The 57,671-nt window shown below is 38.3% G+C and carries 47 protein-coding genes (1 of these 47 running past the window's edge); 4 read left to right on the forward strand and 43 right to left on the reverse strand.

Annotation, left to right across the window (positions count from 1 at the left end):
* The 35 genes from KDU71_RS13650 to KDU71_RS13820 all read right to left on the reverse strand — a co-directional run.
* Nucleotides 1-2,042: LPD1 domain-containing protein (locus KDU71_RS13650; protein WP_212191645.1), on the reverse strand; the 2,042-nt coding region annotated here is incomplete at its 3' end.
* A complete protein-coding gene (locus tag KDU71_RS13655; protein ID WP_212191646.1) occupies nucleotides 2,039-5,986 on the reverse strand; it encodes a strawberry notch C-terminal domain-containing protein in 3,948 nt (1,315 codons plus the stop codon). The genes KDU71_RS13655 and KDU71_RS13650, both read right to left, overlap by 4 nt.
* The gene (locus KDU71_RS13660) at nucleotides 5,964-6,653 is read right to left on the reverse strand and encodes a DNA cytosine methyltransferase (protein WP_212191647.1); all 690 of its coding nucleotides are present in this window, start codon (nucleotides 6,651-6,653) and stop codon (nucleotides 5,964-5,966) included. Before KDU71_RS13660 ends, KDU71_RS13655 begins: the two co-directional genes overlap by 23 nt.
* A gap of 2 nt (nucleotides 6,654-6,655) precedes the next feature.
* Nucleotides 6,656-8,452, reverse strand: coding sequence for a class I SAM-dependent methyltransferase (locus tag KDU71_RS13665; RefSeq protein ID WP_212191648.1), 1,797 nt, complete (start codon nucleotides 8,450-8,452; stop codon nucleotides 6,656-6,658).
* Nucleotides 8,453-8,465: 13 nt separating this feature from the next.
* Complete coding sequence (locus KDU71_RS13670; RefSeq protein WP_212191649.1) at nucleotides 8,466-8,966, reverse strand: hypothetical protein; 501 nt, start codon at nucleotides 8,964-8,966, stop codon at nucleotides 8,466-8,468.
* Between the two features lie 2 nt (nucleotides 8,967-8,968).
* Complete coding sequence (locus tag KDU71_RS13675) at nucleotides 8,969-11,470, reverse strand: hypothetical protein (protein ID WP_212191650.1); 2,502 nt, start codon at nucleotides 11,468-11,470, stop codon at nucleotides 8,969-8,971.
* Between the two features lie 19 nt (nucleotides 11,471-11,489).
* Complete coding sequence (locus KDU71_RS13680) at nucleotides 11,490-12,095, reverse strand: hypothetical protein (protein ID WP_212191651.1); 606 nt, start codon at nucleotides 12,093-12,095, stop codon at nucleotides 11,490-11,492.
* Nucleotides 12,096-12,112: 17 nt separating this feature from the next.
* Nucleotides 12,113-12,586 (reverse strand): hypothetical protein, encoded by a 474-nt coding sequence (locus KDU71_RS13685; protein ID WP_212191652.1) that lies wholly within the window; start codon nucleotides 12,584-12,586, stop codon nucleotides 12,113-12,115.
* Nucleotides 12,587-12,599: 13 nt separating this feature from the next.
* Complete coding sequence (locus tag KDU71_RS13690; RefSeq protein WP_170154413.1) at nucleotides 12,600-12,776, reverse strand: hypothetical protein; 177 nt, start codon at nucleotides 12,774-12,776, stop codon at nucleotides 12,600-12,602.
* A 12-nt stretch (nucleotides 12,777-12,788) separates the two neighbouring features.
* Nucleotides 12,789-13,907, reverse strand: a complete 1,119-nt coding sequence (locus KDU71_RS13695; RefSeq protein ID WP_212191653.1) for a hypothetical protein — start codon at nucleotides 13,905-13,907, stop codon at nucleotides 12,789-12,791.
* 15 nt (nucleotides 13,908-13,922) lie between these two features.
* Nucleotides 13,923-14,288: a hypothetical protein gene (locus KDU71_RS13700; protein ID WP_212191654.1), complete on the reverse strand. Its 366-nt coding sequence runs from the start codon at nucleotides 14,286-14,288 to the stop codon at nucleotides 13,923-13,925.
* Nucleotides 14,275-15,051 carry a hypothetical protein gene (locus KDU71_RS13705; protein ID WP_212191655.1) on the reverse strand — a complete coding sequence of 259 codons (777 nt, stop codon included), beginning with the start codon at nucleotides 15,049-15,051 and terminating at the stop codon, nucleotides 14,275-14,277. The genes KDU71_RS13700 and KDU71_RS13705 overlap by 14 nt, the downstream gene beginning before the upstream one ends.
* A 106-nt stretch (nucleotides 15,052-15,157) precedes the next feature.
* Entirely contained in the window at nucleotides 15,158-15,547 is a 390-nt protein-coding gene (locus KDU71_RS13710; RefSeq protein WP_212191656.1) for a hypothetical protein, read from the reverse strand.
* A gap of 78 nt (nucleotides 15,548-15,625) precedes the next feature.
* Nucleotides 15,626-16,468 (reverse strand): hypothetical protein, encoded by an 843-nt coding sequence (locus KDU71_RS13715; protein ID WP_120271258.1) that lies wholly within the window; start codon nucleotides 16,466-16,468, stop codon nucleotides 15,626-15,628.
* A 63-nt stretch (nucleotides 16,469-16,531) separates the two neighbouring features.
* The gene (locus KDU71_RS13720; protein ID WP_212191657.1) at nucleotides 16,532-17,194 is read right to left on the reverse strand and encodes a hypothetical protein; all 663 of its coding nucleotides are present in this window, start codon (nucleotides 17,192-17,194) and stop codon (nucleotides 16,532-16,534) included.
* Nucleotides 17,195-17,228: 34 nt separating this feature from the next.
* Nucleotides 17,229-19,709: a hypothetical protein gene (locus KDU71_RS13725; RefSeq protein ID WP_212191658.1), complete on the reverse strand. Its 2,481-nt coding sequence runs from the start codon at nucleotides 19,707-19,709 to the stop codon at nucleotides 17,229-17,231.
* 160 nt (nucleotides 19,710-19,869) lie between these two features.
* Nucleotides 19,870-20,907 carry a hypothetical protein gene (locus KDU71_RS13730; protein ID WP_212191659.1) on the reverse strand — a complete coding sequence of 346 codons (1,038 nt, stop codon included), beginning with the start codon at nucleotides 20,905-20,907 and terminating at the stop codon, nucleotides 19,870-19,872.
* A 39-nt stretch (nucleotides 20,908-20,946) separates the two neighbouring features.
* Nucleotides 20,947-21,600 (reverse strand): hypothetical protein, encoded by a 654-nt coding sequence (locus KDU71_RS13735; protein WP_212191660.1) that lies wholly within the window; start codon nucleotides 21,598-21,600, stop codon nucleotides 20,947-20,949.
* A gap of 3 nt (nucleotides 21,601-21,603) precedes the next feature.
* Nucleotides 21,604-23,442 (reverse strand): DUF262 domain-containing protein, encoded by a 1,839-nt coding sequence (locus KDU71_RS13740; protein WP_212191661.1) that lies wholly within the window; start codon nucleotides 23,440-23,442, stop codon nucleotides 21,604-21,606.
* A gap of 47 nt (nucleotides 23,443-23,489) precedes the next feature.
* Nucleotides 23,490-25,445: an ATP-binding protein gene (locus KDU71_RS13745; RefSeq protein ID WP_212191662.1), complete on the reverse strand. Its 1,956-nt coding sequence runs from the start codon at nucleotides 25,443-25,445 to the stop codon at nucleotides 23,490-23,492.
* A gap of 25 nt (nucleotides 25,446-25,470) precedes the next feature.
* Entirely contained in the window at nucleotides 25,471-28,152 is a 2,682-nt protein-coding gene (locus tag KDU71_RS13750; RefSeq protein ID WP_212191663.1) for a DEAD/DEAH box helicase, read from the reverse strand.
* 19 nt (nucleotides 28,153-28,171) lie between these two features.
* On the reverse strand, nucleotides 28,172-28,831 hold the full coding sequence (locus tag KDU71_RS13755) for a DUF4276 family protein (protein WP_212191664.1): 660 nt from the start codon (nucleotides 28,829-28,831) through the stop codon (nucleotides 28,172-28,174).
* Nucleotides 28,828-29,931, reverse strand: a complete 1,104-nt coding sequence (locus KDU71_RS13760; RefSeq protein ID WP_212191665.1) for an AAA family ATPase — start codon at nucleotides 29,929-29,931, stop codon at nucleotides 28,828-28,830. The genes KDU71_RS13755 and KDU71_RS13760 overlap by 4 nt, the downstream gene beginning before the upstream one ends.
* 11 nt (nucleotides 29,932-29,942) lie before the next feature.
* Nucleotides 29,943-31,532, reverse strand: coding sequence for a site-specific DNA-methyltransferase (locus tag KDU71_RS13765; protein WP_212191666.1), 1,590 nt, complete (start codon nucleotides 31,530-31,532; stop codon nucleotides 29,943-29,945).
* Nucleotides 31,533-31,545: 13 nt separating this feature from the next.
* Nucleotides 31,546-31,764: a helix-turn-helix transcriptional regulator gene (locus KDU71_RS13770; protein WP_244828491.1), complete on the reverse strand. Its 219-nt coding sequence runs from the start codon at nucleotides 31,762-31,764 to the stop codon at nucleotides 31,546-31,548.
* 89 nt (nucleotides 31,765-31,853) lie between these two features.
* Nucleotides 31,854-32,204: a molecular chaperone DnaJ gene (locus tag KDU71_RS13775; RefSeq protein WP_212191667.1), complete on the reverse strand. Its 351-nt coding sequence runs from the start codon at nucleotides 32,202-32,204 to the stop codon at nucleotides 31,854-31,856.
* 93 nt (nucleotides 32,205-32,297) lie between these two features.
* Nucleotides 32,298-32,531, reverse strand: coding sequence for a DUF4248 domain-containing protein (locus tag KDU71_RS13780; protein WP_212191668.1), 234 nt, complete (start codon nucleotides 32,529-32,531; stop codon nucleotides 32,298-32,300).
* Between the two features lie 445 nt (nucleotides 32,532-32,976).
* Nucleotides 32,977-33,207, reverse strand: a complete 231-nt coding sequence (locus tag KDU71_RS13785) for a helix-turn-helix transcriptional regulator (protein WP_212191669.1) — start codon at nucleotides 33,205-33,207, stop codon at nucleotides 32,977-32,979.
* A 486-nt stretch (nucleotides 33,208-33,693) separates the two neighbouring features.
* Nucleotides 33,694-36,912 (reverse strand): DNA primase, encoded by a 3,219-nt coding sequence (gene dnaG, locus KDU71_RS13790; protein ID WP_212191670.1) that lies wholly within the window; start codon nucleotides 36,910-36,912, stop codon nucleotides 33,694-33,696.
* Nucleotides 36,913-36,915: 3 nt separating this feature from the next.
* Nucleotides 36,916-37,206, reverse strand: coding sequence for a hypothetical protein (locus KDU71_RS13795; RefSeq protein WP_212191671.1), 291 nt, complete (start codon nucleotides 37,204-37,206; stop codon nucleotides 36,916-36,918).
* Nucleotides 37,207-37,280: 74 nt separating this feature from the next.
* Entirely contained in the window at nucleotides 37,281-37,592 is a 312-nt protein-coding gene (locus tag KDU71_RS13800) for a DUF4406 domain-containing protein (protein ID WP_212191672.1), read from the reverse strand.
* Nucleotides 37,593-37,609: 17 nt separating this feature from the next.
* The gene (locus KDU71_RS13805; protein WP_212191673.1) at nucleotides 37,610-37,792 is read right to left on the reverse strand and encodes a hypothetical protein; all 183 of its coding nucleotides are present in this window, start codon (nucleotides 37,790-37,792) and stop codon (nucleotides 37,610-37,612) included.
* Nucleotides 37,792-38,082, reverse strand: coding sequence for a MerR family transcriptional regulator (locus KDU71_RS13810; RefSeq protein WP_212191674.1), 291 nt, complete (start codon nucleotides 38,080-38,082; stop codon nucleotides 37,792-37,794). Before KDU71_RS13810 ends, KDU71_RS13805 begins: the two co-directional genes overlap by 1 nt.
* Before the next feature lie 162 nt (nucleotides 38,083-38,244).
* On the reverse strand, nucleotides 38,245-38,994 hold the full coding sequence (locus KDU71_RS13815) for a hypothetical protein (protein WP_212191675.1): 750 nt from the start codon (nucleotides 38,992-38,994) through the stop codon (nucleotides 38,245-38,247).
* A gap of 112 nt (nucleotides 38,995-39,106) precedes the next feature.
* Nucleotides 39,107-40,480, reverse strand: coding sequence for a site-specific integrase (locus KDU71_RS13820; protein WP_212191676.1), 1,374 nt, complete (start codon nucleotides 40,478-40,480; stop codon nucleotides 39,107-39,109).
* Between the two features lie 569 nt (nucleotides 40,481-41,049).
* On the opposite strand from KDU71_RS13820, the gene KDU71_RS13825 reads away from it, so the two are divergent.
* Nucleotides 41,050-42,297: a site-specific integrase gene (locus KDU71_RS13825; protein WP_212191677.1), complete on the forward strand. Its 1,248-nt coding sequence runs from the start codon at nucleotides 41,050-41,052 to the stop codon at nucleotides 42,295-42,297.
* 102 nt (nucleotides 42,298-42,399) lie between these two features.
* Here KDU71_RS13825 and KDU71_RS13830 read toward each other — a convergent pair whose 3' ends face one another.
* On the reverse strand, nucleotides 42,400-43,242 hold the full coding sequence (locus KDU71_RS13830) for an ArdC family protein (protein ID WP_212191678.1): 843 nt from the start codon (nucleotides 43,240-43,242) through the stop codon (nucleotides 42,400-42,402).
* A 372-nt stretch (nucleotides 43,243-43,614) separates the two neighbouring features.
* On the opposite strand from KDU71_RS13830, the gene KDU71_RS13835 reads away from it, so the two are divergent.
* From KDU71_RS13835 to KDU71_RS13845, 3 genes are all read left to right on the forward strand, one after another.
* The gene (locus KDU71_RS13835; RefSeq protein WP_212191679.1) at nucleotides 43,615-43,887 is read left to right on the forward strand and encodes an HU family DNA-binding protein; all 273 of its coding nucleotides are present in this window, start codon (nucleotides 43,615-43,617) and stop codon (nucleotides 43,885-43,887) included.
* A 240-nt stretch (nucleotides 43,888-44,127) separates the two neighbouring features.
* Nucleotides 44,128-44,406 carry a helix-turn-helix domain-containing protein gene (locus KDU71_RS13840; RefSeq protein WP_212191680.1) on the forward strand — a complete coding sequence of 93 codons (279 nt, stop codon included), beginning with the start codon at nucleotides 44,128-44,130 and terminating at the stop codon, nucleotides 44,404-44,406.
* A 3-nt stretch (nucleotides 44,407-44,409) separates the two neighbouring features.
* Entirely contained in the window at nucleotides 44,410-45,624 is a 1,215-nt protein-coding gene (locus KDU71_RS13845; protein WP_212191681.1) for a type II toxin-antitoxin system HipA family toxin, read from the forward strand.
* Nucleotides 45,625-45,666: 42 nt separating this feature from the next.
* On the opposite strand, the gene KDU71_RS13850 is transcribed toward KDU71_RS13845, so the two are convergent.
* The 7 genes from KDU71_RS13850 to KDU71_RS13880 all read right to left on the reverse strand — a co-directional run.
* A complete protein-coding gene (locus tag KDU71_RS13850; RefSeq protein ID WP_212191682.1) occupies nucleotides 45,667-46,938 on the reverse strand; it encodes a type II toxin-antitoxin system HipA family toxin in 1,272 nt (423 codons plus the stop codon).
* A gap of 9 nt (nucleotides 46,939-46,947) precedes the next feature.
* Nucleotides 46,948-47,259, reverse strand: a complete 312-nt coding sequence (locus KDU71_RS13855) for a helix-turn-helix transcriptional regulator (protein WP_212191683.1) — start codon at nucleotides 47,257-47,259, stop codon at nucleotides 46,948-46,950.
* Nucleotides 47,260-47,314: 55 nt separating this feature from the next.
* Nucleotides 47,315-48,529, reverse strand: a complete 1,215-nt coding sequence (locus tag KDU71_RS13860; RefSeq protein WP_212191684.1) for a relaxase/mobilization nuclease domain-containing protein — start codon at nucleotides 48,527-48,529, stop codon at nucleotides 47,315-47,317.
* A 232-nt stretch (nucleotides 48,530-48,761) separates the two neighbouring features.
* Nucleotides 48,762-51,983: a sugar-binding domain-containing protein gene (locus KDU71_RS13865; RefSeq protein ID WP_212191685.1), complete on the reverse strand. Its 3,222-nt coding sequence runs from the start codon at nucleotides 51,981-51,983 to the stop codon at nucleotides 48,762-48,764.
* Between the two features lie 22 nt (nucleotides 51,984-52,005).
* Complete coding sequence (locus tag KDU71_RS13870; protein ID WP_212191686.1) at nucleotides 52,006-55,302, reverse strand: DUF5107 domain-containing protein; 3,297 nt, start codon at nucleotides 55,300-55,302, stop codon at nucleotides 52,006-52,008.
* A gap of 115 nt (nucleotides 55,303-55,417) precedes the next feature.
* Nucleotides 55,418-56,860 (reverse strand): sulfatase family protein, encoded by a 1,443-nt coding sequence (locus tag KDU71_RS13875; RefSeq protein WP_212191687.1) that lies wholly within the window; start codon nucleotides 56,858-56,860, stop codon nucleotides 55,418-55,420.
* Nucleotides 56,861-56,868: 8 nt separating this feature from the next.
* Nucleotides 56,869-57,671: the 3' portion of a sugar porter family MFS transporter gene (locus tag KDU71_RS13880; protein ID WP_212191688.1), read on the reverse strand. Its footprint extends 589 nt past the window's final position; only the last 803 of its 1,392 coding nucleotides appear in the window; its start codon lies off the right edge, out of view; its stop codon occupies nucleotides 56,869-56,871.

The following is a 57,671-nucleotide window of genomic DNA, read 5'->3' on the forward strand; positions in this document are numbered from 1 at the left end:
TTATTTACCCGGTTCTTTTCCTTTAGCTTGTCGTACACATAGCATTCAAAGCTTCGGGCAAACATCTCTGCAATATCTTTCCAATAAGCACCTTGAAGTTTTGAGTAGTGATACAGGTAGCTGTCAGTTCGGCGCTTCTTAGTCTCGTCAAAATCATTGTAGCTAACTGCTTTATCATCTAAAGCATAATACCCAAAGCGAAGCATTAGGATAAGCGAAACGATACTTGTATGCACCACCGATTGCCTCTCCTGAAATGTCGGTACAACCTTGTTTATAGAAGTTTTTAAAATATCCTTGAACCAATCTTTTGTTGGCGAAGAATTACCACCGATGAAATACTTCTTTTTGTACCCTAAACTTTCAATAATGGTATTCAGATAGCTTTCAGAACGAAGCGGTTTGGTTGACAATTCCAAACCGTTCAGGTAATGGTCAAAGAAATGTCCCCATTCATGGGCTACCGAACCGTCACCGTTTCGCTTGGTCAGGTTGATGAGCTGCCGTGTTGGGTAATAAGTAGCCATTGCTTTTCCACCACGACCGAATGCACCAAAAGCAATAGCCAGGGCTTCGTTTATGGATAGGTTGATGTCAAGAACTTCGCATAAATCAACGATGGCTGCAACAAAGTGGCGAATGTGTTCCCTGGCTTCATCATCTTTCACGTAGTTTCCTAATGTGAGCGATTTAAAATGAAGCTTCTTGATAACCGTGTTTTCATCCGCTTCTTCAATCAATAAACCGCCTGTACGTTTAATGTATGATAGCGGTACGGCTTCTATCTTGGGCTTGCTACTGCTTTTTGAATTGCTTGTTTTCTTTGTTTCTGCCCAGCTCCAATCCGGTTTAAATTCCTTGTATGGGAATCGTTCTTTTTGCTCGTTATATTCTCTTTTTGCATCATTGATAAACCGTGTACAAACTTGAGTAACATACCTTACATAGTCCTCCACAGTCCGAACGCTGCTCAACATACCTCCCTGAAAAGTCAGGTCGTTTTGCTTGTGGCGTTTCATATCGGCAGGAGAAAGAATTTGCTTTGCAGAATCAATGCAATCCTGTTGGCGTTTAATCCGCTTATCGGTGTATTCTTTCAACCTCTTAGCATGTGGAGCTACCTGTTCTTTGGTGATACCTGAATATTGATGGGCTTTCATGTAGGTTTCCTTAACCGCAGATGTGGTGCGATAGCCCTTAATGGTAAAGACAATATTACGAAGAGCTTTGCCGAATATCATTCCAAAATCATGCTTACCCACAATCTCACCATTATTGGCAATGGTATCAAGTTGTTGTAAATCCGTAATTGAAATCGCATCAGTAAGAACTTTTGTAAAAGCCTCCGCCATTTTTACATATTGTTCTCTGGCCTCTTTGGTGTTGGCATGAGGTTTTGCAGGGAATGCCTGACGAACCTTTACTTTCAAAAATGCACAACCCGAATCCGTTCCATTTTCTTTTTCTGCCTGTGGGTCAACCTTTGGAAATACTTTATCCTTTTTAATTAGCTCAATAGCGGTAGCTTCATCTTGTTCGATGCTGTTTAAATCGCTACTGCTGATAAGCTTGTTGTACATGGCTTGTTCTTTCCTGGAACCATGAACACGCTTTCCGGCATCTTTAAACTCCCGGTTCTTTTGCTTTTCCTGTAAAGCTTTTTCAACTTCTGTATCAATATCCCCAAGGTCATCGTTCGGGGTTGCTAAGTTGGCACAGTAGTTTTCATACAACGACCAATCATCGCTGATAATGAAGAATCCATCATTGGGATTTGGTTTGTAACCTTGCTTTGTTTTGTAGCCATTCCGACCTTCTGTGAAGCCTTGTTTGGGTAGAATCCAAACGAAGTCACCCTTCCTTGGTTTATATCGGGTAGCAATAATATCAGTTGCTTTCTCAAAACCTTTATAGATGGGCAAAGCATTGACATTAACGCCCTCTTTAAAACCATTGGCTAAGATGGAATCCTTTGATTTTCCTTTGGTGCGAATATCCTTGTGGATGGCTTTGTACTTTTTGTAAAACTCCTTTTCGGTCATAGTATGGTCTTGATTTTAGGGTGAGTACCAAGCCCGGCAACTGCCCGAAGCTGTTTCTGCTTAATCAGGATTGCCTTTGCCCGAAGCTTTACAAGTGTCAATTGCTTGCCCTTGTCAATGCTTATTTTCTTGCCTTTGGGTACGGATTGCTTTTGTTTGGCCAGTCGTTTGGGAAATTCCTTTTTGTCCTGTTCAAACATCTTCATCGCCTCATTGGTAAGGCTATCTGTTGAGTTGCTTCGCTTTGTTCCCTTATCCAAAAACTCATCGTAATAATGTCGTGGGATTTTTACCGAAAGACTGAACCGCTCACCAAGCAGATTAAGAAGTTTAGGCATTTTGCTTTCTTCAACCGAAGCCTTCATATTGCCCGATACCATTTCAAAACCATCCCGATTATTAACCAGGAGCTTCACCACTTCTTTATCGGTATAAATGGGAATATGCGTTTTGGTTTTCGGCATGATGACCTTGAAAGTGCCATCATAATGCCTGGCTATTGTAATCCTGTTTTCGGTGGCAATGGTAGCACCATTATGAAGGCTCATAATGTGCTTTTGCAGTTTGGCTATTGGAGCAACAACATAATTGTCTGCCTTATTATCGTTGTTGTCAGGCGACCATGCCTCTGACATTAATATGCCTTTTTGAACACCTCTGCCTTGGGTAGTGAAACTGACCAACTTGCCGGGAAAATCGGCAGAGCCTTGAAGTATGTTTCCTGTAACGATGTAGCGGATTTGTCGGTCTGCTGTAAAGTCTTTAATGGCTTCATCCCAACGCTCTATCAAACTTTCTTTTTGACCTGTGGTAAGCTGCATACTACGGCTCATTACACGCTCAATCTCTTTAGCGGTATCGCCCGATGCAGGGAGAACGATGTATTTACGGCTGTCTGAAATGGCAAAGCGAAGCTTCACCGATGACGGAGCATAAGGATTCTTGCGTTTAGGATTAATGTCAAAACCAAGAAATATGCAATAGGAGTTGGAACTGCTATCGGTTTCAAAACTGACTGCCGGATAGAAATAACCATGACCGACTTTGAAGAACTTGAAAAAGTTGTTCAGGTAGCGTTTACGATTCTCGCTTTGTGTTTTGGTCTTGGTAATTTCGGCTTGTTTACCTTCCTGAATTTCTTCGGTTCGTTCAGCGATATAATCCTGTTGGGCAGCCTTATCGAAAACGGGGATTTTCTGATACCCCTTTTCGGAGATAATCCCTGCTTGTAGTTCTAAATATTTGGTTTCTAAATCTTTTAAATCTGAATTTAATTTAGTTAATACCCACTTTTCATGGGATGAAACTATTTCTTCAGAAATGCTATCGGGGTGTTTACCGCTTAGTTGTTTTTGAATAAGCTTTTCAAGTTCAGCTTTACCGTACGGTTTTTTAAGTACGTTGCATTCGCATTTTTCCAAAAAAGTATCATTACCAAACACCGAACGTCCACCTTTTCCGGCAATAACCACACTCTTTTCAAGTGATTCTGCTTTTAGATTCAGAACTTCCACTTCAAGGTCGTACTCATCGGCTTGCTTGAGGTATTCGATGTAATCGTTATATCGCTCAATGACTTCTTGATAGAATTTCTCTTGTTCCTTAACCGATAAAACAGCCACACGCCCTGTTACTTTTGAGGCATCACCTTCGGATGGCGTTTCATCGCTGTCTTTTCCTTCAAATTTGAGTGGATTATCCAGGGCTTTGTTTAGCTCTTCATTCTCCAACATGTATTGGCGAACCACTTTGTCACCGTACTTATTCAAAAAGTCATCCGATTCCAATTGTGATTTACTACTCTTTTGGTTGGAGGTGGTATTGGCATCCAATGATTTTAGCTTCTTTTTGAGCATCATCATAAACCGCTTTTGTGCCGGGATGGATGAAATAATGTAATCGTAAATCGGTTTCATTATCTGTCCTGTGCGGTTGATACGTCCACGTTTCTGAATCTCGGTGTTGATGTTCAGTTCAGGTTGGAGTATCACCATCACACGCTGCTTCACCTTTTCGGCTGGCACTTTATCCGTTACAATGGCATGTGCCGAAGCTCCTGTTGAACCACTTTGATTGATAAGCAAACAGTCAATCTCATTGTCGTTGAACTGACGGAATAAGTCGGCTGTGTTTTCCTTTTTTCGGCTCATCACTAAGGCGGTTGTATTTTTTGCCTTAGTGGAATTGTACTGCACACAAAGCTTTCGCCCGGTTACTTCACCAACTGAAAAGCCGGCTTCTTTTATCTTTTGGATAATAAGGTCCAGAGGGCTGATAGTGATACCTGTTGAAGCCTGTTCGATTCGCCTGATAATATCATAGTAAGCCAATTGAGCATCTTCCGATAAGTCGGCAATATTGAATTGTTTACCCTGTGATTCTCCATCAATATCCTTTTCGGTATAGCGGAGAACTGAATCCAATCCCTTTTCCAAAACAGTAGAAAAATCACCATTAATCACATCATCGGGTTTTGCCATTCCTTCTAAAAAGCTCCCCATCGTTGAAGCAAAGGCAATGATGGGTTTCTTACCTTCTTTTAACCGCTTTATGGCATGGTCGGCAACATCAGAGGCATTCAGGCTAAAAAGTAATTGGTTAATGACATTGAAAACTTTTGAGAAATACGGAATATTATCAACCCCAGCTTTTTCTGTTCCTTTGCGTGTTTCCACCTCTTTGCTTTCGGCTGCTGCAATCTTATCCAACTCATCAACCTGTTTATTGATGTACTTCTCCTGAAATCCAATTATATCACGGATGATTGAAGTTATTTTATCGGCTGTTTCGGCTTGCTGTTGGGCTTTTTCTTTAAGCTCGATGTAGTTGACTTCCACACCTTCAAAGGAGCGTTCACGCCTTATCATTTGCCCCTCGGAAACCAATTGTGCTGCTAACACTTCCTGTAATGCTACACCGCCTTTGGTAATGGCTTCTACCAAATCCTCTTTGCTCATATTGGCATCGCTCATCGAAGTCTTTTGAGCGTAAATCGGCATATTATCAGGTCGCTTGGCAAAGGTGGCAGACAGGAAACAAACGCCTTTAGTCTGGCGAAGTACATCCTGCATAAACTCACCTGTATTGGAACTGCCCGAAGCATTGTGAGCTTCATCCATGATGATGATATTACCGCTACTTGCAGCATTTAAAAACTCTTGTTTGGCTGGCTTTTTCGGTTGGTTGAACTGCGAATAGGTAGCACAAACAAAGTTGTAATTGTTGGGTACTTTCTTACCCTTAATAATACGGTCTTGAGTTGGCTTTTCGGGAGCTGTATAAACAACTTCTCCACTTTTGTCTTTTACATTGGTTTTGCTCTCTTTGGTATTCACGATAAAAGGAACCAGGGAGGAGCTTCCAATGTCCGATAAGTCACGATACAGGTCAGTAAATAAATTGGGCTTTTCTGATAAAAACACAGGTTGCAGACCACTTTTAACACCGTAGCGGATTAAAGCTGCTGCGGTTCTACCTTTACCGATTCCTGTTTGGTCGCCAACAATAATTCCCTGGCCACGTTTTTCAATGTTGTAAATCGCCAATGAAACCGCATCAATCTGTTCACATGAAAGTGACTTTACAAGTTGGTCGTTGCTGTAATCTAGTTTCTCGGCAACATAGTCAAACAAAGGCATCCCGATACTTTTCTTTACTTTTCGGATTGCGATATGCATTTCGTGCCCCATTGAATCGGGAACTGTTGTATCCAGGATAAAACCTTTTTCGGCTGTTGGAATATAAGCCATACCAAGCCCTTTGTGACTGAACATTCCTTGTAAATACTCATGCTCGTTCTGAGCCAGCTTTTTGGTACGAACAAAGCTTTTGTTGTTGGTCGTTTTAAATCCCAATTCAATAAGCCTTGCCGATATATGTTTAGGTGGAACGCTACCAAACTTTATGGTAATGCTGCTTTTACTAAATGCTATTGTTTGTTTCATACTGCTTCTGTTTTAATTCAATTGCCCTTGCCTTGATTTGATTCTGCTGAATGAAAGCCTTTCTTTTTGCTTTGCCCTGATTAGCCTGATTGAGTACATGCAGTCCAAGCTTCGGGTGAACACAATTGCGTAGAACTTGACCTCCGTCATGGTTGCCTTTGTAATAGATGTTTCCCTTGTAATTGAAACCCAATTGCTTTTTTAGCTCCTCCGGAGTAGCAGAAAAAATGCCTTTGATTCCGGGAATATCAATCGTTTCGATGTGGTAATTGCTCCAAAACAAATGCCTTCCGATTTTGGCAGTAGGTTCGATGAGTGGCTCATAATAGGGAGCAACATTTTCAACTACCCAATTGCCCTTGAAGAAGTATTTGAGTAAGAGGATTTCTTCATAGAGTTTTAAGTCAGGATATTTGTTGATGGTGTGCCGTGTGGCTCTCATCATCTTGCTGTGGCTCTGACACGGTGGACTGCTCCAAATAAAATCGTAGTCACGAAAATTGCGGACCAGGTAATCATGTGCATCACCAATCACAATCTTATCATTTGGGAAATGTTTTTTGTAAACGGCTGCTATCTGCTCGTTATTCTCAACGGCAGTCACGCTAACGCCTTTCCACAATTTGCGGTTTCCACCCAAGCCACTATATAAGTTCAGTATCTTCATGGCTAGGCAGTTTTTCTATTATTTGCTTGCTGTTTCTCCGTCCATTGGTCAGCCATTGCATCAGCAATCCCCTGAAAGGTTTTGCTGCGAACCCTGCGTCTTTCTTCATCGCTTAAATCCCTTGCTTTGTAGTACCAAAGCGGTTGCCGTCTCCAACGTTTTTTCTTCTTGTCGTACCAATGCTTGTATTCCAGTTGGTCTTCATCAAGCATATCAGTTGGTTCAAGTAGCGGTAAGTTCTTTAACCACAAGCAAGTTGATTTCTTTGCATTATCACCAAAGTAATATGGCTGAATGATTTGGTCTGGCTTGCGGATGGCGGTACTGATAACACCAATAGGGTTTTCAATGGCAATTTTATCAATGGGAGCTTTCATCAGTTTGCGGATAAAAGCCAATGCTTTCTTACGTTCTTTTTGACGTTCGGGGTCGTGCATCCACGCATTGCCTGATACTGTAAGGTATGTACATGGAGGAAAAGCAATCATCATATCCCAACCTTTATCCAATTGGTTCAATACATCACCCTGGATGTGCCATTCGGGATGATTACCTGTGGTTGGAAGAATGTCACAACTATAAGCTTCATGCCCCTGACTGCGAAGTGCCATTGTTACGGTTTGACTTTCTTCACAAGCTACCAAAATGCGTAGCGGTCGGTTTGTCGTTGGGAGTTTACCAAGCGACAACTGTTTTTGCTTTATCAGGATGGCTTTAGCACGAAGTTTAATGACCTTCACATCTTTGGTTTGAGGTTTTGGGCTTGTGCTGTTGCCTAATCCAACCCTATCCCAAAGTTCTTCATGGGTATTGACAACGGTGCTGTGCAATTTATTTTTAAGTGGAGCTGCTCCATCGGGAACTGCTTTTGCTCCATCAATCAGAATCAATCGGGTATTGATTGAAGTTCCTTGTCTGGAATAAAGCTTTTTACCGTTAATCGGGATAATATCTTCGACGTTGTAAAAGTGATACAGGTAATTCAGGAAAATACGGTTAGTTCCTGCCGTAACCCGACCATGTTCGTCCCAAGTGGTATGACCGCCAATGATAATGGCAGCCTTACCATCATCCTTCATGCAACGCAAAGCGTTTAATGCCATTGCATGTTCCAATCGTTTGATTTTAAATTTTCCGAAAAGTTCAGGTTGAGAAAGCGAACCGAAAGGTGGATTCGTAACTATACCATCAAAAGTTCTGTCATAAGCTGCCGGAGGTTTTAACGCATCCCAAGAGCTGACCTTTGCAAAAGGTTGTTCTTTCAGGTTGGCAAGCCTTACATCGTCCAGCTCGTTAACATGGGTATAGTGATAAGGCAAAGCAATGGTTAAAAGTCCGTTCCCTGCCGATGGCTCTAAATACTTTGGGAAGTCGTTTTTATCATTGGTAAGGTGCGCATTGCCGACAATTTTACCTTTAGTTCCACCTTTTACGATGTTCTTAAAAGCCTTGTAACCTGATAAGCTACCTGATTTTAAGATATAACTCGATGCCAGGAGCGAAATGGGTGCCGGAGTGGAATATTGCTGCATCAATACACTCATGCTTGTTCGCATGGAAAGGTTAACCTGTGATTGATACAGGGCTACAATATCAAGGTACTTTTCGTAAGTGGTCAGCGAACTGTCGTGTGCTATCTCTCTTGCGTTAAGGATTATTGCCAGTTCGGTAAATTCTTTCACCAAGTTTTTATTGGCAATCCCGAAGCTTTTGGCAATGCTTTCAATTGTGGTTTTAGAGTGCTTACGTCCGCCTTTTAAATCCTCACGAATCCTTGATATGTAGCCCTTTTTATCCATGAACAAACCAGAACTACATGATTGTGTGAGCCAAATAGAAAAGACCGATAAATATCTCTGCTGCCATTGTCAGCTCCAAACACCAAATTCGCTTATCGGCAAAGCCTGTTGCAATTAAAGCCGAGATAGCAATGATAATGGTGTATTCGATATTACCGAAACTGAAATAATAGCTTAATCCAAGGAGCGCAAAACCGCCAATTGCAGATACATAGTGAGCAATGCGGATAAACAGGTTTCTCTTGAAGTCAGAAAATACACCGACTAAAAAGATTCCGATACCACCTCCAATAACCCACCAATCGGCAGATTCCTTTATAAAAAGACCTGTTATGATGGTGGCCAGTCCACAAACCCACATCACTATCTCAAATACAAGCTTGTAAGGTTTGCGTAAAAAGTAATTACTATCGGAAATTGATTTGCGGATGCCATGAACCGCTATGATTGAGGTTAGATAAACTACCAATGCTATAAATGCCGTGAAAAGGCTTGCTATTACTAATGCTTTCATAATTATTGGAGTGTAATGGTTTTGTCTGTTTCGTCTTTGAAAGTGAGCTTCAGGTTATTTCCTGCAACATCTACCGAAAGGCTATCCACATCGGCATCCACGAAGTTTTTCATGAAGTTGATTTGGAAGTTCAGTATCTCAGCCAGCTTTGTTTCCCAATCTTCTCCTGAGAAAATGCCGGAATCAGCATACACCTGTAAGAACTTTTTCAGGAAGTCAGGAATGTTCTGTAAGTTGACATCCCAATCAGCTCCAACGGTGGCATTTTCTTCAATGCCAGAAAGCTTGTCTTCATCTGCCTGTGGGTAACTGCGTTTAGCATTATTGGCTTCAATGCCTGCTGCCTGTTCTACTGATATGGTTGTCGGTTTATTCTGAATATTGGTATCCCAGTCTGCCCCAACAGTTGCACCTTCTTCGATTCCTCCAAGCTTGGTTTCATCCGCTTCTGGGTAAGTACGTTTTGCGGTGTTTGCTTCGATGGCTGTCGCTTGTTCCTCTGAAATAGTGGTCGGTTTATTGGCAATATTCGTATTCCAATCCGCCCCAGCAGTTGCATTTTCTTCTATGCCTGAAAGTTTGTCCTGGTCAGCTTGTGGGTAGCTACGCTTTTGGGCATTGGTTTCAATGGCTGCTGCCTGTTCTGCTGAAATCGTAACAGGTTTGTTTTGAATATTTGTTTCCCAATCTGCTCCAACAGTAGCACCTTCTTCAATTCCTCCAAGTTTGGTTTCATCCGCTTCGGGATAAGAACGTTTGGCTGTATTCGCTTCAATTGCGGTAGCCTGTTCCTCTGAAATAGTGGTAGGCTTATTGGCAATATTTGTCTCCCAGTCAGCTCCGGCAGTTGCGTTTTCTTCTATGCCTGAAAGCTTATCTTCATCGGCTTGAGGATAGCTTCTTTTTTCGGTATTTGCCTCAATAGCTGCTGCCTGTTCTACCGAAATGGTAACAGGTTTATTCTGAATGTTAGTTTCCCAATCACCTCCAACAGTCGCACCTTCTTCAATCCCTGCCAATTTGTTTTCATCGGCTTCGGGATAAGAACGTTTTGCAGTATTTGCCTCGATTGCGGTTGCTTGTTCCGCTGTAATCGTAGTTGGTTTGTTGGCAATATTTGTTTCCCAATCTGCTCCAATAGTTGCATTTTCCTCTATGCCTGAAAGTTTATCTTCATCAGCTTGGGGATAACTGCGTTTAGCATTATTGGCTTCAATATCGGCTGCTTGTTGTGGGGAGATGGTTACAGGTTTGTTCTGCACATTCATGTCCCAATCAGCTCCAACGGTGGCGTTTTCTTCAATTCCTGCTAACTTGTTTTCATCGGCTTCTGAATAGGAACGCTTTTGCGTATTTGCCTCGATAGCTGCTGCCTGTTCTACTGATATGGTAGTTGGCTTATTTTGAATATTTGTATTCCAATCTGCCCCGGCAGTAGCACCTTCTTCAATCCCTGCAAGCTTTTCAGCATCAGCTTGTGGATAGCTGCTCTTTTTGTTGTTGTTCTCAATTGCCGTTGCCTGTTCTGCACTAATGGTTGTTGGTTTGTTTTGCAGTTCTTCAAAATTGGAAGTCAGGTTCATATCGTTTTCCAATTGCGAAAGCTTTGTTGGAATCGCAATATTGATATTTCCATCAGGGTCGGTTACAAAACCACCGTGTACCTCGATACCACCATTGGGCATATACACAGGACTTTTCTCTGATATGAGTAAGTCTTCAACATTCCCGGCGATTATCAAACCTCCGCTGATTTGCTGAACAATGGTTTTTGGTCTGTATTCCGGAGCGGACTTTGAACGTGCAATATTGATGAATGAACCAACCGAAGCCCTGTCAAGTATCGTGTCCTGAATATCCCTGTTCATCTTGAAGTAGGTATCAGAAAACACAATCTTGTTGTAGCCCCTGTCAAATACACACGATTGATTGACCTTCGCTTCAAAACAGCAATCGTCAATGTTGGTGGTACTGTTCAGGAAGGCTATTGCACCGCTTCCGGCATCAGTATATTCAAAACGAATGTCCGCAAAGTTGATTGCACTATTGTAAATCTCAATAGCCTTATCACTTTGGAAAATTACAGGCTTGACGTATGTTCCGACCACACCATCCACCTTATTGCTCAATGAGCAGATGTTGATTTGATAGGAGAAATCACGAAGGACCAGGAACGTTCCCAAATCGTTGATGTAAGTACCATCCTCGAACATGATGCTGATACTTGCACTTTTGTTGGTGTGATACTTCAATGCTTTGGGCAGGGAATCAAACAGCCTTTGAAGCTTTGAAAAAGGAGTTCCTGACGGAATAATAATCGCTTTACGTTCAACATCGTATTCAAAACCTGTTATCTGCTGGTCTTTACTCATATCAAACACGCCCTGAAACACCTTGTATTGTTCGTGTTCCATACCCAAATAAGCGTACTGGCCATCCGAAGCCCATTCGCCTTTTTTCAATAACGGTGGGGTTGTTCCCCTAAACATTTTTATCGTTCCCATATCTAAAGTCTTTTAATTGCTAAATCATTGCGTAGGCTTGCTCAAACAATTGGTTGGAGACGTAATTACCGCCTGTCTCAACCTTTGTCATTGAAAGCACCAATAAGCGGAGTGTATTTTTTGTAGGCAGGAGCTTTGCACTCTTGCTGACCTTTAAATCCTTGCAAACCGTTTGGATGTAATGGTCTGTATTGTTTTCAAATCGGGGAGCATATTCTTCGACCAATAACGGCACGGTGTTTTTGCCTTTTTCAATGTCGTGCTTGAGGTCTTTTATCATAGCACGAACACCATAAACCGGAGCAATAAACATTTCAAAACGCCTGTCCTTATTTTGCTCTTTGGGCAGTTTGCCGTTCCATTTGATATTGGTAAAAATCAGGTTTCCTGGATTGTTGTTTCGGATACCTCTGGGTGCATTTGAGAGATAGGTATTGCCACCGTTCCAATTCTGAAAGTTTGAGGGCAGTTCGTTATTGTTGGTAGTCAAAACGTTTGAACCACGAGGAGGCAATAGTCCACGTTTGCGTTTGTTTCGTCTGCGAATCAAAACAATTGTGGTAACTATTGCCCCTGTGGTTAACACCCCTCCCGAAATAAATAATATCTTTTTCTTCTTGTCCATTGCTTTATTGTTAGAGTTTAGAGAGGGATTCCCCAACTATCGAACTTGGGTTTTATTTTGGAAATTTCACTTTCGCTTAGTTCCTGTCTGAACCAGCCAATCAGGTTGAAGTCCTGTCCTAAAAACGCTGCCCTGGTTCCCCACAAATACTGTTTCATGCCAAAGGCTTTTATCACCAAAAGCATATCATCCTTGCTCTGTATCTTATCAATGGTGGAGTAAATAACCTTTTCATCTGTGCCAAAGTCGAGCATTGCACCGTACAGCGTATTGGCATACAAAGCAGCATCAGAAGCAGAAATAGTCAAGTTTTGCCTGTCGATAACCGTTTCCTTAATGGATGGAGCGACTCTTGATGAAGTGCCATCGGGATTACGCTTTAGCATTCTGCGAACAGCGTAAATACCGATTCCAACGCCCAAAATGGGCAATCCGTATTTAATGCCATTGGCTATTAATGTTGCTTTATTTACTGGTGGTAACTGTTGCACGGTGCTGAGATTTTTAGATGTATCGTAATGCGGTCTTTACAATCTTCGGGTTCTTGGCAACCTTGGTCAGAAGTTTAATCATGTCCTGTTGCTCAACCTTGTTGACTGCATTTTGCAAAAGGTTTCCTACTTGCTGAACGACCTCAGTACTGTCAGCTTCAATGGTGATTCCTACTTTAAACTTTCTCATAATCGTATGTTTTTAATTGTCTAAATCTTCGTTGTCAAACTCTGCGTTCCCCGGTTCCTGTTCTGAAATGCCATTCACGGCTTGGTTCAGGAACAGGAGGGTTTTATTAATCAGTTCGGCTTTGTCAAGGCATAAGCCAACGATGTTTGCAATCTTGGCTACATCTTGCAATTCCCATGTCATAAGGGCATCGGATAGTTTTTTGATAATCTCAGCTTTCTTGCGGTCTTCGGGTGTGTTAGCCGTACCGATGTCTGTAATCTCAACATTGGTTTCAGGTAGCTGTGCCGATTCTTCCTCAGTATCATCAAGCATCCCCAAAGCTCCTTTGAGTTCTTCGGCTGATAGCCCTAATAGCTCTGCTGTTTTCGGACTGTTGGTAAGTAAGCGTGAACCGATACCCACCAATGCACCTGTGGCAACACGCTTCATCACTTCATTGGGAGCATACCCGGCAAGACGGCTTTCAAGGTCTGTCTTATCGGTTTTCAGTTCCCTGTTTTCGTTTTGATAGCGGTCTTTTTCAGCTCGTAGTTCTGCATTTTCATTGCGTAAACGCTCATACTTTTCTTCTAAAGTATTGTAGCGTGTCTCGAACTTAAAATCATCCAATTGCTTTTGGTAGCTGATTCGCTCAACCTCTTTGTTATTGCCAGATAAGGCATTGAATACCCCAAATAGACCGTCAAGCTTAGATTTTACGGCAGGGTTATCTCCTGAAAATAATCCTAACAAGGAATCCAGTTCACCCAATCCATTGGTGTTGTTTTGGATTTGGCTCTGTTTCATTTCCTCCTGGATAATAGTTTGTATCTCTGCTCTTTCAATGGGTTCTTTGGGTGGGTTCAAAAGCTTGCTGATATTTACTGTATAGCTGTTCAGGCTTCGTGCATTGGGGCTTTTACCTCCAAACACATCAACCCTAAGTGAACCATGAGACTGTTTTGCTTTTTCAATGGCACTTTCAATATCACGGTTAAACTTGTCCGTTCCGGAGGTTCTTGAAGTGAGTGCCGTTTCCTGTGCTGCGGTAACCAGGTATATTTCGTAAGCGTAAGGGTACTTTTGTTCGTCCTCCGAACGCTTTATAAACTCGTATATGCTTTGTATTTGCTCTCTGTAATCCAACATAGTCGTACTTTTTTATTAACTCCCACTTTGTGGGTTTCGGTGGGGAATAACCTTCACAAACTCCAATCGGTAAGGCTTAAAGTTTTCCGCTTGGGTTTTGATGTCTATGTAATCGGTGAATACCTGGTAGCGGTATTCATCCATAAAGTCGTATTCTTCGGGTGTAGCGGTAAACACATTATCACTGCTAATAAGTTCCATTTCATCAATGGAGCTTGGCAGACCTTTAGTGTTTAGAATCCACATGTCGTTTTTCAGGTCCAGCGAAATATCCGAACCCGTTACCATTATCACCGTTGGTTTTAATTGGTAGCTGTCAATGGTTCGCATCCCTGAAACACGGTCTTTTGCGATGGTATGTAATAACTCACTCGTGTTCATATTCAATGTAGATTCTAATGGTTAGCGTATTGTCTCCGCTGTTCTTATTGCTTTTGAAAACCGTATGGATATTGCTGTTTACCTCTAAAGGCTCGTGAAATGGGATAACCTCTTTGCTTAAATGCTTTACCTTTCTGTTGGCGGTAAGCATGTAATCACGCAATAGAAAACTATTGCCGTTTACTAATAGGCTGATGTTGCCACATTCATAAGGTTCCGGCTGTTTGTAAGCTTTAACAGGACGAAGAAAAACATCGGATTTATGCAGATAAGCAAAGGTTAATGTTTCCTGTGCTACCAAGTCAGCAAATTCAAGGCTTGTAATGGTTTGACCTTTTTCAAACAAGCCCACTTCATTGTAGAGATAATCGGCAAACTGTGTATTGAAAAGCTCTGCAATGCTGTTATTCAAGTTGCTTTGCTGCTCTGCATCAAGGCAAGTAAATTTGATATTATTGCTTAAAATATCAACAATTGCCGGAAGAATATCACTTTCAAAAAAGTCTTTGCTTTCCGCTTCGCTTGCCCTTGTGCGAAGGTATGAATAGAACAGGTTGGTAATGCCATCGGTCAGTAACAAATCGGATATTAAAGCTTGTGGAAAAGCTAAATCCTGTGTTACATCTTCCAATTCCGATTCCTTTTTAACCAGGGCGTTTATTGCAATGCCTGTAATCAGTTTACAGGAAGCAGGGAGCAAGTCCTGTTCGTTGATGTGTTTGTTGCCAACTGAGGTTTTTGTAATTACAAAATATCGTTTCATGTGATTAATTTTTATTTTTAATTGCCACATGGAACTCGCTTGTAATAGCAATTGCTCTAGTGAAATATTTTTGAATAGCTCGTTTCATTGTCGGGAGATTTTAGCGTTATTTCTTTTTCTCTACCTCGGCAAGCAGATACACACGAACATTGTAGCTTTCATTAACAGCCAGGTTCTCGCTGTCGTCTTTGTAAATGACACGTACAGGACTGTTCTTGGCTTTTTCATCAACAGGGAAAGCCACGTCCTTAATACTCATATCATCGTTGTGGTGAAGCAATGCCACCTCGGTATCATCGGGGATTATTTCTGTATCATCAATCCAAACCCTAAGTGTGGCACCGGGTAATGCCTGTTGGTTGGATAGGCGTAAGAAAATACCTTTAATACGGTCGTGTTCCGTTTTGGTATTGCCGTTAAACTCGTAGGTCTGACCTTTTTTGACCTCGAATTTTACTACCTGTAATTTGCGTATGTTATTGTCTTGTACTTCCATTTTTGAAATGATTAAGAAGAAAAAAGGGGCGGTAAACAACCGCTGACCGCCCCCGAACGATTATGACATATCAAGCTCTTATGCTTTCTCTGTGATAGTTCCCAATAGCGTTACCTTAACGGCAGGGTGGTAAATCTTATCACCTGATACCGATTTCGGCATGTTCAGCTTTGGTGTAATATCCATTGATGGCTTCAACCATTTTGGATTGGCAAGCTTGTATTGGAATTTGCGTTTTGTGGTATCGGTATCATCGAATACCGCACATGAGATTTCAGGTACAATTACCTTCGTGCCTAACGTCATCTCGAAAGTACCGTTCAGGATTGCAGGAGGTAAAGCAAACTGACCGAATGCAAAATCTGCTGGGTCGTTATCTTCTTCCGATGCTCCGTGAGCGTACTCAAGAACAATATCAGTTAACAGGAAATACTTTCCTGAATCCAACTGCGCACGGTTCAGGTTGGTACGACCAGCCTTCTTATCATCCGATGCCTCCATCAAATCAATGTCGGACTTATCCTTAATCGACTTAACGGTATAAATTGCCGTGTCAACAGTTTGCATACGTGCATCTTTCAATGCTTTTTGCACTTCCGGTGGCAACTGTTGTCTGCGAAGTTCAAACTGACCTTTAGAAGTCAGGTCTTTGGTAAGTCCTGTTTTTACAGCCGTACTTCTTGCTCCGGCATTGTATGACCTACGTACAGCACGTTTTCTGCTGGTTCTTCTGCGACTTCTTCGCCCTCTGCGTCTTGTTCTACGGCGTGAACGACCTAAATCGCCAATGCCTTCGACCGCATCGTCCTGGTCTTCTTCTTTCTCTAAAGCATCTTCCTCTTTTTCAAGAATCGCTTCTTCTAAACCCTCTATTTCTTCCATCGAAGGGTACAAATCATTTTGCTCATTAATTTCTGCCATGATAATTTGTTTTGCGGCTTAATAGCCTTGTTATTAAATTGATTAAATGTTATTTAGTGAGAATCAGGATGCCATCATATCGCCCGAAAAGATGTCATAGTCCATGCTATCGGGGTCGAGGTTTTGAATTTTTCCAACAGGCTCATCGTCATCATCTGAACTGCCAATCGGCTCATCGCTCATTGCATAATCATTGGCTGCATTACCAATTGGGTCATCACTCATAGAATAGTCCGATGCTGCTCCTGATACCGAAGCCTGAATTTCACGCTCGATGTCGATGTCGGCTGCCGGGAGTGCTTGCGTAATTGGGTTTAAGGCACGTAGTCCGTCCATTTCGTCCATATCGCTGTAATCTTCATCACCGATAATGCCCTCTAATCCTTGAAGGATGGTTTTACCTGTGGCTTTCTTGATAATGGATTCAACACCTGCGCCTGCTGCACCTACCAAGCCCAGCTTCACATATTCGTTTTTGGTAAACTGAGTACCAACCAAACCGCCCATAGTAACGGCTGCCGGAACGATGTAGGTTTTCATTTCGTTGCCCAACAAACCGCTAACGGTTTGGCTTTTTTCCAACTTCTTTAAAGCGTACTTGCCAACTGCAAACCCTGCTACGGCAGCAATGGGCTTGCCTATGTTGTTGGTAGCTTTCATAAAGTCAATCTTTGTACCTCTTGAAGTTCTCCTTGGGGTACTTGACGTTGATTTTTTAACTGCCATGTTTTCTAAATTTTAATTATTGATTCACAATTATTTATTGAAGCTTGATGCTTCCTAAATCTTCTTTATTGGTGGTTTTCTTGGGAGATGATTTCCGTTTTGCCGGAGTGCTGTCTTTTTTGCGGAACATGAGATAAGCTCCTGTACCAACAAGTGCTGCAACACCTAAACCAATACCGACTTTTGCTCCCTTGCTCAGTTTCTTTTTGCCTGTTGCAGTAGGATTCGTTGTAGTCGATTGTGGAGTGTAGTTCCCGGATTTCATAATGGGTTGGGGAGTGTAACTGCCTGTCTGTGGCATAATACTATTTGAAGGAGGTATCACGCTGTTTGTTGGTGGAGCATAAGCCTCGGTTGTTGGAGCTGCCTGATTGGTAAATTGAGATACCGCTTCCGTTGCAGGAGCTGCTTTTTTGAATTTATCTTTAACCTTGGTAAAGATGTTTTTGATAGGCTTTAACCAGCTTCCGATTTTTGCCAATACACCACTAGCTGCGGTTACCGAGGCTGCTGTGGCAACTGCACCCATATTGCCCAATTCTGCCAATTCACCAATGGCTTCCAATCCTTTCAAATCAGCAAGTAAACCGTCAATACCTTTTAGGGAGAAGTCGGAACTCTTTTGTTTTGCACCTTTCAGGATTGCTTTTCGAAGGTTGGATTCTTTGCCCTGTAAGCCTTTAAAAAGCTTGCGAACCTTACCGTGTGTCTTTTTTAGTTTGGCATGTTTTGCCGGGTCGATGTTGTATTTGCTTGCAAGGTCATCAGGTAAATAAGCATATTGCAATTTTTTGGCAATACCAAACATATTTAAGCGTAAGGCTGCCAATAATCCGCCTCTGATTGCAATAGATAGAGGATTAAACCTTACGATTGCTTTGACTACTTTCTTGGCTACTTTTCCAATCTTCTTGCCAACACGCTTAATTGCTTTGAAGAATCGACCTCTACGTCTTTTTCTTCTTCCCAAGCCGTCCATTTCATCGTCCAGCTCATCTAATTCAGCCAATCCCTGGATGGCATCTGAATCGTATTTAATCAGACCTTTTTCGGCAAGCTTTTCTTCAATATCAGATAGCTTGTCCAATACGGCATCACGTTGTGGAGTATTCCAAAACTTGATAGCCTGGTCCAACATGGAAATGAATTGGTCAGGGTTTTGGACGTGAGCCATTTTGTCCTTGTTATCCCGATTTTTTAAAAGATAATTCCGGGTACGAACTAAGTAATTGTAGGTGGCATCCTCTGCATCACCTAAACCATTTATGGCATCGTCAAAGTCAACACCTGAAACAATGGCAATAAGGTCTTCATGGTTGGCTTGTGCCTGAACACCTCCAGCTAAATCAATACCTGATAAAACCGATATGGGTAATCCTAAAGCACTTGTACCTGTTATTCCGTCAATACCTCTAAGTCCTGCCAATTGCAATGGAGACATATCAAAATCCGAACGTTCAAAGCTGTAAGGCTTTTGGTAATCGAACTTTGAGAGAACAGGGTCGATAACGATTTCATCTTCGGAATCACCAACGGCAGGAACAATCACATAGATATGCTGAAAGTTCTTTTTACCATCATACTTGGTAATGCGCAGCTTGAACGGAATACCCAAACACTTTAAAAGCGAACCCACAAAAATGCTATAATCATCACAGTCAATCCCTGCCGATTGCTTTCCTTTCTGTTTGAACCTGATTTGTCCGTCTAACCAGGAGCGAGATGGAGTACGGAGCTGTTCCGTTCCGTCATCGTCCTTATGGTACTGCAAATAGTTGTACGAAAAGTTGAAGATGTTTCGGCAAGTCTCTTTGAGTGAATCACCTTGCAGCATACTTGCCAGTTCCTCGACTTCACGAAAGTGTGTACCGATAATATCAATACAACTTTCAACGGTTTCAATTACGTTGCCGTTTTTTATAAATGTGTCCTGTCCGTTTGCCTTTTTTATAAGGTGGTTGAAACGTTTACCGTTTTGGGTGTTTCGTGGGCCGGATACAATGCCCAATTCGCCCAATGCTAATCCGTTCATATTTTCGTCCTCTGATAATGATTGCGTGGTAGTAAGAGTTTCGCCATTAACGCTGATGGTCATGGTGAAAGTCATATCAGCTTTAAGCTGCTGTGTATTGGAAAGCAAGGAAAGAGTAAGACCTTTACCCATAAGGTTCAGGTATGGCACTTGAAAAACGATTTCAGGCTCTTGTGTTTTGCCAGCACCAATGGTAAGTCCTTTAATATCGGGGGTAGAATAAGCGACTGCCGAACCTTTGTAATTTGCAACTACCTGGTTAACGGCTAATGTGATAGGGGCTTTGGTGGGATTGTAGCAACGAAGCTTTACGGCAAATTGAACTTCCTGCAAGTTCATCTTGTGGATGCGGAATCCTAAAAGAGCAAAATTCATTTTTGCCCCGGCAAGAAGCTTTTTGCCTTTTTTAATCAGGTAGAAACCACCGCCAACGGCTGCAACTGCTGCTAATGTCCCTAATATTTTCTTTGTGCTTGCTTCCATAATGGAAACAAACATATAGTAGGCTTATGGTGGGGGATTGGTTGTGTTTGGTTAGGATTTGCTGTGATTGGTTGGAATTGGTTATTTTTAGGCGGAGGGTACAAAAAAGTAGGAGTACGTCCAATATATTTAAAGAATGATGAAACTTTATACTAACCAATTATTTTGGCGCATACCTTTTCATAACTTTCATTGTTGATTTTTTTATTTCTTCCTGAGTAAACTTTCTTCCAGTCTTTTTTTCTTCAGACGTGAGTTCAGCCATTATTTCTGTTTTTAATTCTGATGGCATTGTTTTTCCTTTTCCACCTGATGCAACATGCACCATATCAAAGAATTCATCTAATCCTCCTAGGTACACTTCTTGAATTATTTTCAAAAGGCTTGATGCCATTTTTTTGTATGTAACATTATCAAATGGTTTAACTATCTCATTGGAATCTGAACCAATTTTATTAATTGGAGCTTGTTTTATCATTTCGTTGATTCCTAAACAATCTTTACTATCAATATCTTTAAAATTATCATCAAAGCTGAAGCAAACAACATACTCGTCTATTAGTAGGCACAAAGGATTATTAAATTCAGGATGGAAGAAGAGCCATTTCGCATCATCATCTTTACAGTCACAACTTCTTAGAATTTTATATGACAATGATTTTACTAATCCATTCTCGTTGATGCCTTTTTTATCAATTTCTTCAATTTTATCAGGTAGAAAACAATCAAGAGTTTGTCTTAATTTTTCATTTTGCTCTTCAGTAAGTTTTACACCACTCTTACCGTTTATGGACATTCGCCAAATTACACTTGCCCAAAATAACAATCCAATAATTGAACTAACCCCTGATTCGTAGTCTTTTGTATTGGTTGTTTTTGTTGTTTCTGCATATTTTGATTCAATTGTTGCAAGTCGGCTCTCACATTCAGAACAAAAAATATTGTCAACAATAAGTGGGTGTTTATTCTTTGCAATGTCTGCGTCAGTAATTTCGCCATAAGTTTCTTCAAGTTTTTCTGGTTGTACTGACCTTCCAAAGTAGGATTTGGCATTCAATTTCTCAATTGTAAAACCTAATTCATAATCACGACCTGTTTTGCCTTCAATATTTTCAATTCTTTTTAATAGAAAATGAGGTACAATATGAGAACCTTTTTTATCAGCATCTTTTGCATTGCAGAGCTTACACTTAACCATTCTATATTTCTCCTTTAAAGTTCTTTAAATTTTAGAATATCAACTTCTTTGATGAAAAAAACCAATATCTAAGCATTCCTCAGTGATATAATCAAAAAAAGAATACGAGTTAAAAAACTCGAGCAGTTCATTGGAAACTAAAGTTTGTTTTTCTAGCAAGTATTTACTGAGTTCCTGATGTACGTGCTGCACTTTATAATCATTTTGAAATAATGTTATTAAATCCATTACCTTAAATCTCACATAAGCCCATTCACTAGTTCCAAATTCAGCTCCTAGGTGAGGAGAATATTTTCTAACAATATCAAAATCCCCACCGCATCCTATGGTATTTAACAGCGTACTATATTCTTGAATCTTCATCATCTTAATTAAAAGATAATCATTCTGTTTTATCATATAAATATTTTGACCTATCAAACCCGCTAGAGCTATTGCTGTTATTTCATTTGCACGTTCAATATTTAATCCATTCTCAAAATTAAAATTTGGAGTAATATGTAATGCCCCATCCATGCTTTTATCTAGTAGGTTTCTCCTTTCAATTGTTAGTTTTTCAATGCTCCAGTTATTTCTAAATAAACACCAAACAATAGCATGTGCCGATTCATGAAGAGCAATTTCTTCATTACTTAATTTTAGTTCAGCTTTACGTTTTTTAAATTTAGAGTTAAAATAATTAATTATGCCCATAAACTATTCCCAAATATATTTTACCATGTCATAGAGTAATCTATGGCGTTCTTCAAGTTCTGCTTGACCGAATGTATCTAAATGCCTAAAATTAAGACTGTACTTATTTATCATATCTGTAAAATCCAACTTAGATTTGTAGCTATCCTCACGTAAAGTTTCGTTCCAATAGAGCGTGTTGGCATATGATTTTAGTTTATTCTTATAGGTTTCGTTATTGCTTGAAATATTATCTTTTCCTTTTAAGAGTAATAAGCCACCAAGCCTATTGCGCTCACTTTTGAATTTTTCTTCATCTTCATCAAATAGTTTTAGATTCTCTTCGTTATCTGCTAATATATGTTCTATATGAAAACCATTAACATGCCCTGTATTCTGAACTAGGTCATATAAAGAATGTTTTACTTGCAGTTTTGTATTATCGGCTATAAACTTCTCTATTCGAGCAAAAAAATATCTTTTAAATCGTTTATCTAACTCAATGCCCGTTTCTTTAAAGAATCCGTAAGAGAGAGGTGAATTAGCTGGAACACCTCTTGCATCAGATAATAACTCTAACAATGTTTTATCAAATTCAGGTCTAATTTCATGAATATCTTTTTCTCGTATTGCTGCACTTAATTTGTAAATAGCAACTGCAAAAGCATTACTTCCATAACTGCGCTGAAGTTGTAATAATGAGAATAATCTATCAACTTCAAAAGCAATTTTTTTTATTTTATCATCTTCTTGTGGGTCATTTAATATACAGCTAGAAAGAATTAACAGGAACTGCATATCCATTTCTGTTAATCCATTGTAGTAAACATGAGCATACCCATTATTTAAGGAATCATCTTTATAATACTTGAGAACTTTAGAATAAAGATTAGTATAGTATTCAAAGTTATTCTGAAGAAAATCTTTAACCTCTTTAGGATTATGGTCTAGTTTTAATTTGTTTTCCGAAAATATTACTCTGTGGTAATCTTTGTCATATCTACGACCTTCTCCAATAGTATCAGCAAATTTTGCTTTTAGATAATAGATAAAAAATTGGTCGATTTCATCTTCCTTAAAGGCGTTAATTTTTGTAACCTGAGATTCCCAAAGGTCATTTAAATTGAGGTTATCAAGTTCCTCTTTTGTAATTTGACCAAGAAGCTTTCCTTTTAATATTTCGTATGGTTTTAGTTTAACCCCCCTGTCATTTATAACTTCGAAGACCATTGGGACATCTGTTTGCTCAACATTTAGGTTTATCAATACTAATCTATGCATGAAATAAAACACGAAGCTCTCAAATCGATGAAGGTCTTTTAATTCATTATGCAATCTTGACGATACAACTGAAAAGTTCGCAACCATATTTTGTGCTGTCAAACCAGAAGATGTATCTATTTTATCTAGTTCATCACCATCAAACAACCCCTTCATTGAATTCTTATGAAGTTCATGGTTCATCCAGAAATCAGTTTTATAGCCTGACAGTCCTACAATCTTATTACTTATCCAACCCTCTAACTGTGAATTAAGATCTTTTGCTAGATGCTTAAGCTTAATAAGAATTAATGTTAAGGTGGTTAAGCGTTGCTGCCCATCAACAATATATATTTTTCCTTCTACATGGTTCGTTACATAGGTATTCAAATAGTACCATGAGTATTTACTAATAATCTGGTCAAGCTCAATACTTGAATCTTTATGCTTCTTGTATTCTTCATTAAATTTATAGAAAACATCATCTAACAACCTCTTTACTGGTTCATCAGTCCACTTGTATTGACGTTGGTAGAAATCAATATAATAAGTCGTATTGGAAAATAACTTATCAATATTCTGCTTGTCTGGCTGTACGTCCATGCTGTATTATTTAGTTATTCTTTTTAGTTATTTTATTGCAAATGGGTTTATTTGGATGCATTTAATTCTACACTTACATCTTCTATGATTTGCGCTAACCGACTCTGCTTCCTTATTATATCAAGAAATACTTTGTTTTTTGATTCCGCATCAGATATCAATGTTTCTGCGCCAATAACATAAATTGACATACCTAATTCTTTAAAAAAGCGATGATAAATTGGTGCTTTTGTTGAAAAGAGTGGAGTGTAATCATCTTTCCTTAACCTACTTGCTAATTTCTCATCAACATCTGTAATTAAGAATGCCCATATTTCATCAATCTTTTCTTTTACCTTAAATGCCTCCACATAATCAACTAATTGTTGTATCCCTTGAAATTTCTTCCTGTCAGATTTTGACTTATCAGAGAATGGCTTGATTTCTACAAGTACGGATTTTAAACTTTCGGAATTATCAGGATTCTGCGAGAAAAATAAGGCTAAATCGGGTTTGTCACCTTCATTGTCAATTTCATCACCCTCTAATTGTAGGGATGAAATTATATCCTTTATTCTTTTATCACTAGCTGCGTAACTGTAACTTGTAAACCTGTCATCTAATAACCATAGATTATTTTTACCAATGCAGAAATAATCGTCATCAGTATGCTGCTGCATGAAAAGATTATGAATCACTGACTCTACTTGCTCTTTATTCTTGAGCATGGTTTTTAATCGTTCAATTACCTGAACACGGTCGTAGATATATGATACTAATTCATTTTGGGTTAATTGTATTGCTTCTTGTAATTCATAGTCTGAATAAACATCTTTCCCCGAATTAGATAGAACATTTTCTTTTGCTGAATCAAATCGTTTCTTGGCTTTATCTATTATCTGTTTTTTATCAATAAAACCAGCCATCTCAATGTCCGTTTCATTAATGTAACCAACCAAATAGGGACGTTCTTCTTGAATTTCTTGAATTTTTGCAGAGTTAAGTTTTTGTGTTTCCGGAATACCTTCTTTTACTAATCCTGTGATTTCTTCTTGCAGCTTACTATTTATCATTTCCCATGAGATAGTTGAAAATAAATCAGTTTTGATAGGAAAAATATCGAAATCATTCCGCTCATTGTTTACATGAGTGTCCAGGTATTTTGATTCCAAAAGAAAAAATCCCGAATAACCGTATGGTAAGCTCATTTTAAAATCTTTATCAGAGAATTCACAAACAGTTCTGTTAGCTGCACAGTAATAGGCTTTAAATTGACCTTTTTCCTTTTCAATTTGATAATGAAGGAAAAATTTAAACTTTTTACCATCTCTGTCTTTTATTTCAAATGGTTTTTCAAGGAAGCCGGGAATATCATTTTTCGTAATTGAAACCTCGGATTCTCCATCTTTGAAAATAATATCAATGTCAACTCCTTTTTTTCGATAGAAGAAAAGTGTTGGGATAAGATTCAATAGTACTTTATTTTTGATTTTCTCCAACCTAAGTAATATCCTTCTATCAATATGCCTTTCTGAATTAAAATAGCTTGAATTTAAAACCGAAAGCTCAATTGTTGTTTGGTTTGAAGGAACTTCTTCGTTATCTATTTTGATATTATCAGTATCAAAGTCAAAATTAAATGCAAAGGTTCTTTTTTCGTTTTTAGCACTAAGAAAACTATGATACTTTACATTTTTATATACTTTAAGAAATACAAACCTACCAACGCCCTTGCAGCCTAGTTCTTTTTTAAAACCTGTTCTATATTCACAAAAGGATTTATAGTTTAGCTCATCAAGGCCATCTCCATTATCAGTTATTTTAATCGTGTCAAGTTTCCTTGGAAGGACTTCTTTACCTTCCTCTTTTTGAGGGTTGTCAAATGAACCTAATTCACACACAATTTCTGTGGCATTTGCGTGTATTGAGTTTATTATTGCCTCGTAAAGCACATCGTACTGATTGATTCGATTACTAATATCTTCATTTACGATACGGCTGATGTCTGTAAGCATCTGACTCATGGCGTACTTGTTATAAGGTTATTATTTACAACATTCTAACTACATCAATGATACTTTGAGCGGTATAAGTATCCGGCACATCTTTCGTTTCAAACACCATGAAGTATTTGTAATTGTCACCGGATTTTTCAGCCCATTTCTTACCCAACAAGTTTTTGGCTCTGCTATCATCATTATCTAAATGGTCGCCTTTTGTTTCTATCAATATTAGGTTGCCGTTTTGTGTATAGATTATGAAATCGGGGTAGTGGTCGTTTTTAAAACCATTTAGGGCAAAACCTTTTCCTTTTTCAAGGTTTCGGTGCCAGAATAACACATTCTCCAATGAGGCAATATCCATAATTACCCTTTGCTCAAAATTATTAACCGATGCTTCTCGTTCGTATAATGATTTATTTATAGGACTACACAGGTTAATATGAGTCAATTCCGGAGGAAACTTAAAACTAGGCTTTACCATTATATTGTTGGTATCGAGCAACAACTGAAATTGCTCCTTTGCATATTCATTTTCAAGCTCTTTAACCTTGTCCTTTATTTTTCTGATATACAGAAACTCATTATTGATAATATCTCTAATCTGGTCGTTGTTCAAATCCTCGAATACACGAGAAACATACTTTGTAATATCTTCATGCGAGATAGGGGTCATATCGCCAAGCTTACGCACAATAAGCGAGGTAATCTCCTTTATTTGTGTTTCTTTTGGTTTAGCCAAAATAGTATCTACTAAGATTGTTTTTGCTCTGGTCGATAGTTTCTGCATAGTGGCAGTATGCTTTGTTTCGTTATAGTCAACCTGAAATACTTCCGTAGCCGTATCATCAAAATTAATTTCGGTACTTTTTGAAGCAAGTTTAAAACCATTTAACAAACTATTTCTATTTAATAACTGTTCGTTTTGGGTTAATTCCTCAAACAGAATTGTGTCGTGAAGTTCATCCTTTGGCACTTTACGATAGAATTGAGGAATCTCAATATCGCTTACCACATCAACAAAGGGTTCTTCAATTTTATATTTTTTCGGTTCTTTACCCATTTCTCGTAATAAATAGTCGGTATTATCTTCGGTATAGGATTCAGCTTTTTGCTCAAACGATTTCCCCTCAGTTTCTCCTTTCTGAGTGATTTGTTTTACAATATCGTTTGTATTACCAATTTGGTCAGGTGTTAATTCTGTTTCGGGATTAAAGTCTATTTCATCAACTTCAATTTCGTCAACGGCTCTTGGTGTATCATCATCAGTTTGTTTTGGTTCTGATTCTCCAAATAATTCACTTTGCAGCACTTCATTGTCGGTTAGTTCTGGTTCCGGTTCTTCCTCTGCATAATAATCATCCTTACTAAAGCCAGATTCTTGTAGAGCCTTAACGATATTATCCAAGGTTTCCTGGAACTTTGAACTTGCGGATAACACAAAAGAAAGGTTAAGAAGTGGTGTTTGATGCTTGGTTACATAAGGCTGGCGTAAAACCCTGCCTAATATCTGTTCAACATCTACAGCTGATGATTTATCGGCTAATGATGCCAAAATGTAGGCATTGGGGCAGTCCCAACCTTCTTTTAAAGCATTAACGGTAATGATGTACCTGACTTCACAGTCTTTTGCCATTAAGTCAATCCCTTTCAATTCATCTAAACCACTTACCTTAATTTTGATTTGTTCTTCTGGTATTTTCAGTTTGGTAAGTTGCTCTTTTATATGAATGTAGGTGGTATTGTCTTTGCCTTTAATGTTCGATTGTGCCTGAAAAAGAATGATAGGTCTGATATATTTACCAGTTACTTTTTCTTCCTCCAAAGCAAGCAATTCCAATTGCCTTTGTAGATGTAAGGCACTTGTAATTACTTCTTCCTTTTTATGATGATTGTAAACAATAACCGGAAGCTTTACCATGTGCTCTTTTTTAAGAGCCATGGCATTTACAAAGCTTATGATATTGCTATTTTCTTTTGGGGTAGCTGTTAAATCTAATACAAATGATGGATTCAGATTGTTAAGCATTTCAACACTTAAATCGCTTTCGGCATTATGGCTTTCGTCAACCACTACCACCGGATTTAAGGAGCGTATAACATTAATAAGTGCTGTCTCATCCGTTTCTTCAATAACCAGGTCGTTATCTACAAAGCCTCGGAATTGTTCTAACGCTCCGTTTTGCTCGTAAACTTTACGGTCGTCTTTTTTTCGGGAATTAATGCGAATACTACTAAAGTTAAAAACAAAAATATTTAGCTGTTCCTGAACCGAAGTAGGGTTGAATCCTGCACCTTGAAGTAGTTGTTCTTTTTCTAATACCTCCACACGGTTTCCAAATAAAGCATTTAGCTTTTCTCTGTATGGATGAGTAGGATTCGATAAATGACCAACAGTTTGTTGTAAAAGGTTCGACCACGGAACTAACCAAACAACCGCTTTGGGTTTAGAAGCATCGAACGATTTAAAAATAGAAGACAATGCGTTACAGGCAATAAAAGTTTTCCCTCCGGCAGTAGGCACTTTTACAGCTATGTGAGTAGCTCCCGGAATATTGTTTTTGTATGGTTTCATTCCTGAAAACGAACCATCGAGCTTAACCTGGTATTTACCAACTTTATCTTCCCAAAACTGATTAAAAGCTTTAGCTGAATCCTGATAAGTATTAACATATTCAAGAAACTTATCGAGGTCGTTTATTACTTGCTGTTGATATGGTTTTAATTCCACCTTTTTTACTGTTAAATCGTTATTCTTCTAATGCTAATATTTTTTCAATCCATTTATTAAAACGAGGGCATTTATCCCTAATGGTTCTCAAACCAATTTCTTCTGCTATCATTGAGCCATATAATGGTTTTTTATAGCCTTTTATTATTCGTTTTAGTCTTTTCGATGGTGCAGTTGTAGCCCCATCATTTATATTTTCAGGATTGTCTGTATTGGTTGTTTCTACTAAATAATTATAGTCGTTGAACTCATTTTCTTCAAAGCATTCATCAAAGGCTTCAATTTTGCTAAAAAGTAAACCTTCAAACTCATGCAGTTGAATATAGGGAATGAACCTGTTTCTGAGGTTTTCGTCAATATCTTCCAGCATACCTTGCTCTAAAATGCTCATGCGTTCAGCCCTGTCAACTTTGGTATGAGCTTCATCCCATTTCGGAAAGCCATGTTCTTTTTTCAATCCATAATAATCAATGAGTGTGGTGACAATTAAATTAGGGTCGTGCTTTAAATAATTACTAATCTCTTTTTTTAATGCAGCCCATGATACTATACCACCGCCTGATTTGGTAATTATTGCATTATGAGGGTATATGTTTTTCTCTATTAAAAGCGGACTTAATACATCGTTGCAAAAGGCTTGCTCTGTTTGCCCTTCACCTATTATCGTTATTCTTGTCATTTGGCAAAAGGTTGAGCTGAGTTAATAATGTTGCGTTCCCATAGTTCTCCTAATGTATGGTCGTTTAACCATAATGATAAGTTGTCGGGGTTTAAGCGATTGAAAACCGATTGGTTTTCTTCAACACTTCTGTCAACGGTAACTATATCCTCCGGATGAAAGCAATTAACCAAATTCACTGATTGAGTAGATAAAATCAATTGTGTTTTTTCAGAGGCTGATTCAATTAAAGCAGCCAGCTTTTGAATAGCTTGCGGATGCAAACCTAATTCCGGTTCATCAATCACAATTACTTTTGGAGGTTCTGGTTGCATAAGAACCGTAGCCAAAGCAATAAAACGTAATGTCCCATCCGAAAACTGATATGCATTGAAATTTGAATTCGGGTCTCCTTTTTCAACCCAGCGTAATTCAATTTCATTTTTATTCAGCTTTTTTGGTTGCAATACAAATCTATCAATATAAGGGGCTATTGATTTTATTGTTTTTTCAATACGCTTGTATAATTTCGGGTGTTCTTCCTGTAAATAATACAAAAAGGCAGGAAGGTTTCTACCATCTGTTTTTAAATAATCATTATCGTTTATATCGCACTCTCGGCGTAACATTGAAGTAGCCGAAGTGTCGTGAAAATGATAAATCTGTATGTTTGATAAATAACCTCTTAAATAATTATTCCTATACGAACCGGAACGAGTTATTGAAGTTTCTTCGACATTAGATTCGGTAAAATAATTTTGATAATCGTTATCACGATTAACATTGTAACCGGAACCTTCTTCTTTTATGAACAAGCCTCCTTCTTTAGTTTGAGCCAAATTAAACCAATACGCATTGTTGTTTTGAGTGTCCTCAGTAAATATCATTTTACCGTACATGGTTTCGGTAACCTTTCGTCCAAAATGGAGTATATTGTCTGCTTTTTCTTCAATTACGTATCGTTGTAAATGTTGATTAAAAATGGCATGTACCATTTTAAAGAACGACACAAAGTTACTTTTACCCGCACCATTGCTACCTATAAAAACATTGATTGGTTTTAGTTCCAATTGCATGTTTTTTACAGATTTAAAGCCTTGTATTTCTATATAATCTATCATAGTGTTCAGGTTTAAAATCGTGTTATATCCCTTGGGATTTTCTTAAATGTTATGTGGTATTTCTGCATTAAACTGTGGTCTAAAACACAATTATCTGCATAAATTACATATTGCTCTTCCTTAGTTTTTAGTGTGCGCAAAAAACTATCATCCAGCGTTGTGAGCTTGTCTTTGTAATAATAAAAGTAAAATGCTGATGAATTAGCCACACCTAATAAGTGTTCCTCTTTCTCGTTCACTTTTTCGTATGGTTTACGAGTTTCGGAAAACCATACATATTCACGTATCTTTTCTAAACTAACTTCTTCGTTTAGCATTTCATTATCGAGGAATAAAGGTTTGCCTAATTCGTAGAAGTCGAAGCTACCTTCTAACCCTTTAATCTTTTTCTTAGCATCACCGTACCCATTGATTACTCTTTTGATTCTTTCCGCTGTTATATCATTGGCATAATCTTCCATTTCTACTAATATAAACTTGCGATTTCCGTTATCAAGCTTGTTTAGGTTAAGGATGGCATGGGCAGTTGTTCCTGAACCAGCAAAAGAATCTAAAATTAGCGCATCAGAATGCATAGATATTTTAATAATCTTTTCTAAAAACTTAGTTGGTTTAGGTGTTTTAAAAACATCAGATGTTTTTAATTCTGAAAATATCTTTATTAGTTCATATTTTGCATTTCGATTATGACCTGTTTCTTCAATATCCCACCAAATATTCGATGGCACAATTCCTGATTGGTCTTTTAGAAATGTTTTTTTTATTATTCTAGTTTCATCATCAGAAAAAATAATTTCCTTATCCTGAATCATTTCTTCTACACGTTCTTTATTCCATCTCCAACCATTTTTGGGAGGAGCTATCTTATTTCCAGATGGAGATATAATATCATAGGTTAGATTAACCCGTGGGTTTGGTGATGAAACATTTCCTGAAAACCAGGGACCACGTGGGTCATTGTCAGGATTCTTATAATGAGCATTATTATCTTCTGAACGTTCAAGTTTAAATGGTTGCCAACCGGAAAGTTTTGTATAAACTAAAGTATGATTGAAATCTACAGAAAATTGTTTTGCATCATTATTTGAAGAATCGGCTGACCTCCATATTAAATCTGTTACAAAATTGCTGCCCCCAAATATTTCATCACAAATCAATTTTAGATTTGCTTGCTCATTATCATCAATTGAAATAAATATTACACCTTGCCTCGATAGAAGTTTGTGTAACAGATTTAAGCGTGGGTACATCATACACAACCACTTATCATGACGTGATAAATCTTCAGCTTCTTTACCTACGACTTTGCCCAGCCACTTTTTTATTTTTGGGTCGTTAACATTATCGTTATATATCCAACCTTCGTTTCCTGTATTGTATGGAGGGTCAATATAAATTACATCAATAGCTCCTTCGTATTTTGGCAAAAGAGCTTTTAGGGCTTCAAGGTTATCTCCATGAATTATTTTATTACCACTATTGGTTTCGTTTTGGGTTTGCTTTCCATTGTCGAAACCATAGGAGTGTTCTAATATTCTGTAAGGAACATCCATGTGGTGGTTTATCACCTTATCTTTTCCTATCCAATTTAATGTTGGCATCGTTTACTTCCTGTTATTTATCCTGTTTGGTTGATACTATCAGTTCCCTGGCATCAACATTTAATTTCTCTGCAATTTCAATCACGGTTTCCATTCCGGGCTGCGATTCGTTCGTACACCATCTCGAAACCGTGGTTAAACTTTTCCCCAATTGTTCTGCCAACCATTTGTTGGTTTTATTCTGCTCTGCAAGAACAATTTTCAACCTGTTTATTTGCTTTCTTTGTGTCATAATACGCAAATTACGTGCATTTTTTAAACCAAGAAGCTAATTTATAAAACTTATATGAAAATGCAGCACTTTCTTTCAGATAAATATTTTTAGAAGCTATCCAACCAATCTGCAATATCAGCAAACAGGCTTTTCTTTAAAGAAGATTCCGTTGTTTGTATTTTCTGCCGTAAGTAATTCTGTGGCACTTGTTTTTTAATCAAAACTTTGGCAAGCTTACCTAATTCGTTTATCAATTCATTTTCCGCTGTATGGCTATAACGTGAAGGAGTAATGACTTTGTGTTTTTGTTGCAAGCTTAAAAGAAATTCCTTGTATTCAGTTTGCATATCCTGAAACTCTTTGGCAGTTCCTCCGGCATCGGGGTGTAGTTGCTTTGCTAATTTTCTGTAACGTAGTTTGGCTTGGTCAATATCGGTTATGCCTGAGAAATAGTTCATAAGTAGATGTTTATTTTTAAAGGTCTTATGGAACTTACCATTCAATTATTTATTCTGACTGAAGAACTTCCGAATAAAAATTGAATGGACGTTTCATAGCTGTTCAAATTCTTCAAGTGTTATACAAAAGTGTTCCAGGATTAAAAGGAGTTGTTGTTTGTTGTAATAATGGCGTTTTGTATTTCCTGCCTGTTCAATCTGTTGCTTGAGTGCAGGGCAAATGTCAATTTCGTTTCGGAGCTGCTGCATTGCTGACTTCATTGAAATACTATCGGGGTAAAGTTTTTTTACCAAATCCTGTTTCAATATGGTTCTGCGTACTATCATAGCGTTGGTTTTGGGTTAAAAAATGAGCGATAACGCCTGCCTGTTCGGCAGACAGGCACTTGAAATACAGAGAAAAGCAGCCTTGTAGAGTATATTTCAACTGCTTTTGAAGGCTTTTGAATACTTTTTAGCTTATAAAGACTGCTTTTGAGGACTTTAAGACAATATTTTAAACGCTTTTTTGAATATTGTACTTTTTGAAGGGGACTTTCAGCTATTAATTGAAAAAACGGTCGCTTTGTAACCAACAAAAGCCTCGAATTGAGACTTGCAATTAGAATGTAATGAAGAATTTTGGGCATAATCTATACAATTATACCCTTGACGGCTATGAATGTAAAGATAGCTTTTTTTAGTATTGCTTAAAAAAAAGCAATAAAAAACCCGATACCAAAACTGATACCGGGTTAATCTTTTAACTCTCGCATAGAAACTCTATACCACATTAAATAATTTCTTTAAGCTCTTCAATTGTGGAATGACGACCCGATTTTATCCATTCTTGTATTTCAGACATTTTGAACATCAGTGTTTTTCCACCTGGTTTATAGTAGGGGATTTGTCTGTTATATACCTTGCCATATATGGTTTTTATACTAACACCTAATAATTCAGACAATTCTTTGGCATTGATGTAATCATACCCCGTAGATAATTTCTTTTGCAAACGTATCATTTCAGATACTTTCTTGTTTAATTCTTCAAGGCTCGCTAATACCTTATCATTCTTTTTTTTTAGTCATAATCAATTTTTTTTAGTAAAACTTAAATGATAGTGAATTAGAAAGTTATCAAAAAAAACATTTGCTTTTTTCTTAAAATAAAGATGCCAGATAAATGTTGTTTTGACTATGTTTTCAGAGCCTATGGTATTTTTTAAAAACTGTCCTCATTCCTCGTTTTTGCTTTAAGTTATTAAATATCAGTCAAATAAAATGAGGACTTTGAGGAGGAGTGAGGGAAAGGGTATGCTTTTTCCTCTTTTGTCCCTCAATAATCCCTCATGTTTCCCTCAGCCGTCCTCACTTATTATTTGAATAGAAAAGTATATAGTATTATATATCAGTATATTATTATACTATATACTTATTAAGTGAGGAAATGAGGACGGTATTTGCTTTACTGCCATTGATAAGCTTTAATAATGTGTTTTGATTTATATTTAGATGAAGCGTTCAAGCTCAATACCTTGTTCTTTCAGGGTATCATAGTTTAGTATGTATGCACTTGTTCTATTGCTTCCGAACTGTACGTTCTTTCTGCGATAGTCAATAAATGAACGATGTTTCTTTAGGTATTCACCAATCACCGCCTGGTCTAATACGGTTATCCCTTCTTTGCGAGCTTGTTCCCTGTATAAACCATGTATTGCTCCAACTCTTAGATAAAGATGCTTTACGCTATTTTCAGCAACTACGATTTTGTAATGTGTATTATCCGATATTTTATAAAGATTAAGCAGGGATTGTAGCACATGAAAGTATTGCTCCACTTCATCACTTTGGTTTTGTACTGATATGGTAAGTCTTGCAGAACGTATTAAGGCTGTTTTTGCTGTTTGATAATCAAAAGGGAATTTCAAATCAGATTGTTCCATTAGTATTTTCATAGGAGTGAGTACCGATGAAATATTCAAAACAGTTCTGCGGTCAACATTCCCAAATTCGCTTATCAGCTCATCCATAACCTCTGAACTAATACCAGGTTCTTCTTTAGAGTAGTGTTCCTCAATTAAATGTCGATTGTCGAATACTGAACAGGTAATATTGGTAAACTGCAAACTTTCTTCGGCAGCTTTGAACTCTTTCAGGTCTTCATAGTTTCCCCGATTGGTATCATCAAATTCACCTAGCAAGCTACGACTTGAGAGAGCCGGGTCTTGTGTGGGTAAATCCTGACCGCTGATAATACCCGAACCCCTGGGCTTTGCAATCCGAGTTTCGTTACCGCCAGACTTTACCCCAGTAAGCTTACCATTTCGGTCGGCAATACCTTTTAATGCCTCAATGGTATTTTTATGAATACTGTTCTTATACTCGTTGCCCCAAAAAGGATGGTTGGTTGTGGAATCCATACTTCGCTGCATACCTGTACTTGTACTACCGGAAGCAAGGTTAATACCGTCTTCCATAGGTGGCTTTCCAAACATATACATGATACTCCGAGCTGCGGTACTTTTACCTGATTGCCTTTTACCAAACAGAAATAGTAATGGGAAGTACCCGAAATTGGCTTTATAAATTACATCGCTGAAAACGGTGGCTATATAGTAGGCAATTAGTAACTCTGCATTACCCGGATAAACCTTGTTCATTGATGATGCCCACTTGCCAAAATTCCAATTGCTGTTCTTTGGTGGTTGAATATACTTTGAGTTTTCCTTAAATGGGTTTCCGCTATCGCTGGTACCAATTCTTAGTAACTTACCGTAGGGTAGAAAGAAGAAATGTAAAAGGTGTACCTGGCCCTGTTTGATTTTATCTTTCAGGTTATCTGTACCATATTTACCGATAAACTCTGCGGTGGTATTCAGTACATGAAAGGTGTCGCCAATGCGAATCTGGCTTTCGGGTGGAATCTCCTTAAACACATCCATGCTACTTATTCGTTTTGCATGGGTGGTAACACCATACTCATCAATCTCATGGAATGTTTTATCGTAATACAAACCATTGGCAAATACCCAAAAACGATTCTTTTCATTATAGCCAACCCTTTCAAGTTCCTTTGCTTCTGGAATTCCTAAAAGCTTCACGTTTTTAATACTATCAAGTTGGGTGTCGTTACCATACCAAAAGAAACCGTGCCTACGGTGTACTTGCTTTTTAAACGATGCAGGAGTACAAAAATCATCTGATGAAATAGTTGCAAGTCGTTTCCGTCCGTATTGGCTCATCAAGTTGAGAATATATTTCAGGTCGGTTCGCCCTTGTGCATCTCTATGGAAAACACAAAACAAAGCCTCAAATGTGAAGTTGGAAATTTGTTTCGGGTTTTTGCCTTCCACAGTCCAGTAAGCTCCTTTTTCTTCATAAAACTGATTCTCCAAAAGGTTTTCTTGTTGCTCCTTTTTCAGCTTTATAATATCGTTGATGTTTTCTTTTTTCTTAACCTTTTTCTCAGTTGGCTGGCTGTTTTCTTTTAAAGCATCCTGCCAAGCTTTTTTTGGTTTAATCTGTTCGGAAACAAAGTCAAGATAAACCTCCTGGTTGGTTTTATCATAGCAACTAATTAGGGCAGCCATCCGCTTAATTACTTCCGATTTCTTAACCGGGTCATTTGCAAATCGTTCAGCGTATTCAGAGGTTTTGTATATGATGTAATCTTCCTGTTTTTCATCGTACTGAAGAAACGTCTTACTATCTGTAAAAAGTGAATCCGGGTCTTGTTTTTCGGGTAGTACAACTACCGAAACATGGAATTGATTTTTAATAAGGATTTCTGCATTTCGGCACATGCCATTTCGTCCTGCACTATCGCCATCGTAAATGAGAGTAGCCTTATTGGTGTATTTTTTCAGGAGCTTTGCCTGTGCGCTGGTTAGTGCCGTTCCGCCTGTTGCAACTGAATTTATTACTTCAATGGAATGCATCCGAAGTACATCGGTATAGCCTTCAACTATATATGCCCGATCTTCGTTTTTAATGGCGAACCTTGCAATATTTAGAGCATACAATTCATTGCCTTTAGTATAAATGCAGCTCTCGTGTGTATTCAGATACTTAATCTTTGGGTTTTCACTTAAATCACGCCCGGCGAAAGCGATGGTTTGACCTTTGGAGTTACAAATAGGAAAAATCAATCGGTTGTAGAAAAAGTCATAAATGCCTTTGTCGTTGCTTTTCAATACGCCAATTTCCTCCAATATTTCCGTTTTTACACCTTTCTCCCTGGCATGGGCAAGCAGAGCATTTCCACTTGGAGCATAGCCAATATTAAAGCTGCTGTTTTCAGGAATGACAATGTTTCGCTGTTTTATGTAATCCTGTGCATTCTTATGATTGACCTGTTCCAAGAAGAACCTTTCAATGATATTACAAGCGATTTTCAGGCTTTCTTCATGTTTGAATTTGGCTTCATCCCAATTGGTACTTCTTTTCCATTCAAAATTGAGATTCAAAAGTTTTGCGCCAATTTCGACGGCATCTTTAAACTCAACATTTTCATGCTCTTTAATAAACTCAATGGCATTACCGCCTTTATCACAACCGAAGCATTTGAAAATACCCTTTGCCGGATTAACGCTGAACGAAGCCGTTTTTTCATTGTGGAATGGACAACACGCTTTGTAATTGCTCCCTGCTTTCTTTAGTGTGACAAAGTTGGAGACAACCTCATAAACTTCATCATTGATTTGCTCTATAACCCTTTTTGCATCCATCGGCTACCAATCTTTACCTGTCAATAATTCACGATTGTTGCTATCGAGGCTCATAAAGAACTCATAAACATTACCCCTTGAATCATAAAACTTATCTAGTAAGTGGTAGCCCATGTCTGAACCCCAAATCTTGTAAAAAAGAGCATTCAACTCTAGCTGAGAATCTTCAATCATTTTCTGAACTTTTGTGCCATCAAACGGGATGCTGTTATAGCTGTTTTTCTCATAAAAACTCTTTATGCGGTTATCGAAATAGTATAGCTTCGATACCGTATTGGGTGCTAATGCTGTCATAATAATTTATTTTGAAAATGAACTTTATGTGTAAATGGCAGGATTGCCCTTGTTCAATCCTGCCTAAACCATTATTAGCCGTCAAGGGTGGTTATTAAATTTTTTATATCATCAATTGAAAAGCAGAGGTTTTTTTTCTCTTTCATTGCTGCTGTAAGTTCAATTCTTGCAGTAGTACTATCTTTCCATTTAGGTAACATGTAAATGGTGTCGCTTTCAAGAATTAAACCTAGGCGGTGAGTAAGGCTTTTGGACCAACCAAGCCTATCATGTAACTTTTCATCGGGATTAACTATGGTACATCCTAGATTCAATAATTGCCTTTTTAAGCTTTGAATGAAATTTGCATCGGTTTCGTAATGAATTCCGGAGAGATATATTGTCATTGCTTACGATATTGAATTTATGGACGACCTAATAAATCATAAATCATCTGAACTTGTTTTGGGGTGTATGCTCTTCCTCTATATTCACCAAGTTCATCTTTAATTGGTTCAAGCCAACGTTGAAGGGTTAAGTAGCTTATATTGTATGCCTCCGTTAATTGATGCTTGCTTTGAGCGACTGGTTTTTCATTGGTTTCCATTATCTGAATGTTAAATGGTTTGTATTCGCCTCCTCTTTAAGCCTGTTTATCTCGCTCGCATAAATCTGCCAGGAACCGCCTTTAAATTCCTGTCTTGCTTTTAACATGTTTTTCTTGCAATAATGAATGACAGTAGTGTAGGGCATACCTGTCAGTTTGCTGAATTGATTGGGTGTGTAAAATTCAGGTTTGTCTTTTTCCGATAGCCTGTGAATCTCGTTTATGATTTTCTCAGAAAAACTGTTTAAGTCAGCTACGGTAACTAAATTGTTTAAATCTTCTTTCTGCATAATCGTATGTTTTTATTTCTACATCAATTTGTAAGCGAACATACATTTGCTGCAAACACGAAAAAAGGGACAGTGGGGGATGTCCCCCTTTGTCCCCTTTCGGTAACTATCATTAAATCAAGATGTAATAAAATTGATTTTTTTGAAAAAAAATTACAAATGCTATACGGTATTGGCATTTGCCAATTCATCAAGTAGTGATTCGACTTTATTTTTTACGTTGTCATTAACATCAGTAAACTGTTTTCTAATTTGTTCTGCTTTCGGAAACTCAGCTCTTTTAGTAGAGAAATTATCTGCTAATATCCTGGATAAATGAGTGCGATTGAAATTTGGGTCTATTGACACTTTATTCATTATCCTAAATGATAGATAGGCAAGTTCCGGACTTGAAAGATTGGTTTTAAATCTTACAGGGTTTTGCTTATCCGAAATATCCATTTCAAACCCATCATTTAATGCTGTCAGCTTTAAAATATCAACCGCAGTTTCAATTTTATCAATACGTAAAGTGAATACAACATGAAGTTTCCGATATGCAGTTCTAGCTGTTTTCAAATACTTCTTTTGGAAGTATTTAGGAAAGCAACATTTAAACCTCACTTTTTGCAAGGTGATACAATCGTGACTTTGGGATATTAATTGAATAAATTGCTCGTTAAGGCGTTCCCTGGTATAAAGAAACTCATCGTATATATTGTGCAAAAATGTTTTTCTTGACTGTTTTGAATTCAAACTAAAAGGTAAGCTTTGAATTTCTTTTCTAAACTCAATTAGATACTCATCCAACTGCTGATTGTATTCCTGTTCAGAAGAAAATTCCTCAGTAAATGTTAAATACCGCTTTCTAAACTTCCTTGAGTATTTCACCTCAATCTTTCCAATCTTCTCTATAAAATCATATACGAACATTATGTGTTAATTTGAAAATGTTAATAAAAAATAATTATCAACGTGCAAAAGAACTGCGTATGTTCTCTTTCGATCTATTATTGTGTTCGTATATGATTTCATTTCTTTTTAATTATTCAACTACATAAGAGAATTTTGTGGAGCAAGATTGACAATGAAGAGTAAGTTTTTTAATCCTTATCACTCCCTTTTCAAATCTTAATACTTCATTGTCGCAGTTCGGACAAATGGCTAGAGTGTAGGTTAAATTTTCATTATTGAGGTTATTTAACCTATTCCATTTCGACATTTCTTCCTTTCGCTTGTCATCAATGATTTTAGCGTAAATCTGAGTGGTTCTTAAATCATTATGCCCCATAATATCTGATACAGTTTCAAGGGACATACCTAATGTTAATGCACTTACAGCAAATGTATGTCTAGTGCAATGAAAAGAGAGGCGTTTTTTTATGCCAACCTCATTCATTATAAAGCGTAACATGGGATTTATATCGGAACTGCTTCGTACGAAGCCTTTATAAATTTTATCGTTTGGCTTTTTATCACCACCTAAATCAAGAACCGATTTTAGTCTTTCGGTAATTGGAATTCTGAGCATCTTTTCTTTATCCCTTCGGCTCTTATCCATCTCCATTATTATCATGTTGTTCTCAATATGTTTGAATCGTAATTTTCTTAGGTCAGATAGGCGTAATCCACAATAACAACTAATTAAAATGTGTTGAAGGGTTTCCTGATACTTCATACCAGTTAGGTAAGTTTTACCTCGCTTATCCTTCTTGTAAATTTTTAGGAACTCTTCTTTATTATAGTAGTCGTGAAGCATGTCCAATTCTTTAAGGGTAAGATGTTCCTTTTTGCCATCTTCTTTTAAGAAAGAAAAATTGTGAAATGGATTCCGGTCGATTATTTTTTTCTTGTAAGCGTAGGTTATGTACTTCCTTATCATGGATATATTGCCATAAATAGTATTGGCTTTGTTATCTAATGATTCGATAAGGTAGTTTCTGTATTTTTCAAGCCAATTTTCATCAATCTCGTAAATCGTTACATTGGCTTGGTATCTTTCAAGTTTTACAATATCTAATGCTAGACCTTCATAGGTAGATTGCTTAATCCGGTTGCGTTCTTCCTTTAATCTGGTTTTAGCAAATTCAATAAAGCTTCCATTAACCTCACTATTGGAGTAGAGGCTTAGAATATTCTCAAAAGTTACGGATTGTTTTCTTCGCTCTAATTCGATGATGATTTGTTCAACCTCACTTTCCTTATCTTTTAAATAGAGGTTGTTTTTTTTCGCATCAGGCACTTCCCTGATTTCTTTAATCTTTTTCGTTTTGGGATTGTAGTACTCCGGTTTAAGAAAAAGATTTAAAGGAATCTTTTTAGTTTTTCGGTTTAGCGTTACCCTAATGTAAAAACGAGACGTACCATCTTTTTTTGTGTACGAGCTGTCTAAAAAAATACTTACTGTAGCATTTGCCATAATTTAATAAATTTGTGCTATGGCAGTCTTTAGAGCTATTCGGAAACAATTCATAACAACCAATATTTATTCGGAAACAATTCGGAAACAAATATTGTATTTGTTGTAAATATGGGTTCGAATAAGTCGCACTAAATCGGAGTAAATGCGATAAAAAGCTAGTAAATACAGGCATCTTTAAAATAGATTGTAAATTTGATTACAATAATATTTGTATCCCACAAGTTTGAGGGCCTTGTGGACGATTTAGTCCGTGCTGGTTCGAGTCCAGTCTTGGGCACTTTTAACGAATTCAATACAATACAAAAGCGCTTAAAATCAATGATTTAAGCGCTTTTTCTTTTAGGCAAAAACCCATCAAAAAGCATCAAAACAGGGGTTAAAAGGGACTAAATCGAGACCTATTGCTTTTTCAGACAGAATAGGTCTCGCCAAATTCTATCTCACTGACACACAAAATATTATTTGACTCATTTTGATATATTTTGAACTTGGAAGTCAGAATAAAACGGTCTTAATTTAAGTCTTTCGCGAGACCTATTCGCGCTTCCTTAAAAAAACTATCTGGTATGAGACTAATAAGTTGCTATGTGATTAAAAAAACAAAAGCCAAAAAAGATGGCTCCTGCCCAATTTACATAAGGGTGACACTGAATCAAAAACGGATGGAATTATCAACGGGGATTTTTATTTCTCCCAATGAATGGAACGAAGTTGCTCAAAAAATCAACCCCGATGTTGAGGGATTTCAAGTTTATAACAATCGCCTAACAAAGGTGACCACGGATATCTTCGATATCTATAATCAACTCGTATCAATAGGTAAACCATTTGACATCGGAAGCATTAAACGCCGGTATTTAGGGGTGAATGAGACACCTGGCATTCTGACCATTTTTGATTATTACCTAAACACCATTGAAACCAACCTGGGAAAAGGTTATGCCTATCAAACACTTAAGCATTATCGTGTCTCCAGAACAAAGCTGGGTGAATTTATAAACAACCAGCTCTCTCGCAAAGATTGTCCGGTTAATGAAGTAAACTATGATTTCCTGAATCGATTTGATATGTATATTAAAGCTGAATATGGCATCCACCAGAATACCGCCTGGAACTACCATAAGCATCTTCGCAGGGTGTTGAACCTGGCCATATCTCTGGAACACATCAAGAAAAACCCATACTCTAAATTTAAAGTCAAATTAGAGGAGGCTCATCGAGACTTCCTGACAAAGGACGAACTATTTCGTCTGGAAACAAAGCAGATTGAACTTGAAAGACTAGCCACAGTAAGAGATGTCTTTGTGTTTGCCTGCTATACAGCCCTGGCCTATTCAGATATTGCCAAACTCAATAAGTCTCATCTTCAACAAAGAAATGATGGCAACTTGTGGATTGTAATCAACCGAACGAAAACAAAATCGAAATGTCACATTCCTCTCTTTTCTAATGCAATAAATATTCTCAGTAAATATGCAGATTATCCTGAAGCACTGCTAAAAGGACGTGTTCTGCCAGTGGCTTCCAATCAACGTCTCAATAGCTATCTTAAAGAGTTGGCGAACATATGTAGCATCAAGAAGAATCTCACGATGCATATGGCGCGACATACGTTTGCGACAACCGTTACCCTTTCCAATGGAGTACCCATCGAAACGGTTTCCAAAATACTGGGGCATCGTTCACTAAATGTCACCCAAATTTATGCCAGAGTACTCGAAACAAAAATCTCTGAGGACATGAATAACTTAAGACAAAAACTTAGGCTGTATGCATTTAATATCAGAGCATCCATTGCAACTACAATCATATAACCAGCTAAAATATCGTAACTTTACACAGACAACCTTACGGTTTTCTGAAAATTCAGATACTCCTCGCTATTGAAATACTAATAGCGAGGAGTTTTAATTTGGCTATTGACCTAAAATGTAATCAACGGCATGTTGAGCTAAACTGGCTGCTGATACAATAAACTTCTTATCACTTCTAAGTTTCTTCAACCATCCTTCGATATAAGCTGCGCTGTTATCAATGGTGATAGTTTCAATGTCACTGATGCCGCAAAGGTAGGCTGCTCCCATTTCGGCGACCAATTCTTCCTGACTATAATCCTTGCTGCCGAAGTTAAGATTGGGAAACTTTTGATAGCGATTTAAGCGCTTGCGATGTCCTGTGCTATGCACTGCCTCATGAAACAAGGTGGAGTAATATTCCTCATCTTTAAAAAAGCATTTGACATCAGGCATGTGTATTTCATCTATTGAAGGAATATAACAAGCCTGGTTCACCCCATGCCTAATTAATGGCTTATCTTCCCAGTTTTTTATGATTTGCTCGCAAGAGTCAATACAATTAAAGTTATGAACATGAGCGGTATCTTCAGGTCTTTTATCGCCAGCAATACCTTCAACATCATCCACATGAAAGACCCGGTAATAACGAAGCATCGGTATTTCTTCCATTTCACCATCTTTTGTTACCTCCAATAGCTTCCAGAAAATAACCATAAATGACTTCGAACCTTTTTTAATGGAAGCTCCCAGTTGCTTAACCTGATTAAAGGTCAGAAAATATGGCCGTTCGAAGTTAAAACTTAACAAATACCAGAAGTTAAACCCCCGATAGGGCTTTTTAGAAATCAGATTCCTTGGAATGGAATTAGATGCTTTCCAGGGCATAGCCCAAGGTATAACGCCATTTTCTAATCGCTGGATAATTAAATTGGTAACTGTTTCATAAATGTCAAAGCTTTTCATAGTATTTACTGCTGCCTTGCAGATTTATTTCGGCTTCTGGCACGCCATTAAATTTTGGCGCCTACCATTGAGCCGGCTGGATTCTTGTCAAGTGGGCATGTCAGTTTTTGTGAGTAGCAAAAAACTGAACACCTCCGAAGGACGGCTGGCCTTGAATGAACACATTCAGCCGCACTTGACTTATCAAGCCGGCGATCAATACCTTTGGCGGAATTTAGGTGGTGTGACTTAACGCTCCTCAGTAGCTGAGAAAATTATATGAGAAAGCAGACTCCCTTTAAACATCCCATTAAATCATTAATATTTGATTAGCACTGCGCAGTTCTCAATGAAAAATTTATAGTTTAGTGAGGTTAAAAAATATAACTCAATATGAATAAACAAGAATTAGTTTCCGCTATTGCGGAAAAAGCAGGTATCACTAAAGCTGATGCTGAAAAAGCAATCAATGCCTTTGTTGAAACAACCAAAGAAACTTTGGCTAAAAAAGAAAGCATCCAATTAATTGGGTTTGGTACATTCTCGGTTTCTGAGCGCTCAGCCCGCACTGGCCGCAACCCTCAAACAGGTAAAGAAATACAGATAGCTGCTAAGAATGTAGCTAAATTCAAAGCAGGTAAAGCTCTAGATGATAGTATTAACTAAGGTCTGGTTTAACGAATTGAAGGAGGCAATTCCTATCGGAAGCCTCCTTTTGTGCCAAAAATGTTTCATTTAAACGGGTTAACCTATAACTACCTCAATTTCTATTCTGGAGTTCCTGTCGAAATCATTTCTGCAAGTTGGTACTTTTTACTATCACCTTTACTTCTCTCCCTGTAATACACAGCTAACATATTAGCTATATCGAATATTTTTTAGTAAATTAGCTAATATTTTATCTACATGTATACTATTTCATCCACTCCTGATAGTGTCAGTAAAGAATTGGCCAGCCGCCATAAAGCTTTACGCAAACAACTCAAGCTGACTCAAGCCGAGTTGGCTGATCGAGCTGGTGTATCTCTTGGCAGTTTAAAACGATTTGAAACCTCTGGACAGATTTCTTTAGAGTCCCTATTGAAACTGGCCAACCTGCTTAATCGTTTATCTGATTTTGATAGTATTTTCACTCTCCGAGAGGATAAAAAAGATTTGGAACGTTTATTTACAACTAAACCCTAAGTGATGGATCAAATAAGCAACATCCTGGTCTCACTGAATATAGAAGGTAAGGCTTATGAAGTTGGGGAGTTGGTCATCAACAATCAAACTATTTACTTTCGCTATCATCTTGATTTTATCAGAAGCGGCTTAAATATATCCCCTATTCGACTGCCCTTTAACAATGAGATTAATACTACCAGCAAAGAACCATTTGATGGCCTCTATGGCGTATTCAACGATTCACTGCCAGATGGTTGGGGGCGTTTGCTTTTAGACCGAACTCTCAGCTCCAAAGGTATCGACATTCATCAATTAACACCTTTGGACAGATTGGCTTTTGTAGGCGATAAAGGCATGGGTGCTCTAAGCTACAGGCCACAATTTGAAGATAAAGCCTATCAGAAACAATTAGAATTAGATATGGTGGCTCAGGAAATGTCACACGTGCTAAAAGGTGAAAGTACTGAGCTTTTAGATGAGCTATTTGCAATCGGTGGTTCTTCAGGTGGTGCCAGACCTAAAATACTTGTGGCCTATAACAAAGTATCCTCAGAACTTATTCACGGTGTCAATGATTTGTCGGAAGGATTTGAAGATTGGATCATTAAATTCCCATCCTCTTCGGATAATGAGGAGATAGCCCATATTGAATATGCCTATTATAAAATGGCATTGGCTGCTGGAATTAAAATGAGTGAATGTCAATTATTCCATGGTCAATCAGGGCACGCCTATTTTGGCACCAAGCGTTTTGATCGCATTCAGGGACGGCGTTTGCATATGCATACGGCTTGTGGCATCATGCATGACAACTTTCGGATGAGTACCATGGATTATGGCCACCTGATGGATTGTGCATTTCAGTTGGAGCGCCATGTAAATGCCTACGATAAAGTCCTTCGCCTGGCTGCCTTTAATGTATTTGCACATAACCGCGATGACCACAGTAAGAACTTTGCTTTTTTAATGGACGGAAAAGGAAACTGGCAATTTGCGCCGGCTTATGACCTGACTTTTTCTCATTCAGCTTTCGGCTTTCATAGCACGATGATTGCCGGTGAAAGTAAAAATCCGGGCAAAGAACACTTACTTAAACTAGCCGAAACATTTAAAGTAAAAAAGGCGAACCAAATTATCGAAGAAGTTCGTGAAGCCATTAGCCAATGGGATTCAATTGCTAATGATAGTGGTGTTTCAAAACGGGTCAGAGAACAAATTACAAAGCATATCCTTTAACAGAATATTAGCATAAAATAGCTTGTTATATAAACACTACATTCACAATTCTGCCATACGAAAAGCCATAGCTTTTACCTCTTGTTCAGCTCTGGACAGACCATACTTGTCAGCTACTTTTCGCCATGTGCTGACGGCCTTTTTCACCTCTTCAATGATTACAAGGGCACGTTGTTCGCTTAGTCTAAAATACTCTGCTACTTCTAATGTTAAATCCAAATCAAGGGCATTGTCCTCATCCGAGATATTTAGCTTCAAACCTGTTCCTGTCTCAACCGGATTGATATCGTAGGCAGGGGACAACACCCAGCCTTGACTTGTTAGTATAAAACCATGGTTACGAAGATGGTCATCAGTATTAGACACACAGATGCTAAAGACAATACGTCGCCAAAGTTCTTCCAGATCAGCTTTGACATTAGCACCATAATTCTGAATAAACTCCGCTAACTCCAGGTAGCTGATACCGTCCGCATGATCTTGACCATCAGTGTAGCCCAACATCGTCAACGCTGAAGCGAAATGTACACGTTCACCGGTCTCTGTCCGGTCGAAACGCTTCGTTAAAAAAGTATAGTGCGAGGAAGAAAACTTCTGAGCCCTTGATTCTGCCATATTAATACCAGCTGCAATCGCCAATTCATAGGTAACGATTTCCCAACCTCCGATATCCCCCTGGTCATTTCGGCTTGGGAACTTTGCTATCCAGAGTGCTCCCTTGTCATCGAGTATGCTTGCTTTGGGACGGGCACCACCCAATGAAGCACCCGGTGCAATCAGCATGCTTAACCAACGTAAATAGTCCGGATCATCCATCACATCCTCTTCTTCCAGACGAAGACTTATTTGTTCCAGTTCTCGTAATGAAGCCCATGGAGGAGCTGCCATCTCCCTGTTATTGTTTAGGAACGGACCACCTTCATGTAACCTAAAGCGTATTGCGCCCATTCGGTGCTCATCAAAAACACCCAATAAATAATCTGTTTCAAATAACTTTTGCTCCTCACGCTCTTCCTTACGTGCCAAAGCAGCTTCCCGACGACGCATTAAGATACGTCCCCACCTGTCAGGCGATGAATCCAGAAAAATACCAAAATTTGATTGCTCCTCATTTAAGTAGTGCAAACCTGAATACAATTGCAGTTCAGGATCCAGGATCTGTACAGCTTGATGCTTTAACCATTGTTTATCGTACTCAAATGAAAATAACTCTCTACCTTTCAATCTACTGGAGTACAGCTTGCCCATGAGCAAAGGTTCCTTCATTCCCTGCCAATGTGCATAAACCAATATTTCTCTTTTATCATCCATCATTATTTATCCCTATCGTTTAGGTGCTCGTTTGGCTGTGCTTATTTCTGCATCCTGCAGTTTTCTACCTAATTCATCATCCTTTGCCAAAAGACCGAGGTCTTTTTCCAAACCAAGCACCTGTAAAACCATTAAATAAGCACCCATACTTACTGTGGGGCTACCTTTTTCAATAGCTGACAAGGTCGGACGACTAATATTAGCACGCTCCGCTACCTGCTCAGTACTCAATTTCCGACGTAAGCGAGCTAACTTAATGTTTTCACCCATTTCTGTAAGAATACGCTTTGTTTTGGGTAATATGACAATCTTTTTCTTTGGCATACAGTAAAATATATTTTACAAATATAGCACATTTTGTAAATTTTATTTTACTTTATTATGACTTTCTTAGTCCCTTTTTCTGCCAGGCTCTCTTTAATCCTTTCCGTTGAGTTTTATCTCTTCTGTTTTCCCAATCCCGGTAATTTAACAGCTCTATCATAAACTGATGGTTGAGCCTCTCCCATTGGCTGCTTTCCGGCTTATTGACATACGACACGAAAGTTGATTGTGCCTTTTCAATCGCCTTATTAACCAGAAACGCCAAATGGGATTTGATGGCCTTTCGTACTGCTTCCTGCTCACTGAGTTCAAGCTGCGATGCCAGATGATTATACGCTTCACAATTGTCTAAATTCAGCTCTTTTAAAACAAGATTTCGGCTTTCACTATCGCCTAATATTGACTTTTCATTATCCAGCAAGGCTTCCGCGCTATTAGGATGTTTTTGAACTAACTGATTCGTGAATTCCCGAATCATACCGTGAAACTGGTCATTACTTAAAACAAATGTTTGTAAACGCATCCTGTATCTTTTTAGTAACAGCTGCGCATACACAACGATTTTGTCCAAGGGAGAGTAGATACTGAGGTTGCCATTCTTTGAGAGCTGATACGGCAAAAGGTTATTCGCAACAAAGGCCTCACGCAAGTCATGGATGGTGTAAAAGCGGTAGTTGCGATTCAACTCCTTAAGTAAATTCTCTACTTTGTACTTCAATACACGCTGCAGCTCTTCATTAGGTTTCGGCATCTGAAAAGTATCCAGGTTAGGAGGCTCCATAAACTGGGATAAGGCTATGGGATGGCGCAAAACCTGACCATCCAGGCCTTTAACAATAACCGATTGACTATGCTCGGACTGGTAGAGTTCCAGGTTAAAGGCTTTCAATATATCCAGGTACTCCTGCCGGTTTTCAATATTGGACTGATTGAGCAGCTTAAACACTTGTTGAACGCCTTCATGCAGATTCGGACTATTGATGGTTGGTATCAGCTGTATTTTATCCAGCTTCGTTTTTGTCGTATCCAATTCATAGCGTTGCTGAAGTCCCTGGATAAACTGATGGACCTTGCGCTTTTCATTATTGTCCTTTATCTTCTTGCTGGTTTTTACATCAATGCGTGTAGATACAATATGAAAGTGCGTGCGTTTCAAATCTGCATGCTCGTACACAAAGTATGGATGATGGCCATAGCCCATGTGCTGCATAAAGGTGGTAGTGAAACGCGGCAAAACTAGGAAAGCTTCATACCCAATGACCGCTAGCATCCATTAAAAATATCATATCATTTACAATTGTGGTTAATGAGGTTAAAACTAGATTCGAATCAAACAATATATTAATTTGTTCTATTTATGAATTAGCCATTATGCATAAAAACTGAGAGGCTAATCATACACGATTAACCTCTCAATATTATAGATAAATCTGTCACTAGACAGAATGCCTTTATATTTTTACCAGAATCTCACCTCCCATCAGAATCCATTTGAATAATCCTTATTCCCTGGTAAGTACAATTTTTGTAATCATCAAATTAGGTCCAGTTTCCACATTCGATTTCAATACTAATTTCCCATCGTTACTATCCTCTCTCATAACATGGAATTTAACCCATTGACCTTCGCCGGAGTGCTTATCAAGTTTCACCTTACGCCCCTCAAAATCAACTATTCCTGTGCGGTTTAGTTTATTCCAGTCATGAAAATGAACATACAATGTACCTAATATACCAGCTGGACAATTAATTTGTATTTCCATGTTCTCCCCAAACCAAGCTGAACCAACATCATCTTTCCAAACGCCACCAGCCTTTACTTCGTAATCTGCTTTATCAGCCAGTATCACCTCATCAAACTCCCTTTCCCATTTTGAACCTACATCCTCATTTCTCACTTTTGCTGAGGCATTAACATACAGTATTGCATTGTCGAACTCTTCAGGTAGTTCTACTGCTTCAGCCTTTGGCACATATGGCAATAATTGCTGAAGCCACTGATAACTTACCTTATGAGATGGGCTAAAATCAACTGAGTTCATATAGTCAAGTAATGACTTTTTTAACTGCTTAGCTACAGGTCGTCGTGAATTCAGATTATAACCACATACTAATAAAGAACCTTCGCCAACTTTTAGTTCGAAAATAGAACCAATTTTATTATTACGATGAAAATCATCAACTGGTTGCGCAATAGGCTTATACTCAATAGGTAATTCACTCAAGATAAACCCCTTAGAATCCTTACTGATTGTCTCCCATTGCCAATCGGAATGAAAAGAAGTTGGGAATGAAGTAAAAGCAGGATGTTCATTTTGTAAAAGCAAACCTAAATTTGTTTTGCCTTGACCAGGAAAGAAAGTTAGTGACCAATACAAAGGATAATAGCCTGCAGTAACTGAAGTCTCACTCACTCCCAACTGATGCGCTAATAGTAATACTTTCCCGCCTTTATCAAGAACATCCTTCGCAAGCTCGTCAAGCTTAGCTGTCACATAAACGTCGCCCTCCAGGCCCTTTATTTCTATTTCAGGATATACCCAAATATCCCAACTGTTTCTATACTCTGTTCCTTCCAGGAATATTGAAACTGTAAGCTTTTCAGCCGTATCAAACTCATTAAGATTAAAATTTATTTTTCCAAGCTCACTTAATGATCCGATAGAAAACATCCTATTGTTAAACATTCCAGCCTTTATTATTTGACCTGATGAATTTTTAACTTCCCATAAACAATCAGCAATCAATTCTGAATCGCCATAGTGAGCTAATTGAGCCTTAGCGTCAAATTGCTCACTAGATGACCATACAAATTTCTTCATTCTTAATAAGGGAACCGTTGTATTAAAATGTTCTTTGAATTTCTTAGGAGTCACAATTCCTTTACTTTCCCAGTTGGCATCCAGCCAACCAATTAGCGCCTCGCCTTGTCCCTGGTAGTCTTGCATACTTAGCAATTGTACTCCAGCACAGCTTTTTGTACGCAGAAATGATTCCGTTTCGTATTTATACAATAGTTGATTTAGTGCGCCTGACGCCATTGCAAAATCATAATCCTGGTCTGCAATGCCATTTTTATCAGCCTCCTCTTTAAATTCCATCAAGTTTCTTGCTTTCAGCACTCCAGTGTACCTCTCTATCTCTTTCCACTGAGGATAAACAGGCCATTGACCAATTTCATGTGCGATAATGGGGATATCCATTTGCGAATAAACATCTTCAAAATCCCAGTCAGTATGTGCCCCTTTTAAACCCCTTGTTCCACCAACATTCGGAATATAGTGCGTTGCACAATAATCATCCGCTTTGGTAATCGTTCGAGCTGTAGAAGCTGCATACAGTCTTCTTGTGTCCTTATTCTTTAAGTCTGAGATCCAATGCTCCATGACCTTAAAATCAGAGTTTCCCAACTCATTACCAATACAAAACATTGTAAAAGATGGATGATTACCATATACATCGACCACTCGGTTCATTTCTGCCACAACAAAACTATCCCTAACGCTATCGTGCCCTAACCCTTTAGGAAATCCTTTTGTATTCATCTCTGGTCTTCCCCTTTCTGTCATATCCTCACTCATCCACCAATCAATCCAGATGGAGGCTTCTGCCTGTAAATAAATCCCCACACGATTTGCGGCTCTAAAAGCTGCTTCTGGTGGACACCATGAGTGAAAACGAGCATGATTTAGTCCATAATCTTTATATTTTTGAAATATTCTCATCCAATCTTCTAACTCACATGAAACATATCCAGTTTGTGGAAAATGAACACAATCAAGGTTACCCCTTAAAAATATGGGAACATCATTAATTAGCAAATGCGTCCCATCATGACCCACTTCGCAAAAACCAAACTCTGATTCAACGACATCCTGATTTTTTCCAGCAAGTACCTTCAGTTTTAAGGTATACGTTTCTGGTGTAAATTCACTCCATTTTTGAAGCTTCCCAGCTACATCCACATTAATATTAAAATCATTAGTACCCGTTACTATGAACTGTTCTGATTCACCTGACAATACCAACTCTCCTGTATTTACACTTAAAATTTCATAAGATACGCTAGCTTTTGACTTCAAAGCTGAGTGGAGTTTAACTTTTAGTTCTAATTTATCTTTACTTAGATCAGAGTATGTTTTAAGCTCTTGTACTTTTATATGGTCATAAGCTTTCATTTCTATTCGCCCTACAATACCATTCCAGATACTTTGTGTATACTCCCCATAAGCATGCCCTTTATCACCGATGTTAAATATCATATCATTGTCTACCAGTACCGTTAATTCATGCTCACCTGGCGATAATGTCCCAAGACAATGAATATGTGCAGTACCCAATGCATCCTGAACGTCCAATTCTTTTCCATCCACGTATACCTTAGACTGCCACAAGACTCTTTCTAATGTCAATTCTATCTGTTTTCCTTTCCATGCTTTAGGAATAGTAATAGTCCGTGTATACCAGGCTTTGCCTATATATTTATGTGTTGGTGTCAATACCCCAAAATCCGAACCCTTTGTTTCCAAGCCATAGCCATTCTCAGCCAATGAGCCAGGTAACTTAATCTGGCCTGTTGTCTTGTTTTGTTTACCTGAACCAGCAATAAGTTCATTCGCGGGGTCAAGTCGAACATTCCAAACTCCTTTTAGATCTATTTTATGCTGTCCATACAAACAACTGCTAATTAACAAGCTTATGATGATTACAAATATTTTACTCATTGTTTTAACCTTTATCAGTTATTTATAAAAATGTATTAGAATGTGTGAGTGCCCCAATATGCGTAGCATTACCACTTAACACCTGCTCAAAAGCCGATTTGGCTTTTTCCCGTTCACCAAGCCCCAACTGACCGAGCCCCATAAGATAATAGCAATGTTGTTCATGTCTTTCTTGCATCACATCTTCAAAGATTAAAAGATCTGGGAGTGAAACCGCAAAATAGTCCATGTTAAAAGGTATAAATAGGTTTTTCTCTCCATATTTTAATAATTTATTAAACCTTCCCCTACCCTGGTTAAAATCACCAAGTTTTATGAGGGCCAAACCCTGGTAGAAGATCTTATCAGGTTGTTGATCGTTATAGTACATAGCAGCTGCAGGCTCTGTTAGTCCTTCGGCTGCCCTTTGCCATGCTTTTTTTGCACTTATCAAGTCTCCAAGTAAATCATACGCACATCCCAACCAATAATCAATATCATTTTCCTGAGCACCTGGCAATTTACCTTCTCCCAGGTTAACAGGGTATATTCGAGTGGCATTTAAATGCTCAATAGCCAGAGTGGCATTCCCCCTGATTATCTCTCTCTTTGCAAGTTCAACATGGCTGAACACAAACTGGCTCGTTACTTTTCCTTCGCCTCCTTCCCATGGATGGAACTGACGGTTCATAATGAGTTCCAGAGCCTTTTGATGTTCTCCTAATACGTTATACAAAGTGGCCATCTCGAGGTATAAATCGTCTCTTTGCCTAACTAATTCAGGGTACTTTAATAGTATTTCCAATCGCTCTGCTGGCGATTGATTGAGTTTTTTGTTTAGCTGATCTAACTCCATTAATACCCTGGCGTCTTTGGTATTTAGTTCAAAAGCCCTTTTAAGAGACTTAACGGCCAGCTGCCTTTCACCTAATTTATTAAAATAGGCTAAAGCAAGGTTTCGGTGCACAATTGGAAATGCTTCGTCCAGTTGACGGGACTCTTCCCAACATTGAATAGCCTCATCATACTGCCGCGCCGCATACCAATAGTTACCCATATAGTAATAAGCCTTGGCATCATCTGGATTAACACTTACTGCATGCTGTAATGCTAAAAGTTCCTCTGGTCGATTTGGAAAACAATAATCCGGTTTAGCATTTAGAGCTAAACCATATGTTGATTTTGCATCATCTATATGGCCTCCCTTCATTAGGAAATAGCCCTTAAAATACAAGGCCATAGGATAAACATCTTGTTTAGTCGCATTGATATAAACAGAAAGAAATTCATTTGCCTCGTCCCATCTGCCTGCCATAGCATAATCGAGCGAAAACTCGATAAAACTATGAACATTACTGCGCATTAATTCGCACAACTGTTCAAGTACAGAATCATCATTTAATAGCAGGTACCTCTCATATAATACCCCGTAATTGAATTGATCCATGGCCAAAGATTCCTCTACAGCCTTTAAAGCATCTTCTTTCTTATTCAGAAGACGTAGCAACATTATCTTTAAATGACGTGCCTTTTGATTTAACCAGTTGCGCCACAATGACCTATTAGTTAATTCCAGCGCCTTAGTGTAATTCCCCTGTTCTGCATCAATAAGAGCCGCATTAAAAAAACCACTATCTTGCCAGGCTGCGTTCCAGGTCGATTTATAAAAAGCACTATAGGCTTCTTTATTATCCCCTTGCATACGCAAACAATAGCCTAAGTTAAAATAAGGTTCTCCGTCATAGGGATTTGGATTTCGCTCCGTAAGTGTATCTATGGCCTTTCTAAAATACACCTCGGCCTGCTTATACTGTCCTCTTCGCATTAACCATAATCCCATCGCATTATTACAACGTACATCTCCAGGTTCTCTTTTTAAAGCTTCCTGGTAATAATCAATCGGATTATAAGTTGCATGACGGTATTGTTCAAGATGCAGCCCTCTTAAAAATAATTGCTCAACAGATTGAATATCTTTAGGATCCCTGGCTGGTTTTGCGGGCTCAGGTATGGGCTTTAACACTTCCTGTTCCGGTTGCCATTCTACCAATATTGATCCCTTATTATCCTGTACAGAAACACGAATATCAGGATTGACAGTTACTGACTCTAATAATTGTTCATAACTGTCTTTGGGAGACAGATCTAATACATCTTGAAGAATTATCTCATCTCTCCTCTTTACTGTTACTACTACATCATTATATTCACCAGTAACGTAAACCTTTAACCTTGTGTTTTCATTAACGGTTTCCAGGTTTAATAAAGCTTCTTTTGTGGCGTTTTTTACAACTCCCAAATCACGATATGGCATAAAATACTGGCTAAAGCTTTTTTCTTCATAAGGCTGTAGCCACGAAAAATCAGGTTGATTATCAGTATATACACCGCACATTAACTCAATATATGGCCCATCTTCATCTGTCAGGTTACGATCCCATGCCTGTCCAAAGTCTCCATTACCCCAGGTCCATTGCTTTTTCCCCGGGGATACATGATGATCTGCCACATGCAATAAACCGCCTTTGGAATCATTCTCATATCCTCCTACAAAGTCATATTTGGAGGCAATAGCCATATAACTGGTAGGAACTGGAATATTTTTATACCTCGAAATATCAACCCCGGCAGAATAATCTACTTTATAATAGGTACCAGTAGCTATCGGAAAGCTGGACACATCTCGCTTCCCATGATCAAAAACAGCATTAACATCTGGCGGAAAGACCGATTGATAGTCTTCATTGACCTTTACTGCAGGGTTAGCCCACCAAAGAAAGGTTTGAGGGTGTGGTGTCCGGTTATAGAGTTTAACCTTTATTTCCAGATAAGCCTTATCTGGATGCAAAGTAAACCCAGCCATTCCCTTTGTCCTGGTCATCCGTTCAACCTCACTGCACCAAACAGTCACACTTCCATCTTCATTATTTTCAATACAAGAATCTACAGCCTCATAGGTTGATGGACGGTGATGCTGAGGCCAGTTAAACTCAATACCCCCTGATATCCAAGGACCTGTGAGGCCAACTAACGCAGGTTTTATCACCTGATTATAATAAACAAAATGGCGCTGCTTGATTTTATCATATGCCATTTGCACCCGCCCCCCTAACTCAGGTAGGATCATTATTTTTAGATATTTATTCTCAAGATAAACAGCATTCCATTCTTTATCTTTTTTCTTATCTTCAATTTTTTCTATAACCGGATATGGATAGACAACACCGCTACTCCCCTGATAAACTCTCTTCTCAAGGAAAATTGGATTTTTTTCTGGCTCCCCAACTTCATAGGTAGGGATAATTACTTTTTGGCTCCAGGCCTTTACAGCTTTTTCCATTACAATACTATTTTCACTGACTCAAATTTGTATAACTCACATCTGAATCTATTCAATCACATACATTTAGACATCAACTCATTTAATCTAATACCGAATTAAACCCAAAGACTTCTCATCTGATTTTCGCCTTCCAGTTTTCATATTCTCTGCGCAACTCTTCTAATTTGGCTTTATTAATGTCTGCAAGATTATTCCGTTCTCCAGGATCTTCCTCCAAATTGTACAGATATATGCCTGCATCGATATTTATGGTTCTAAAGTGATTATCCTTTTTTACAACATGTATTTTCCATTTTCCTTTACGAACAGCCCACTCATTGCCCGTATCCCATACAAGCACTTTGTGGTGTTCTTTAGTTGGATCAGTAAGAAGAGAAAGTAAATCAACTCCATCCACATCTAAAGTATCAAGTATTGGTGAATCGAATGCTGAAAGGCAAGTCGGTAAAATATCCAGATGTGAGACTGGCGTATTAATAACTGTTTTACCACTCAGTTTTTCACCCCAACACATCGTAAAAACTGTTCGAATACCTCCTTCTTTCAGAATATACTTATGGCCGTATAAAATACCATTATTCGCATATGTATTTTGAGATCCACCATTATCAGAAATAAAAAAGATTAATGTATTTTCTTTCTTTCCGGAAGCATTAAGTGCATCCAACACCTTTCCAATATTATCATCCAGACACGCTAGATTAGCTAAATAACGTAGTCTCCCCACAGGGTCCTCCTGACCTCTCCAGCAGTTACGCGCATGGTATTCCATAAAGCTTTCCTTCGCAGGCTCCCAATCTGGAAATTTTTCTATTCCAAAACGTTTCAAATATCTATCAGGCACCTGATAAATAGGATGATGTACGGCGTTAAATGCTAATTCGATAAAAAAAGGACGTTCATCTGAATGATAAATTTGCTTAACAGCTTCATCACCGAAAACATCTGTTGTATATCCATCAAAATCTTCTTGTTGGTTATTTCTCCATAATGGCCCATATTGCGACATTCGATCATCTTCACTATCCAGCACCCAATTATCTTCTTCTGTTAACCTGAAATAATCATGGCGATGAGCGCAAAATCCAAGAAATTCTTCATACCCATGATTTAATGGAAACTCACGATAACTCATTGGGTCCTTAATTTCTTGGTTATTATCAAGAATATCTGCGTAATGGGTTTTTCCAATTTTAATACATCTGTATCCTTCTAACTTAAGCATCTCCGGGAGCGTTTTTTGCGACACGGGAAAAATATTACCTCCATAATAGTATGTTCCCCACCTCTCTTGATATACCCCCGTAATAATACCTTGCCGTGAAGCATCACACACAGGAGCAGTGGCATAAGCATTTGTAAAACGCACCCCTTCATCTGCAATTTTATCCATATTAGGGGTATAAACATCTTTGCTTCCACCATAGGCTCCATAATCAGCATACCCTTGATCATCTGTTATAATCAACAGAATATTAGGCCGTTCAATTCTCCTTTCGACAATACAGCTCATGCACAAAATGGCTGTTAATAAATTAACTACAGTTTTAATCATTAGCAATCTCATTCAAACACCTGCCTTTCAATCTCTTCTAACGTTTTTCCTTTTGTTTCAGGTAATCTGCGAAAAATAAAGATCCATCCGGCTACACATATTCCTCCATACAACCAAAATGTTCCATAAGCACCAAGCCTGCTATTAAGGAGCGGAAATGTATAAGTCAAAAGAAAACTAGCTAACCACAGTGAAACGGTTGCAACAGCCATGGCAGCTCCGCGCATCTTATTCGGAAATATCTCTGATAAAACGACCCAGGTTACTGGCGCCAATGACATCGCATAACATGCAATTGCAGAAACCACCAGTAAAAGAAAAGGCCACCCAGTAATTTCATAAAAATAAGCTACTCCCATTACCAGGTAAATGCCTGCTAAGCCTCCAGCGCCAATAAGCATTAGCCATCGCCTGCCTAATAAATCAACGGTATAAATGGCAATAAAAGTAAATACTAAGTTGACACTCCCCGTTACAACAATATTAAATAGTATATCTGATACACCATAGCCAGCTGCAGCAAATATTTCTTGTGCATAATTGAAAATGACATTGATTCCACACCACTGCTGAAAGGTTGCCAAAACAATACCTATTACTAATACTTTTTTTATTCGACCATTAAATAAGTGCTTCAAATTGACATTATGACGTTCTTTATTCAAGCCCAAAGCAATACTTGCATATTCTTGTTGAGCATAATTCTGACCTCCAATTTTTGTAAGAATAGCTTTTGCCTGATGCTCCTTTCCCTTTGTTGCAAGCCAACGAGGGCTTTCTGGCACAAAGAATAACAAGATAAAAAACACGC

Origin of the sequence: Carboxylicivirga sediminis (assembly GCF_018156225.1) — a bacterium.
GTDB lineage: Bacteria > Bacteroidota > Bacteroidia > Bacteroidales > Marinilabiliaceae > Carboxylicivirga > Carboxylicivirga sediminis.

Coding starts and splice junctions, on each gene's coding strand:
- KDU71_RS13665 (WP_212191648.1), bottom strand. CDS start 8,452: ATGGATAAAAAGGGCTACATATCAAGGATTCGTGAGGATTTAAAAGGC.
- KDU71_RS13745 (WP_212191662.1), bottom strand. CDS start 25,445: ATGAGTCAGATGCTTACAGACATCAGCCGTATCGTAAATGAAGATATT.
- KDU71_RS13860 (WP_212191684.1), bottom strand. CDS start 48,529: ATGCTAGCGGTCATTGGGTATGAAGCTTTCCTAGTTTTGCCGCGTTTC.
- KDU71_RS13670 (WP_212191649.1), bottom strand. CDS start 8,966: ATGAAAGCATTAGTAATAGCAAGCCTTTTCACGGCATTTATAGCATTG.
- KDU71_RS13680 (WP_212191651.1), bottom strand. CDS start 12,095: ATGGACAAGAAGAAAAAGATATTATTTATTTCGGGAGGGGTGTTAACC.
- KDU71_RS13830 (WP_212191678.1), bottom strand. CDS start 43,242: ATGAAAAGCTTTGACATTTATGAAACAGTTACCAATTTAATTATCCAG.
- KDU71_RS13715 (WP_120271258.1), bottom strand. CDS start 16,468: ATGGCAGAAATTAATGAGCAAAATGATTTGTACCCTTCGATGGAAGAA.
- KDU71_RS13855 (WP_212191683.1), bottom strand. CDS start 47,259: ATGCCAAAGAAAAAGATTGTCATATTACCCAAAACAAAGCGTATTCTT.
- KDU71_RS13800 (WP_212191672.1), bottom strand. CDS start 37,592: ATGACAATATATCTCTCCGGAATTCATTACGAAACCGATGCAAATTTC.
- KDU71_RS13850 (WP_212191682.1), bottom strand. CDS start 46,938: ATGATGGATGATAAAAGAGAAATATTGGTTTATGCACATTGGCAGGGA.
- KDU71_RS13725 (WP_212191658.1), bottom strand. CDS start 19,709: ATGGAAGCAAGCACAAAGAAAATATTAGGGACATTAGCAGCAGTTGCA.
- KDU71_RS13780 (WP_212191668.1), bottom strand. CDS start 32,531: ATGATAGTACGCAGAACCATATTGAAACAGGATTTGGTAAAAAAACTT.
- KDU71_RS13840 (WP_212191680.1), top strand. CDS start 44,128: ATGTATACTATTTCATCCACTCCTGATAGTGTCAGTAAAGAATTGGCC.
- KDU71_RS13720 (WP_212191657.1), bottom strand. CDS start 17,194: ATGGCAGTTAAAAAATCAACGTCAAGTACCCCAAGGAGAACTTCAAGA.
- KDU71_RS13870 (WP_212191686.1), bottom strand. CDS start 55,302: ATGGAAAAAGCTGTAAAGGCCTGGAGCCAAAAAGTAATTATCCCTACC.
- KDU71_RS13760 (WP_212191665.1), bottom strand. CDS start 29,931: ATGATAGATTATATAGAAATACAAGGCTTTAAATCTGTAAAAAACATG.
- KDU71_RS13705 (WP_212191655.1), bottom strand. CDS start 15,051: ATGAAACGATATTTTGTAATTACAAAAACCTCAGTTGGCAACAAACAC.
- KDU71_RS13660 (WP_212191647.1), bottom strand. CDS start 6,653: ATGAAGATACTGAACTTATATAGTGGCTTGGGTGGAAACCGCAAATTG.
- KDU71_RS13820 (WP_212191676.1), bottom strand. CDS start 40,480: ATGGCAAATGCTACAGTAAGTATTTTTTTAGACAGCTCGTACACAAAA.
- KDU71_RS13795 (WP_212191671.1), bottom strand. CDS start 37,206: ATGACAGCATTAGCACCCAATACGGTATCGAAGCTATACTATTTCGAT.
- KDU71_RS13690 (WP_170154413.1), bottom strand. CDS start 12,776: ATGAGAAAGTTTAAAGTAGGAATCACCATTGAAGCTGACAGTACTGAG.
- KDU71_RS13655 (WP_212191646.1), bottom strand. CDS start 5,986: ATGAAACAAACAATAGCATTTAGTAAAAGCAGCATTACCATAAAGTTT.
- KDU71_RS13845 (WP_212191681.1), top strand. CDS start 44,410: ATGGATCAAATAAGCAACATCCTGGTCTCACTGAATATAGAAGGTAAG.
- KDU71_RS13675 (WP_212191650.1), bottom strand. CDS start 11,470: ATGGGAACGATAAAAATGTTTAGGGGAACAACCCCACCGTTATTGAAA.
- KDU71_RS13740 (WP_212191661.1), bottom strand. CDS start 23,442: ATGGACGTACAGCCAGACAAGCAGAATATTGATAAGTTATTTTCCAAT.
- KDU71_RS13805 (WP_212191673.1), bottom strand. CDS start 37,792: ATGGAAACCAATGAAAAACCAGTCGCTCAAAGCAAGCATCAATTAACG.
- KDU71_RS13775 (WP_212191667.1), bottom strand. CDS start 32,204: ATGAACTATTTCTCAGGCATAACCGATATTGACCAAGCCAAACTACGT.
- KDU71_RS13700 (WP_212191654.1), bottom strand. CDS start 14,288: ATGAACACGAGTGAGTTATTACATACCATCGCAAAAGACCGTGTTTCA.
- KDU71_RS13710 (WP_212191656.1), bottom strand. CDS start 15,547: ATGGAAGTACAAGACAATAACATACGCAAATTACAGGTAGTAAAATTC.
- KDU71_RS13810 (WP_212191674.1), bottom strand. CDS start 38,082: ATGCAGAAAGAAGATTTAAACAATTTAGTTACCGTAGCTGACTTAAAC.
- KDU71_RS13835 (WP_212191679.1), top strand. CDS start 43,615: ATGAATAAACAAGAATTAGTTTCCGCTATTGCGGAAAAAGCAGGTATC.
- KDU71_RS13730 (WP_212191659.1), bottom strand. CDS start 20,907: ATGGTTAAGTGTAAGCTCTGCAATGCAAAAGATGCTGATAAAAAAGGT.
- KDU71_RS13735 (WP_212191660.1), bottom strand. CDS start 21,600: ATGGGCATAATTAATTATTTTAACTCTAAATTTAAAAAACGTAAAGCT.
- KDU71_RS13695 (WP_212191653.1), bottom strand. CDS start 13,907: ATGTTGGATTACAGAGAGCAAATACAAAGCATATACGAGTTTATAAAG.
- KDU71_RS13865 (WP_212191685.1), bottom strand. CDS start 51,983: ATGAGTAAAATATTTGTAATCATCATAAGCTTGTTAATTAGCAGTTGT.
- dnaG (WP_212191670.1), bottom strand. CDS start 36,912: ATGGATGCAAAAAGGGTTATAGAGCAAATCAATGATGAAGTTTATGAG.
- KDU71_RS13755 (WP_212191664.1), bottom strand. CDS start 28,831: ATGACAAGAATAACGATAATAGGTGAAGGGCAAACAGAGCAAGCCTTT.
- KDU71_RS13765 (WP_212191666.1), bottom strand. CDS start 31,532: ATGCCAACATTAAATTGGATAGGAAAAGATAAGGTGATAAACCACCAC.
- KDU71_RS13815 (WP_212191675.1), bottom strand. CDS start 38,994: ATGTTCGTATATGATTTTATAGAGAAGATTGGAAAGATTGAGGTGAAA.
- KDU71_RS13875 (WP_212191687.1), bottom strand. CDS start 56,860: ATGATTAAAACTGTAGTTAATTTATTAACAGCCATTTTGTGCATGAGC.
- KDU71_RS13785 (WP_212191669.1), bottom strand. CDS start 33,207: ATGATACGTTTGCAAAAGAAATTATCTACGGGGTATGATTACATCAAT.
- KDU71_RS13770 (WP_244828491.1), bottom strand. CDS start 31,764: ATGACACAAAGAAAGCAAATAAACAGGTTGAAAATTGTTCTTGCAGAG.
- KDU71_RS13825 (WP_212191677.1), top strand. CDS start 41,050: ATGAGACTAATAAGTTGCTATGTGATTAAAAAAACAAAAGCCAAAAAA.